The organism is Streptomyces sp. MMG1121 (genome assembly GCF_001280015.1).
Taxonomy (GTDB): domain Bacteria; phylum Actinomycetota; class Actinomycetes; order Streptomycetales; family Streptomycetaceae; genus Streptomyces.
Genome location: NZ_LGDV01000013.1, coordinates 112905 through 166453, shown reverse-complemented (window position 1 = coordinate 166453; position 53549 = coordinate 112905). Strand labels below are relative to the sequence as shown.

The window sequence follows — 53549 nt, the reverse complement described above, 5'->3', positions numbered from 1 at the left end:
CTCCGGGATGTCGTACTCACCGAGCGCGGAGTGATTGGCCCCGAACGTGTTGGTCTCGACACAGTCGACACCCACCGCGAAGTACGCCTCGTGCACCGAACGCACGATGTCCGGACGCGTCAGGTTGAGGATCTCGTTGCAGCCCTCAAGCTGCTGGAAGTCCTCCAGCGTCGGGTCCTGCGCCTGGAGCATCGTGCCCATCGCCCCGTCGGCGACCACCACACGACTGGCGAGGGCCTCACGGAGCGCGGACACACGGGTCCGGCTGTCGGCGGAAGGAAACGGTGGCGACGAGGCCATGGAGGGACTCCCTAGATGCGACGGCTGTCGGCTATGCGGCTTTTCCCCGGACAGGCGGGAATGCCGCACGGCGTCAGCGTAACCGGGAGTCGGCTTTGATGGGCAGCGGCGTCCACGAGGCGGACGCGGGGGCCCTCGCTATCACGCTCGGGCCACGTGTGATGTAACAGGTGTCGACCGACCATTAGCGGGAGGTCGACATGGACCGGTAGTGTTCGACATTGCCGAACGCTGGGTAGCAAGACGTACGACGGTGCGCGACGGCAGTCGGCACCGAGGACGGCACGCCCGCGTTCGTCGACAGTCGAAGGGGACGGAGGCAGGACGGCGATGGCACGGAACATCCAGTCGCTCGAACGGGCGGCCGCGATGCTGCGGCTGCTCGCGGGCGGCGAGCGCAGGCTGGGCCTGTCGGACATCGCCTCGTCGCTGGGCCTCGCCAAGGGCACGGCCCACGGCATTCTGCGCACCCTCCAGCAGGAGGGGTTCGTGGAGCAGGACGACACCTCGGGGCGCTATCAGCTGGGCGCGGAGCTGCTGCGGCTGGGCACCACCTATCTGGACGTGCACGAACTGCGGGCGCGGGCCCTGGTGTGGACCGACGACCTGGCCCGTTCCAGCGGGGAGAGCGTGCACCTGGGAGTCCTGCACCAGCAGGGCGTACTGATCGTGCACCACGTCTTCAGGCCGGACGACAGCCGACAGGTGCTGGAGATCGGCGCCATGCAGCCGCTGCACTCCACGGCGCTGGGCAAGGTGATCTCGGCTTACGACCCGGTGGCGCACAGCGAGGCGCTGGACACCGAGCGGAAGGCCTTCACGGACCGCACGGTGTGCGACCACGCCGACTTCGAGCACCTCCTCGACATCACGCGCGCGCGTGGGTACGCGGCCGACGTGGAGGAGACCTGGGAGGGAGTGGCGTCCATCGCCGCGCCCATCCACGACCGGCGCCGGATGCCCGTGGGCGCGGTCGGCATCACCGGCGCCGTGGAGCGGTTGTGCCGGGACGGGGAACTGCGCCCCGAGCTGATCGCGGCGGTGCGCGACTGCGCCCGCGCGGTGTCCAGGGACCTCGGCGCGGGCCGGTTCTGAGCGCCGCACGCCCTAGGGGGAGTTGACCGGGACGCCGGGCGGCGTTCCGGTTCTCGCCCTACCCTGAAATGGACATTTAGGGCGAGTGCCTACGTCAACGCGCGAAGAGTGATATCCGGCAGCGATCAATAACGATCCTGTTTTCAATAACAGAACCCTTGACGCCCGCGTAACGCCGAAGCAGACTCCCGTCCATCGGTCGGCATTGTCGAACACCTACCGGCAATACGCGCTAGAGTGTGACAACGCCAAGGGCCGGCATCGCTCTCACCCCCGAGGGCGCGCCAGAACTCCCGGAGGGACCCGGGGTTCGGCTACCCCTGGACGAAGGACAAAGGAGTCGCGGGTGTCCAGCTCCGACATCTTCATCGGCGAGACCATCGGTACCGCCATACTCATCCTGCTCGGCGGCGGCGTCTGCGCGGCTGTCACGCTGAAGGCCTCCAAGGCCCGTAACGCCGGTTGGCTCGCCATCGCCTTCGGGTGGGGCTTCGCCGTCATGACGGCCGTGTACATCTCCGGACCTCTCTCCGGTGCACACCTCAACCCGGCCGTCACCATCGCCCTGGCCATCAAGAACAGCGACTGGAACAACGTCCCGGTCTATCTCGCCGGCCAGCTGCTCGGCGCGATGATCGGCGCGACCCTGGTGTGGGTCGCCTACTACGGCCAGTTCCACGCCCACCTCACCGACAAGGAGATCGTCGGCGGTCCGGGCGCCCAGGCCACGACGGCCAAGGCGGTCGAGGCCGAGGAGCAGGGCGCCGGCCCGGTCCTCGGTATCTTCTCCACCGGTCCGGAGATCCGGAACGTGGCGCAGAACCTCGCCACGGAGATCATCGGCACGGTCGTGCTGATCCTGGCGGTCCTCACGCAGGGCCTGAACGACAAGGGCAACGGCCTCGGCGTCCTCGGCGGTCTGATCACCGCACTCGTGGTGGTGTCGATCGGTCTCTCCCTCGGCGGCCCCACGGGCTACGCGATCAACCCCGCCCGTGACCTGGGCCCGCGCATCGTGCACGCCCTGCTGCCCCTGCCCAACAAGGGCCGTTCCGACTGGAGCTACGCCTGGATCCCGGTGGTCGGTCCGCTGATCGGCGGCGCCATCGCTGCAGGCATCTACAACGTCGCATTCGCTTAAGAAGCACACGGTCTTCCAGCACGCGCCGTACGTACAGCCCCATCACCACGGATCTTCCAGGAGCACACAGTGACCGACGCCCACACCGCAGGCCCGTTCATCGCCGCGATCGACCAGGGCACCACCTCCTCGCGCTGCATCGTCTTCGACAAGGACGGCCGTATCGTCTCCGTCGACCAGAAGGAGCACGAGCAGATCTTCCCGAAGCCGGGCTGGGTCGAGCACAACGCCAACGAGATCTGGACCAACGTCCAGGAAGTCGTCGCCGGAGCCATCGCCAAGGCCGGCATCACCCGGGACGACATCAAGGCCATCGGTATCACCAACCAGCGCGAGACGACCGTGCTGTGGGACAAGAACACCGGTGAGCCCGTCCACAACGCCATCGTCTGGCAGGACACCCGCACCGACTCCCTGTGCCGGGAGCTGGGCCGCAACGTCGGCCAGGACCGCTTCCGCCGCGAGACCGGCCTGCCGCTGGCCTCCTACTTCGCCGGCCCCAAGGCCCGCTGGCTGCTCGACAACGTCGAGGGCCTCAAGGAGCGCGCCGAGGCCGGGGACATCCTCTTCGGCACCATGGACACCTGGGTCATCTGGAACCTGACCGGCGGTGCGAACGGCGGCAAGCACGTCACCGACGTCACCAACGCCTCCCGCACCATGCTGATGAACCTCCACACCATGGAGTGGGACGAGAAGATCGCCGAGTCGATCGGCGTGCCGCTGCAGATCCTGCCCGAGATCCGCTCCTCCGCCGAGGTCTACGGCGAGGTCACCGGCGGCAAGCTCGGCGACCTGCTCGGCGGCATCCCGGTCGCCTCCGCGCTCGGCGACCAGCAGGCGGCCCTGTTCGGCCAGACCTGTTTCTCCGAGGGCGAGACCAAGTCGACCTACGGCACCGGCACGTTCATGGTGATGAACACCGGCTCCAAGATCATCAACTCCTACGCCGGTCTGCTGACCACCGTCGGCTACAAGATCGGCGACCAGCCGACGGTGTACGCCCTGGAGGGCTCGATCGCCGTCACCGGCTCGCTGGTGCAGTGGATGCGCGACCAGATGGGCCTCATCTCCACCGCCGCCGAGATCGAGACGCTCGCGCTCTCGGTCGAGGACAACGGCGGTGCCTACTTCGTGCCGGCCTTCTCGGGCCTGTTCGCCCCGCACTGGCGTTCCGACGCCCGCGGTGTGATCGCCGGTCTGACCCGGTACGTCACCAAGGCGCACCTCGCGCGCGCCGTCCTGGAGGCCACCGCCTGGCAGACCCGGGAGATCGCCGACGCCATGGTCAAGGACTCCGGCGACGAACTGGTCGCGCTCAAGGTCGACGGTGGCATGACCGCGAACAATCTGCTGATGCAGACGCTCTCCGACGTCCTGGACGCGCCCGTGGTGCGCCCGATGGTCGCGGAGACCACCTGCCTCGGCGCCGCCTACGCCGCCGGCCTGGCCGTCGGCTTCTGGTCCAGCACCGACGAACTGCGCGCCAACTGGCGCCGGGCCGCCGAGTGGACCCCCCGCATGGACGCGGAGACCCGCGACCGTGAGTACAAGAACTGGCTCAAGGCCGTCGACCGGTCCATGGGCTGGATCGAGGACGAGAGCTGAGCTGAGCTCCTGCAGCTCTGACGAGGAGTAAGTACCCGACATGACCAGTCAGTCCACCCTGCAGTCCGTGCCTGCCCTCGGGACCCGCCCGGCCTCCGGTGTAAGCCCGAGCCGCGCCGAGACCCGGGAGCAGCTCTCCAAGGCGTCGTACGACCTTCTGGTGATCGGCGGCGGCATCCTGGGCATCTCCACCGCCTGGCATGCCGCGCAGTCCGGCCTGAGGGTGGCTCTGGTCGACGCCGGCGACTTCGCCGGCGCCACCTCCTCCGCCTCCTCCAAGCTGCTCCACGGCGGTCTGCGCTACCTGCAGACCGGCGCGGTGAAGCTGGTGGCGGAGAACCACTTCGAGCGCCGTGCGGTCTCCCGTCAGGTGGCCCCCCACCTGGCGAACCCGCTCACCTTCTACCTCCCCGTGTACAAGGGCGGGCCGCACGGCGCGGCGAAGCTCGGCGCGGGCGTCTTCGCCTACTCCGCGCTCTCCGCGTTCGGCGACGGCGTCGGCCACCTGCTCTCCCCCGCCCGGGCGGCGCAGGACGTGCCCGAGTTGCGCACCGAGAACCTCAAGGCCGTGGCCGTGTACGGCGACGACCAGATGAACGACGCGCGCATGGCGCTGATGACGGTCCGCGCGGCCGTCGAGGCGGGCGCCGTCGTCCTCAACCACGCCGAGGTCACCGGCCTGCGCTTCACCAAGGGCCGGGTGACGGGTGCCGAGCTGAAGGACCGCACGTCCGGCGACGAGTTCGGCATCAGCGCCCGTCTCGTCCTCAACGCGACCGGCCCCTGGGTCGACCACCTGCGCAAGCTGGAGGACCCGAACGCGGCGCCGTCCATCCGCCTGTCGAAGGGCGCGCACCTGGTCCTGAAGCGGACGTCTCCGTGGAAGGCCGCGCTCGCCACCCCCATCGACAAGTACCGCATCACCTTCGCCCTCCCCTGGGAGGACATGCTGCTGCTCGGCACCACCGACGAGGAGTACGAGGGCGACCCGGCGGACGTCGCGGTCAACGACAAGGACATAGCCCAGATCCTGGACGAGGCCGCGTTCTCCGTCCGGGACCAGCAGCTGTCCCGTGACCTGATCACGTACTCCTTCGCCGGTCTGCGGGTGCTGCCGGGCGGTCCCGGTGACACGGCGAAGGCCAAGCGCGAGACGGTGGTCACGGAAGGCAAGGGCGGCATGCTGTCCGTCGCGGGCGGCAAGTGGACCACCTTCCGGCACATCGGCCGTACGATCATGCAGAAGCTGGAGGCGCTGCCGGGTCACCCGCTCGGCGACGACTTCGAGCCGATCTCCTCGCTGCCGAAGAAGCTGCCGCTGCCCGGTGTCGCCAACCCGCGCGCGGTGGCGCACCGTCTGCTGGTGGACCACCCGGCGCCGGGCCCGCGCATGGCCGCCGACACCGCCAAGCACCTGGCCACGCACTACGGTTCGCTGGCCTTCGACATCGCCCGGATGGCGAACGAGCACCCCGAGCTGGCCGAGCGCGTCCACCCGGACGCCCCGGAGATCTGGGCGCAGGTCGTCTGGGCCCGTGACCACGAGTGGGCCGAGACGCCGGACGACGTGCTGCGCCGGCGTACGACGCTGACGATCCGGGGTCTGGCCACGGACGACGTCCGGGCCAAGGTGCAGGACCTGCTCGACAAGAAGTGACCCGGCCCGGGTGAAAGGGGCGGCTCCACCGGTGGTGGGGCCGCCCCTTTCACCGGCCCGCAACTCCGCACAGGGCAGGCCCGCATAATGTGCTGAGACATCCGATGTCTTTGCTCACTGCGCGGGCGACAGGAGGCCGGTCATGGCAGTCACCGACGAGGCGATCGAGAAGATCAAGGACATGATCGTCTCCGGTGCGCTGCGCCCCGGCGACCGGCTGCCCAAGGAGAGCGAACTGGCCGCCGAACTCGGCCTGTCCCGCAATTCGCTGCGGGAGGCCGTACGAGCCCTGTCGCTGATCCGGATCCTGGACGTCCGCCAGGGCGACGGCACGTACGTCACCAGCCTCGACCCGCAACTGCTGCTGGAGGCGATGAGTTTCGTCGTGGACTTCCACCGCGACGACACCGTGCTGGAGTTCCTCGCGGTGCGCCGGATCCTGGAGCCGGCCGCGACGGCGATGGCGGCCTTCCGGATCGGTGAACGGCAACTGGACGCACTGTCCGCCCAGTTGGACGCGCTGGGCGCCGAGCCCTCGGTCGAGGAACTGGTCGCGGCCGACCTGGAGTTCCATCGCGGCATCGTGCGCGGCGCGGGCAACTCGGTGCTGTGCTCGCTGCTCGACGGTCTGTCGGGACCGACCACGCGGGCCCGGATCTGGCGGGGCCTCACCCAGGAGGACGCGGTCGGCCGCACGCTGCGCGAGCACCGGGCGATCCTGGCCGCGCTGCGCGACCGGGACGCGGAGGCGGCCCGTTCCTGGGCGACCGTGCACATCGCGAGCGTGGAGCACTGGTTGCGCAGCACGCTGTGAGGTGTGGGCCGACCGGGGGTGTTCCGCACAGGCGATCGGGGCAGTGATCCGTTCACTCCCCCGTGCAAGGGGGCTGCGGGCGCCCCCGCCGGACGCCGTAAGGTTGGTGAGTCAAGCGAGGGCACGTCGGAAGGAGGCACTGGGTGATCGAGCTGGAGGGGGTTCCCGAGCTGATCGACCCAGTCATGGTGGCCGCGTTCGAGGGCTGGAACGATGCCGGCGACGCCGCCTCCACGGCGGTCGCGCATCTGGAACGCGAGTGGAAGGGCGAGGTGTTCGCGGCGCTGGACGCCGAGGACTACTACGACTTCCAGGTGAACCGCCCCACGGTGTTCATGGACGGCGGCGTGCGCAAGATCACGTGGCCGACGACCCGGCTCTCGGTGGTCCGCGTCGGCGGCGACAAGCCGCGCGATCTGGTGCTGGTCCGCGGCATCGAACCGTCCATGCGCTGGCGCTCGTTCTGCAACGAGCTGCTCGGCTTCGCGCACGAGCTGGGCGTGGAGCTGGTGGTCATCCTGGGCGCCCTGCTCGGTGACACCCCGCACACACGTCCGGTGCCGGTCAGCGGGGTCACGTCCGACCCGGACCTGGCCGAGCGGATGGACCTGGAGGAGACCAAGTACGAGGGCCCGACGGGCATCGTCGGCGTCCTGCAGGAGGCGTGCACGCACGCGGGCGTCCCGGCGGTGTCGCTGTGGGCGGCCGTACCGCACTACGTCTCCCAGCCGCCCAATCCGAAGGCCACACTGGCGCTGCTCAACCGCCTGGAGGACCTGCTGGACCTGCGGATCCCGCAGGGTGAGCTGCCCGAGGACGCGCGGGCCTGGCAGGTGGGCGTGGACCAGCTGGCCGCCGAGGACAGCGAGGTCGCCGAGTACGTGCAGACGCTGGAGGAGGCCCGGGACACCGCGGAGCTGCCGGAGGCGTCGGGCGAGGCGATCGCCCGCGAGTTCGAGCGGTATCTGCGGCGCCGGGACGGCAGCCCTCCCCCTCCGGGCGGGCACGCGACGGCGGACGGCTCGGACACCGGGCCGTGGCTGCGGGACAACCCGAGCGGGAAGCCGCGGCCGCCGAAACCGCCGAAACCGGACGCCTCCGGCGATGCGACGGGCGACGACGGGGACGACTCGGAGGAGTAGCGGAAAGGGGCGGTACGCGCGATGCGTACCGCCCCTTCGACGTGCGGCGCGGCCGCCGGGCCGGGCTAGAGCGCCACGCCCAGCAGCGCGTCCGCCGCCCGTGTCACCAGTCCGGGCGCACCGGTGTCGGTGCCGCCCTCCTGCTCCTGGCGGGCCGCCCAGCGGTCCACGGCGACGAGTGCGGCGGGGGCGTCCAGGTCGTGCGCGAGGGCGTCGCGGATCTCCTCGACGAGCGCGTCGGCGGACGGGCCGTCGGGCCGGGAGACGGCCGCACGCCAGCGGTCGAGGCGGGCCACGGCGTCCCGCAGGACCTGGTCGGTCCACTCCCAGTCGGCACGGTAGTGGTGGGCGAGCAGCGCCAGCCGGATCGCGGCCGGGTCGACGCCGTCGCGGCGCAGCTTCGAGACGAAGACCAGGTTGCCCTTGGACTTCGACATCTTCTGGCCGTGCAGCGCGACCATGCCGGCGTGCACGTACGCCTTGGCCATGGGGAACTCGCCGGTGAGCACCTGGGCGTGCGAGGCGCCCATCTCGTGGTGCGGGAAGGCGAGGTCGGAGCCGCCGCCCTGGACGTCGAAGCCCATGCCGAGGTGGTCGAGGGCGATGGCCACGCACTCGATGTGCCAGCCGGGCCGGCCCCGGCCGAGCGAGCCGCCCTCCCAGCTGGGCTCGCCCTCGCGGGCCGCCATCCACAGCATCGGGTCGAGCGGGTTCTTCTTGCCCGGGCGGTCCGGGTCGCCGCCGCGCTCGGCGGACAGCAGCCGCATCGCGGCCGCGTCGAGGTTCGAGACCTTGCCGAAGTTCGGGTCGGACTCGACGGAGAAGTAGATGTCGCCCTCCAGCTCGTAGGCCGCGCCGAGGTCGCGCAGCCGCTCCACGAGCGGGACGATGCCGGGTATCGCCTCGACGGCGCCTATGTAGTGCTGCGGCGGGAGCATCCGCAGGGCGGTCATGTCCTCGCGGAAGAGGGCCGTCTCCTTCTCGGCGAGGGAGACCCAGTCGACACCGTCCCGCTCCGCGCGCTCCAGCAGCGGATCGTCGACGTCGGTGACGTTCTGGACGTAGTGGACCTGCCGCTTGGTGTCGAGCCACACGCGCTGAACGAGGTCGAACGCGTTGTAGGTCGCCGCGTGACCGATGTGGGTCGCGTCGTACGGCGTGATGCCGCAGACGTAGATACGGGCGACGGGACCGGGGTCGAGGGTGACGAGGCCGCCGGTCGCGGTGTCGTGGATCCTCAGGTCGCGGCCCTGACCAGGCAGGGCGGGGACCTCGGAAGCGGGCCAGGCATGCATGTACATGAGCCTAACCGGCCGCGAGCTGCGTATACGAACGGGATCGGGCCGGATGGCCGGTTGTGCCCTCTTGCATCTTCACGGCCGGTGTGCTCACACCGGCGGCCACGGGATCGCCGGCCACTCCCCGCTCGGCTCCGGGTGCACGCCCGTGGTGAGCAACGTCTCGACACGCGCGCGTGTGGCGTCGATCTCGGCCGGGGTGATCAGCGGGGCCAGCCGCTCGCCCAGCGGGCCGGTGAGGCCCTCCCGCAGGCCCTCCAGGACCTCGACGGCCTCGGGGGTCAGCGGCTCCCCGGCCCAGCCCCACAGCAGCGTGCGCAGCTTGTTCTCGACGTTGAAGGTGACGCCGTGGTCGATGCCGTACAGCCGGCCGCCGGCGGTGGGCAGCAGATGGCCGCCCTTGCGGTCGGCGTTGTTGATCACCGCGTCGAGGACGGAGAGCCGGCGCAGCCGCACGTCGTCGGCGTGCACGAGCAGCGCGGTGCGGCCCTCGCCGACGTCGGCGAGGCCGATCGCCTTCCAGCCCGGCTCCGGCTCCTCGGCGTCGACCAGGGCGAGCAGCTCCTCCTCGGCCTGGACGTCGATCCACAGCTGGCACATGCCCTCGCCGTACGGCCCGTCGCGCAGCACGGTGGGCGGGACGAGCCCCCAGCCGGTGGCCTCGGAGACCTCGTAGGCGGCCACCTCGCGGCCCGCCAGGGTGCCGTCGGGGAAGTCCCACAGCGGGCGCTCGCCGGCCACCGGCTTGTACACACAGGAGGCTTCCCGGCCGTCGTCGGCCACCGTGCAGAACAGCGCGGCGTTCGACGCCTCCCGGATCCGGCCGCGTACGGTCAGCTCACCGTGGGCGAGCAGCTCGGCATCGGCCGTGCCGGGGACCGTCACGCTCCGCGGCGGTATCCGTTCTGGCGCGGGCATACGTGTCCTTCCGGATCGAGCGGGAGGCTGCACAGCGGACACGGCGGCCGCCCGGCGTTGACGACGTCGAGGGCGCGCTTGGCGAAGGCCCTGGCCTGCGCGCCGGTCAGCCGGACCCGCAGCATCGGGGGCCCGTTCTCCTCGTCCTGGAGCAATCGCTCCTCGGCCTCGGCGAGGTCCTCGTCGGTGTCGGCGTCCAGCTCCACGAGGGCCTGCGCCTCGACGATCATGCGCTGTTCCTCGCCGTCCCAGGCCAGCGCCATGGTGCCGACGCGGAACTCCTCCTCGACGGGGGCGTCCAGGGGGGCGGTGTCGGCGATCTCGGAGGGCGTGACGGCGGGGACGGCCGCGCTGCCGCCGCTGCGCCGCACGACCTCGTCGAGCAGTTCGTCCATGCGCTCGGCGAGCGCGGCGACCTGGGTCTTCTCCAGTGCCACGCTGGTCACCCGGGAGCCTGCCGTGGCCTGGAGGAAGAACGTACGGCGTCCGGGCAGTCCGACCGTGCCGGCGACGAAGCGGTCCGGCGGGTCGTAGAGGAACACCTGACGGGACACGTCCTGATCTCCATGGGGTTCGAGAGCTTCAACGGTGCTGGCCACGCGGGTACGCGACGGTGGTGGATCGCTTCACCCTACTGCGGCCGACGATCACGGTGCGCCCGCACCACCCCCGACCGGTGCGTCGCCCTCGCGGACCTCCTCGCCGGTCTCCTCGCGCGGGGCGAGAGAGGCGAAGTCCCCGGTGTCGCCGAGGCGGACGAGATACGGGCGCAGCCGCGTGTAGCGGATCGCGGTGACGGAGCAGGGCTCCACGGAGATCCGCTGGAAGAGGTCGAGATGGAGCCCGAGGGCGTCGGCGACCAGGGACTTGATGATGTCACCGTGCGAGCACATGAGGTAGACGGCGTCGGCGCCGTGATCGCGCTCCACGCGCCCGTTCCACTCACGTACGGCCTCGGCGGCGCGGGTCTGCATGGCCCGCAGGGACTCGCCCCCGGGGAACGCGGCGGCCGACGGATGCGCCTGGACGACCTCCATCAGCGGCTCGTCCTTCAGCTCGGCGAGCTTGCGGCCGGACCAGTCGCCGTAGTGGCACTCCCCGATCCGCTCGTCGGTGTGGACACGCAGCTCCGGGCGGGCCTCCAGCAGCGGCCGCAGGGTCTCCTGGCAGCGTTGCAGCGGGCTGGTGACGACCTCGGAGAGCGGCAGGCCCGCGAGCCGCGCGGGCAGCGCGGCGGCCTGCGCGGCGCCCCGCTCGTCCAGGGCGACGCCTGGCGTCCACCCGGCGAGCACGCCGGAGGTGTTGGCGGTGGAACGTCCGTGCCTTACGAGGATCAGCGTGGGCATGCGGCCCAGGGTAGGCGTATCAGCACGTGCGCCGCTGGGCGGGCGGAGGGAGAATGCGCTCCGTGATCGTCGACTGCGCCATCTACCGGCACGGGCACCGCACCGAGGGCCCGGAGGACCTGTCCGACGCGCTCGACGAGGCGCGGGCGGCGGGCGGGTTCGTCTGGATCGGTCTGTACGAGCCGTCGGAGCGCGAGTTCGACCTGGTCACGCGGGAGTTCGGGCTGCATCCGCTGGCGGTCGAGGACGCGCTCAAGGCACATCAGCGACCGAAGCTGGAGGTGTACGACGACTCGCTGTTCATGGTGCTGAAGCCGGTCGTCTACGAGCCCGAGAGCGACACCGTCTCGGCCGGCGAGGTCATGGTCTTCACCGGCCACTGCTTCGTGGTGACCGTCCGCCACGGCGAGGGCTCCCCGCTGGCCGCCGTACGGCACCGGCTGGAGGAGGAGCCGGAGATGCTCGACAAGGGCCCCACCGCCGTGCTGTACGCGATCGCCGACGCCACCGTCGACCACTATCTGGAGGTGGCGACGGAGCTCCAGGCCGACCTGGAGGAGCTGGAGACGGAGGTGTTCCTGCCGGAGCGCGGCGGCTCGCGCCACACCGCGTCGCGGATCTACACCTTCAAACGGCAGGTCCTGGAGTTCCGCCGGGCCACCGGCCCCCTGATGGTGCCGCTGACCCGGCTGGCCGGCACCGGGCCGCTCGGCACCGGACTGCCCTTCGTGAACGACAAGGCGCGGCCCTTCTTCCGGGACGTGGGCGACCATCTGCTGCGCGTGAACGAGTCCGTGGAGGCACTGGACCGCCTGGTGTCCGACGTCCTCTCGGCACATCTGGCGCAGATGAGCGTGCGGCAGAACGACGACATGCGGAAGATCTCCGCGTGGGCGGCGATGGCCGCGGTCCCGACGATGATCGCGGGGATCTACGGCATGAACTTCGATCACATGCCGGAGCTGCACTGGCTGTGGTCGTACCCGGCCGTGATCCTGCTGATGGCCGCCCTGGAGGTGCTGCTGTACGGCCTGTTCAAGCGCCGCGGCTGGCTGTGAGGCCCGGCTACCCGAACTCGGCCGCGGGGGTGGCGGGTCCGCCGAGGGCGTCGCGGTGCTCGGGCATGCGCAGACCGACCATGCGGCGCCAGCCGGCGAGGCGCTCATAGCCGTACGTCGCGTGGATACCGGCCGCGAGCAGCGCGTACTTGACGCGGGACCAGCCCAGGACGCGGCCCATGTGGGCCATCACGGAGAGGCTGACGTCCCGGTAGACGCGGATCTCCGCGATCGCGCACGCGCGCAGGGTGCGCTGGATCAGCCGGCCGTGCCCGGCGGCGGCGAACCGCAGCAGTTCCTCGTGGGTGTAGGCGAGGTGGTTGTCCTCGTCGGCGGAGATCATGCGGACGGCCCTGCCGACCTCGGGATCGTCGGCGAAGTACCTGCGGAGCATGACCATCTGGTCGGCGGCGCGCTGCTCGGTGACGCGGCTGTGGCAGAGGTAGACGATGATGTCCCGCACGCAGAGCGGCTCGTCGCGGCGGAGCTTGTCGTGGGCGAGCCCGATGCCGCGGCGCTCCAGGAGCATCGTGTAGTCGGTCTCGGGCGGTACGGCGACGGGGGTGAGCCCGCGCTTTCGCATCAGGGCGTCGAAGATGCGTCCGTGCTTGTCCTCGTCGGCTCCGTGGCGGGCGATCTTCGGGGCCAGGGCGCTTTCGCTGCGCGGCACCAGAGTGGCGATCCGTCCGTTCTCCCAGCCGCCCTGGGACTCCCCGCCGGCGGCGATGGAGCAGAAGAGCCGGAAGGACTCGTCGTGGTCGAGGATCTCCTGGAACAGACTCCTGGCCGAAAGCATCGACGCCACCTCTCCGCAAGATTCCGCAGCGTTGCGCGACACGCAGCGTTCTTCAGCGACATTCCGCAAAGACCGAGTCAAATGCGGCTGGAGAGGAGCCGCAACACGGGCGTGGGCCGATCGGCCGAAAGAAGGAACACCGGGGTCGTAACCGTGCGGCACCCGGCGCGTTGTTCCCGATGACGGCCGTGGCGGGGAGGACCCCCGAGCCCCCACCACGGCCGCTGAAGCCCTCTATGCCAGTCCGGCGCGCTCCAGGGCGTCGCTGCCGGCCCGCAGGGAGGCGAGCCGCTCCTCGAGCGTGAAGCCGGCGGGGGCGAGGCTGAGGGTGGTGACCCCGGCGGCGGCGTAGGCCTTCATCCGGTCGGCGATGCGGTCGACGGAGCCGAGCAGTGTCGTCTTGTCGATGAGGTCCTGCGGGACCGCGGCCGCGGCGCCCTGCTTGTCGCCGGACAGGTACTTCTCCTGGATCTCGGCGGCCTGCTTCTCGTACCCCATGCGCCGCGCGAGCTGGTTGTAGAAGTTCTGCTTGGCACTGCCCATGCCGCCCACGTACAGCGCGGTGTAGGGGCGGAAGGTGTCGGCGAGCCGGGCCACGTCCTTGTCGTCGCCGACGGCCAGCGGCAGGGTCGGGCAGACGTCGAACCCGTCGAGGGTCCTGCCCGCCTTCTCACGCCCCGCGCGCAGGTACTTGAGGGTGGTCTCCTCCAGATGCTCGGCGGAGGGGAAGATCAGCAGCGCGCCGTCGGCGATCTCGCCGGTCTGCTCCAGGTTCTTCGGGCCGATCGCGGCGATGTACAGCGGGATGTGCTCGCGCTGCGGGTGCACGGTCAGCTTGATCGGCTTGCCCGGCCCGCCCGGCAGCGGCAGTGTCCAGTGCTCGCCCTCGTACGACAGCCGCTCCCGCGTCATCGCCTTGCGCACGATCTCCACGTACTCACGCGTGCGTGCCAGCGGCTTGTCGAACTTGACGCCGTACCAGCCCTCGGAGACCTGCGGTCCGGAGACACCGAGGCCGAGCCGGAAACGGCCGCCGGAGAGCGAGTCCAGCGTGGCCGCGGTCATCGCCGTCATCGCGGGCTGCCGGGCCGGAATCTGGAAGATGGCCGAGCCGACGTCGATGCGCTCGGTCTGGGCGGCGACCCAGCTGAGCACCGTGGCCGCGTCCGAGCCGTACGCCTCGGCGGCCCAGCACACGGAGAAGCCCAGCCGGTCGGCCTCCTGGGCCACGGCCAGATTGTCCCCGTCCATTCCGGCACCCCAGTAGCCGAGGTTGATCCCGAGCTGCATGGCCGATTCCCCTTACCCGTGAGTAACGTCGCTGTGGTGGCGACCTTAGCGCGGGGGTGGGGTCCGGGGGCAGGGCGTGATCAGGATAGGGGCCGGGATCACGCGTCCCGGGCAGTGTCAGGTGCCGTGTCCGCAGCCGTGTCCGGGACCGTGTCCGGGACGGGCCCGCAGAGTTATCCACAGGCCACCCACGGCGCAGTTCTGGCCAGTAATCTCGCGGACATGGAGCAGAGGCATCTCGGCCGTACCGGCCTGCGCGTGTCCCGAATCGGACTCGGCACCCTCACCTGGGGCCGGGACACCGACCAGCACGACGCCGCGGACATGCTGAAGGCGTTCTGGGAAGCCGGCGGAACGCTCGTCGACACGGCCGACGTGTACGGCGACGGGGAAGCGGAGTATCTGCTCGGGCAGTTGATGGAAGGTTTGGTGCCGCGCCGGGACCTGGTGATCTCCACCAAGGCGGGCAGCGTCCCGGACCCCGACCGCCGCTTCGACGGCTCCCGCGGCCATCTGCTCGCCGCCCTCGACGCCTCCCTCGCCCGCCTGGGCACGGACTACGTCGACCTGTGGCACGTCCACGCCTACGACCCGCAGACCCCGCTGGAGGAGACGCTCCAGGCCCTCGACATAGCGGTGAGCAGCGGCCGCGCCCGCTACGCCGGCGTGTCCAACTTCTGCGGCTGGCAGCTCGCCAAGGCGGCCACCTGGCAGCTCGCGGCGCCCGGCACCCGGACCCGGCTGGCCGGCACGCAGCTGGAGTACTCGCTGCTCCAGCGCGGCGCCGAGCGCGAGGTGCTGCCCGCCGCGCTCGACCTCGGCGTGGGCCTGCTGCCCTCCTCGCCGCTCGGCCGGGGCGTGCTGACCGGCAAGTACCGGCACGCCACTCCCCCGGACTCGCGCGGTGCCTCCGAGCATCTGGCACCCTTCGTCGAGCCGTACCTCGACGACACGGCCGCCCGGATCGTGGACGCGGTGACGACGGCCGCCGACGGGCTCGCCGTGACCCCGCTCCAGGTGGCCCTCGCCTGGGTCCGGGACCGGCCCGGCGTGGCCGCCCCGATCGTCGGCACGCGCAACGCGCAGCAGCTCACGGCGGCATTGTCAGTGGAGGCCCTTAGTCTTCCTGACGAGATCTGCCGGGCTCTCGACGATGTGTCGGCGCCCGTGCACCGCTATCCCGATCACGACTGGAGCACGCTGTGAGCACGGAGCCGGAGACCACGGAGAAAGCCGGGCCGGGGACGCCGGACACACCCGAGACCCCGGGCGGGGAAACCGCGCCCGGCACGAGCCCTGCGAACGACACCGGCGCGAGCGCGGCCGAGGGCGGGGGCGAAGCACGGGCTCAGGACCAGGCGGCCGACGCGAGCGAGACGCAGGCCGGGGAGGAGACCGGCCCCGGCGGTGGCGGGACGCGTTCCCAGGGCGAGAGCGGCTTCGGCGGTGGCGGGGCGCAGGCTCAGGACCACACGGCCGACGCAGGCGAGACGCAGGCCGGGGACGAGACCGGCCCCGGCGGTGGCGAAGGCTCGGGCGGCGACGGCAAGGACACGGGCGGAGCCGAAGGCGGCGACGGCGGAACCGGAGCCGCAGGCGCGGACCGCGGAACCGGAGACGCGGGCGGAGCCACAGGCGCGGACGGCGGAACCGACGGCTCGGGCGGCGCCGAAGGCGGCGGGGCCCAGTTGTCCGAGGCGGAGGCCGAGTTGGCCGCGCAGCGGGCCGAGCGGGAGCGGATCGAGCGGCGCAAGGCGGAGAAGAAGGGGCCGATCGAGAGCGGCGCCAAGCTCAGCGGCAAGGCGGCCGACCTGCTCGCGGCGATCCGGGCCGTGGAGGGGGGCGAGCAGCCGGCGGCCACGGCCTTCGCCGAACCCGCGCCCGTTCCGCGCCGCCCGGCCCCGGAGCCGGTGCACCATCCACGGCCCACCCCGGCCCCGGCTGCCGTCGCACCCGGCGCACCCGCGCCGGAGACCGTCGAGGCCGTCCGCCCGGTGCTGGCGGAGGGCGGCGCGCCCGAGGCCCTCGCCTCCCAGGTCGCGGCGGCGCTCGGCGAGGGCGCCGACACCGCTCTGCGCGAGGACCCCTGGCAGCTGCTGCGGATCGGCGGCGTACGGCCCGACCAGGCCGACGGGTTCGCACGGGCGCTCCTCGGCGCCGGCTGCGGCCCGGACGACGAGCGCCGGGGCCGCGCGGTGACCGTCTGGCTGCTGGAACAGGCCGCCCTGGCCGGGCACACCGCGCTGGAACTGTCCACGCTCAGCACGGCGCTGGGCCGGCAGGGCGTGCCCGATCCGGACGCGGCGGTGCAGAGCACACTCGCCGAGGCCGAGGCCCTGGCGTTCCAGGACGCCTTGGAGGAATCGGCGGCCGCCGCCCCGCAGGAGGCAGCGGAAGAGGGCGACGAGGAGGAGCGGCCGGTCCGCGTCCTGGTCGGCCTGGAGCGCTACGCACTGGCCGAGGAGAGCCTCGCCGACGGCCTGGCCCGGCTGGTCAACTCGCTGTCCAAGGAGGCCGAGGAGGCCTGGCGGGAAGCCGCCGGCGCGGTCTCCGACGACGCGGCCTTGGCCGGTGCGGCCGAGCTGGTCCGCGAGGTCGCCGGGCACGGCCTGGTGCTGCACACCGGCGGGGAGGCGGCCCGCGCCGAACCGGCCGCGTTGCTCGACGCCGCCCGCGCCGCCGGTCTGCGGGCGTTCGCCGTCTGCCACACGCTCGACGGCAGCCGGCGCCTGGCCGCGCTGCCGGGCCCGGACGGCGCGGAGCGCGGTGTGGGCACGGTGACCGGTCTGCTGTCCGGCACCGAGGGCCCGGGCCGGGACGCGGACGGCGCCCTGGAACTGGATCTGCTGATCGTGCTGGACGCGCCGCAGCTCGACGTGGAGAGCGCCGCGATGCTGGTCGAGTCGCTGCCGGACGGGGCCCGGCTGGTGCTCAGCGGTGACCCGGCGGTGCTGTGGTCGGCCGGTCCCGGCCGGGTCTTCGCCGATCTGCTCGCCGCCCGCGCCTGCCCCCAGTTCGCCTCCCGCGTGCCCGACCCGGGCCCGATCGGCGAGCTGGTCTCCGGCATCGGCATCGGCGAGCTGAACCAGGTAGCGGCCCCCGGCAAGGAGATCGTCATCGTCCCGGTGCGGGACGCGGGCGAGGCCGTGCACCGCACGGTCCAGTTGGTCGCGGACTCGGTACCGCGGGCGATCGGAGTCCCCGCCGACCAGACCGTGGTGATCACCCCGGGGCACGGCGGTGCCGCGGGCACCCGCGCCCTCAACGCCGCCCTGAAGGAGCGCCTCAACCCGGGCCCCGGCCGCTTCGGCGGCTTCGACCCCGGCGACCGGATCGCCTACACCCCCGCCTCGGGCCGCACGGTGCCGGGCGTGGTGGTGCGGGCCGACGCCGACGGACTGCACCTGACCTGCGCGGAAGCCCCCGTCGTCGTACCGCGCGAGCGAGTGGAGGGCACCGTACGGCACGGCTGGGCACTGACCGCGCACCAGGCGGTGGGCACCCGCTGGCCGGCGGCGGTCGTGGTGCTGCCCGGCGACGCGGCACAGGCGCTCAGCAGACCGTGGGTGTACACGGCGTTCGGCCGGGCGGAGCGGCATCTGTCCGTGGTCCACGGGGTGGAGCAGGCCCTGCCGAAGGCGGTGGCGGAAGCCCTGGCCAAGCCCCGCACGACCCGTCTGCAGACACTGCTGCGCACGCAGGTGACCGCCTAGTCTCCCGCGTCGCGACGGCGATCGGCCACGGCGGCGGATCCCGGCGGTGCCGTAGGGGCCCCGAGCCGCTACGGCACCGCCGCCCGCCTCACTTCTCGGTGTCCAGCGGCTCCAGATCCTCGTCCTCGACGAACTCGAGATCCTCGTCCTCGTCGCCGTCTTCCTCGTCGTCGAACACCGCGCTCACATCGAACCGGCACACCACCCCTTGCGGGTCGATGTGCTCGAAGGGCGCCTCCAGCCACTCCCCGGCCTCCAAAGGCTCCTCCGCCGCGGTCACCCACAGCGTGGAGTCGCCCTCCTCCAGGCCGAACTCCTTGTGCCGGGAGGCGATCTCGTCCGGTTCGAACTCGCCGAAGAGGATGCCCAGCGCCCCGGGGACCGTGCCGGCGGCGCCCTCGGCCGAGGCACCGGCCTCGTCGTACTCCGCCGCCTCGACCCGCTGGGCCTGCGCGAGCAGCCGCTGGGGTTCCGCGACGGCGTAGTCGCGGCGGATCAGCACGCTGATCGCGTTCGGTTCCTCGGGGCCCGCGTACGGCGGCAGCTCGTCCGTACCCGGAATCTCGAAGGGCGTGACCTCGTCGAAACGGTCGTAGAGCAGCTCGTCGTACACCTCGGCGGCCGCGGCCAGCTGGTTGAACGCCTCGGAGACGGCCGGGTCGTCCTCCCCCGACCTGCGTTCGACCGCCGCCAGATGACGGTCGAGCGCGGTCTTGACCGCCTCGGCGGCGGCACGTACCTCGGCAGCGGTGGGCTGCGCAGCATCAGACATAGTGCAGACGCTATCCGTACCGGGCCCCAGCCCGCACAATAGATGCGATGCCGGAATACGAATTTGTCGACGTGTATGTGCCGCGCGGGGTCTCCCGCAGGGAGGCGACACGTCTGCTGACGGACCATGCCGAGTACGGACACTGGGAGTTGGACCGCCTGAGCCTGATGCGCGACGGAAGCCGCAGGGTGCGGCTGCGCAGGCGGATCATCCGCCAGGTGAGGGCCACGTGGTGAGGCCGGACACATGAGCGGAGCGGGCCCCGCCGGAATGGCAGGGCCCGCTCCGTTTACCGCACCGCTCGGCCCGCAGGACACCGCGCCGGTTCACCGCGTCGCACGGCCCACAGTGCCGTACGGGCTTGCCCGGACCCGGCGTTGCCCGCCGGACGCTCCGCTGGAGCCGTATGTCGATACAGCCCCGTGCCCCTCGGGGTCCCTGCGGAACCGCAGCGGACCTCGCCCGGCCCGCTCAGGCCGCGGCCCGCGCCTTGCGGTAGAGGACGGCACCGGCGAGCAGCGCGCCCGCGCCGACCGGCAGCGCGAGGCCGAGCGGCACATCGCTGCCGGTGTGCGCGAGCTGGGCCGTGGTCGGGAGCTGGGCTCCGTGGCCGCCCTGCTGCTGCACCTGCGAGGCCCCCTGCGGCCCGTGGGGCGTGTGGCCCCCCTGGCCGGGCGGGGTCGTCGGACCTCCCGGACGGGTCGGCTTACCCGGATGGTGCGGGGTGCCGGGGTGGCCGGGCTGCCCCGGGTGGCCAGGCTGTCCGGGATGACCGGGCTGCCCCGGGTGACCGGGCTTTCCGGGGTGACCGGGGTGACCGGGCTGCCCCGGATGACCGGGCTTTCCGGGGTGACCGGGCTGCCCCGGGTGGCCGGGCGGGTTGACGTGGCCGCCCCCGCCGTTGGCGCAGTCGTTGCCCACGGCGGCGTTGCCCACGCCGATGACGCTCGCGCTGTTGCCGCAGACGTTCACCGGGACGTCGATGGGCACCTGCACGGTGTTGCCGGAGCCGACACCGGGTGAGCCGCCGGTATGGCCGCCCGCGTGCGAGCCCCCGGAGCCACCACGGCCCCCTGAAGTACCGCCGTGGTTGGCACATGAGTTGCCCACGGACGGGTTGAGCAGTCCGATCACGTTCACGGTGTTGCCGCAGACGTTCACCGGCGCGTGCACCGGTACCTGCACCGTGTTGCCGGACAGTACGCCGGGTGAGCCGGCGGCGGCGCCGATCGCCCCGGCGTCCGCGTGGGCGTAGCCGCTCGCCGCGGCGATCACTCCGGTCGCGGCGGCCATCGTCATCAGGCCCTTGCGCGTGCCTTGTCGCATGCTGGATTCCCCCCTGCCTTCGCTTCTCTCGGAAAGAAAGCCGGTCGGCCCCGGAGCGCATGGGGCGCACTCCGGGGCCGACGGCTTGTCACACACGCCCCTCAGGGAGCCTGCGTCACTTGTTGATGCAGGTGTTGCCGAAGGCGGGGTTCAGAAGCCCGATCACGTTGATCGTGTTGCCGCACACGTTCACCGGGACATGCACGGGCACCTGGATGACATTGCCGGAGACGACACCCGGGGAGTGCACGGCGGCACCCTGAGCACCGGAGTCGGCGACAGCCAGGCCCGCGCCCGCGAGAACCAGCCCACCGGTGGCAGCCGCAGCAGCGACGACCTTCTTGATCATTGTTCCTCCTTGTTGGCAATGCGACCCCAAGGTGCGGGATCGCATCACCTGTAACGAGGAGGGAGTAATGGAGCTACGAGCTTATGGTCAGATTCACCCTTCTCGGTCAGTTCTCGCACGGCCGCCCGAAATCACCGCCTCGGGCGCCTCGCGACGGGTCCGCGAAGCGTCAGGACGCGTCGATGAACCGGTCCAGCACCCGCACGCCGAACTGCAGCCCGTCCACCGGCACCCGCTCGTCCACGCCGTGGAACATGCCGGCGAAGTCCAGCTCCGGCGGCAGCTTCAGCGGGGCGAAGCCGAAGCCGCGGATGCCGAGGTCGTCGAAGGACTTGGCGTCGGTGCCGCCGGAGAGCATGTAGGGGATGGCCTTGGCGGTGGGATCCTCGGCCAGCAGCGAGGACTGCATGGCCTCCACCAGCGCCCCGTCGAAGCCGGTCTCGACCGCCTTGTCGGCGTGCACGTCCTCGCGCCGGACGTTCGGCCCGAGCAGCCGGTCGAGGTCGTCGAGGAACTCCTCCTCGTAGCCGGGCAGGAACCGCCCGTCGATGTGCGCGGTGGCCTCGCCGGGGATGACGTTGACCTTGTAACCGGCGTTCAGCTGCGTGGGGTTGGCCGTGTTGCTCAGGGTCGCGCCGATCAGCTTGGCGATGCCGCCGAGCTTGGCGAGGGTGGACTCCATGTCCTCCGGGTCCAGCTCGGTGCCGAGCGCGTCGCCCAGCTCGTCCAGGAAGGCCCGGGTGGTCTTGGTGACCCGTACCGGGAACCTGTGCCGCCCGACCCGGGCCACGGCCTCGGACAGCTCGGTGATGGCGTTGTCCCGGTGGATCATGGACCCGTGCCCGGCGGTGCCGGCCACGGTGAGCTTCATCCAGTGCATGCCCTTCTCGGCGGTCTGGATCAGGTAGAGCCGCCGCTTCTCGTTCACCGTGAACGAGAAGCCGCCCACCTCGCTGATCGCCTCGGTGACGCCCTCGAACAGCTCGGGGTGGCGGTCGACCAGGTACCGGGCGCCGTAGGTGCCGCCCGCCTCCTCGTCGGCGAGGAAGGCGACCACGATGTCCCGCGGGGGCCGCCGGCCACTGCGCAGCCGGTCCCGGACGACCGCGAGGGTCATCGCGTCCATGTCCTTCATGTCGACGGCCCCGCGCCCCCACACGCAGCCGTCGGTGACCTCGCCGGAGAAGGGGTGATGCGTCCAGTCGTCGGCGTTGGCGGGTACGACGTCCAGGTGGCCGTGGATCAGCAGCGCGGGCCGGGAGGGATCCTCGCCCTCGATGCGGGCCACCGTCGAGGCGCGGCCCGGGTGGGACTCGAAGATCTTCGGCTCCAGCCCGACCTCGGCGAGCTTCCCGGCGACCCACTCGGCGGCCTGGCGCTCGCCGGGACCCGAGTGGTCGCCGTAGTTGCTGGTGTCGAACCGGATCAGCTCACGGCAGAGGTCCACGACCTCGTCCTCGCCGGTGACGCCCTTGGCGGTGTCCGTCTCGCTCACGCTGCTTCCTCCCGCTGTCGCTCCTGGTGGTCTCCCTCATCCTCTCTCCGGTCCCGGTCCGCGCCCAAGGGCGGTCCCGCCCCGTCATACGCCGTTCACGCGCGACCGGGCCCGGGGACGGGGGTGATCAGACACCCCCGAAAGCCTGGTAATGTTTCCTTCGTCGCCGCGAGGGAAACCCCGCCAAAAAGGGATTCTCCGCACGACAGACACCTTGTCCGGGTGGCGGAATGGCAGACGCGCTAGCTTGAGGTGCTAGTGCCCTTTATCGGGCGTGGGGGTTCAAGTCCCCCCTCGGACACCAGTGAAGGCCCCTGTGAACCAGGGGCCTTCTGCTTGTGCCCCGAGGCGACCGGGAGGCGGATTAGCCCGGAGTGTCCGATCCTTCACCGTGTGTGGGGCATGTCTCCTCCGGCTCGAAGATCGCCAGGTCAGCGACCTCGGCCCGATCGCGCGCGGCTGCCCGGACAGCCCCTCCCGGTGGCCGGGCGCAGGGGCGGAGCCTAGCGTCGTACTAAAATATCCGGCTTGTCACCCAGCCGGACCCGACGTGAGGACCTGATGGCAGCCACAGACGAGAGCAGCGCTCTCGGCCTGCTCGACGAAGAGATCCGCACGCAGTTCGGCGACCGGGCACGCTTCTCGGCCGGGCCCGCCGCCTCACCGCGCACGCTGGTGGACGTCTTCGAGGCGACCGTACGGTCGTGCCCGGACGAACTCGCCCTGGACGACGGTACCCGCCGCCTCACCTATCGAGCGCTGGCCGTGGAAGTGGACCGGTTGCGGCGGCGGCTGGCCGGGCACGGGGTCGGGCTCGGGGACCGGGTCGGGGTGCGGGTGCCCTCCGGGACCAACGAGCTGTACGTCGCGATTCTCGCCGTTCTCGCGGCCGGTGCCGCCTACGTCCCCGTCGACGCCGAGGACCCGGACGAGCGGGCCGAGTTGGTCTTCGGCGAGGCCGCGGTACGGGCCGTCATCGGGGCCGGGCACACCATCGGCGTCCAGGAGGGGACCTCCGGCTCCCCCGCCGGACGGCCCGGTGCCGAGCACGACGCCTGGATCATCTTCACCTCCGGGTCCACCGGGAAGCCCAAGGGCGTCGCCGTCTCGCACCGCAGCGCCGCCGCGTTCGTGGACGCCGAGGCCGCCCTCTTCCTCACCGAGGAGCCGATCGGGCCCGGCGACCGGGTCATGGCGGGGCTGTCCGTCGCTTTCGACGCCTCCTGCGAGGAGATGTGGCTGGCGTGGCGGTACGGCGCGTGTCTGGTGCCGGTGCCCCGCTCGCAGGTCCGCAGCGGTGCCGATCTCGGGCCCTGGCTGGTCGAGCAGGAGATCACCGTCGTGTCGACGGTGCCGACGCTGGCCGCGCTGTGGGAGCCGGAGACCCTCAACGACGTACGGCTGCTGATCTTCGGTGGCGAGGCCTGCCCGCCCGAGCTGGCGCAGCGGCTGGTCACCGAGGGGCGCGAGGTGTGGAACACCTACGGGCCGACCGAGGCGACCGTCGTGGCCTGTGCGGCGCTGCTCACCGGTGAGGAGCCCATCAGGATCGGGCTGCCGCTGAACGGCTGGGACCTAGCGGTCGTCGATGACGCCGGTGAGCCCGTGGCCATGGGCGACAGCGGACAGCTCGTCATCGGCGGGGTCGGGCTCGCGCGCTATCTCGATGCCGAGAAGGACGCGGAGAAGTACGCCCCGCTCCGGTCGCTGGGCTGGGAGCGGGCCTATCGCAGTGGTGACCTGGTCAGGGCCGAGCCCGAGGGGCTGATCTTCCTGGGCCGGGCCGACGAGCAGATCAAGCTCGGCGGGCGGCGGATCGAGCTGGGCGAGGTCGACGCCGCGCTCCAGGCGCTGCCCGGGGTCGCGGGTGCCGCGGCCGCCGTGCGCACCGCCCGCAGCGGCAACCAGCTGCTCGTCGGCTATGTGGTCACCCAGGACGGCTGGGACCACGCGGCCGCCGTCGAGAAGCTGCGTGCCGAGCTGCCCGCCGCGCTGGTGCCGCTGCTCGCGCCCGTCGCCGAGCTGCCGACCCGGACGTCCGGGAAGGTGGACCGGGGCGCCCTGCCCTGGCCGCTCAAGGGCGTGGAGACGCCCAAGGCGGATCTGTACGGCACCGAGGCCTGGCTCGCCGAGCAGTGGGCCGAGGTGCTGGGCATCCCGGTGACCAGCGCCTCCGACGACTTCTTCGCGATCGGCGGCGGCAGTCTGGCCGCCGCTCAGCTCACCACGCGGCTGCGCACCCGCTATCCGAGCGCGGCCGTCCTCGACATCTACCAGCAGCCCGTGCTGCGCAAGCTGGCCCGGCGGCTGGAGGCCTCGGCGCAGGACGACGGCTCGCGGCGGACCGTCGCTGCGGTGCCGGTCCGCGCCCAGGCCGTCCAGCTCCTCGTGCTCGTCCCGCTGGTCACGCTGCTCGGGCTGCGCTGGACGCTGGTCCTGGCCGCCGTCGGGAACGTACTGCCCGGATACTCCTGGCTGCCGACCGCCCCGTGGTGGCTGCTGGCGGCCGGCGCACTGCTGTTCTTCACCCCGCCGGGCCGGATCGCGCTCGCGGCGGGCGGGGCGCGGCTGCTGCTGCGGCGGCTCGAACCCGGACGGTATCCGCGTGGCGGAAGCGTGCATCTGCGGCTGTGGACCGCCGAGCGGCTGGCCGAGTTCAGCGGGGCCACCTCGCTGACCGGGTCCTGGCTGGAGCGCTACGCCCGGGCGCTGGGCGCCAAGGTCGGGCCCGAGGTGGACCTGCACTCGCTGCCGCCGGTCACCGGCATGCTCAAGCTGGGCCGGGGCGCGGCCGTCGAGTCCGAGGTCGACCTCTGCGGGTACTGGCTGGACGGCGACCGGCTGGAGATCGGCACGGTCAAGGTCGGCGCGCACGCCACCGTCGGCACCCGCAGCATGATCTTCCCGGGCGCCCGTGTCGGCAAGCGGGCCGAGGTGGCTCCCGGCTCGGCGGTCAGCGGGCAGATCCCGACCGGTCAGCGGTGGGCGGGCGCGCCGGCCGTCAAGCTCGGCAAGGCCAAGCGCAACTGGCCGAAGGAACGTCCCCAGCGGGGCACGTACTGGCGGGTGATGTACGGCGTGGCGGGTATCGCGCTCGGCGCCCTGCCGCTGGTCGCGGGTGTGGCCGCGCTGCTGGTCGCCCGGCTCTTCGTGGCGTCCGGAGGCTCCCTCGCCGGGGTTCTGCGCGGGGTCGCGCTCGGGCTGGTCCCGGCCACGCTGGCCTACGGGCTGGCGTACGCGCTGCTGATCCTGGTCGCCGTACGCGTGCTCAGCCTGGGGCTGCGCGAGGGCACGCATCCGACGCACAGCCGGGTCGGCTGGCAGGCGTGGACCGTGACGCAGCTGATGGACCGCTCCCGCGAGACGCTGTTCCCGCTGTACGCCGGGCTGGTCACGCCGGTGTGGCTACGGCTGCTGGGCATGCGGATCGGGCGGGGCGCCGAGGTGTCGACCGTGCTCGCGCTGCCGAGCCTGACCACCGTCGGCGACGGCGCCTTCCTGGCGGACGACACTCTGACGGCGCCGTACGAGCTGGGTGGCGGCTGGGTGCGGATCGGGCGCGCCGAGATCGGGCGGCGGGCGTTCCTCGGGAACTCCGGGATGACCGCGCCGGGGCGCAGCGTGCCGGACGGCGGGCTGGTCGGCGTGCTGTCGGCGACGCCGAAGAAGGCGAAGAAGGGCACCTCGTACCTGGGGCTGCCGCCGGTGAAGCTGCCGCGCAGTGCCGCCGGCGGGGATCAGAGCCGTACGTACGAGCCGCCGGCCCGGCTGCTGTGGGCGCGCGCTCTGGTGGAGCTGTGCCGGATCGTGCCGGTGCTGTGTTCGGCGGCGCTGGCCGCGGCGACGGTGGCGGCGCTGTGCGCGCTGTGCACCCTGGGACCGTGGGCGCCGCTGCTGTCGGGCCTGGTGCTGCTCGCGGCCGGGGCGGCGGCCGGGCTCGTGTCCGTCGTGGCGAAGTGGCTGCTCGTGGGGCGGCACCGGGCCGGTGAGCATCCGCTGTGGAGCTCGTTCGTGTGGCGCAACGAGCTGGCCGACACGTTCGTCGAGGTGCTGGCGGTGCCGTGGCTGGCCGCGGCCGTACCGGGCACGCCGGTGATGACGCTGTGGCTGCGCGGGCTCGGCGCGCGCATCGGCGAGGGCGTGTGGGTGGAGAGCTACTGGCTGCCGGAGACGGACCTGGTGACCCTGGAGGACGCCGCGACCGTCAACCGTGGCTGTGTTCTGCAGACTCACCTCTTCCATGACCGGATCTTGCGGACGGATACTGTGGTTCTCCGCGCGGGGGCCACACTGGGCCCTGGCGGGATCGTGCTGCCCGGCAGCACGATCGGGGCCCGTACGACCCTGGGTCCCGCGTCGCTCGTCATGGCCGCGGAGTCCGTCCCGGACGGCACCCGCTGGCTCGGCAACCCGATCGAGGCATGGCGTCCCTGAGCGCGGGCCGTTCGGTGCCCACGGGCGTCGGCGCACCGGGGAATGGTTCGAGCAAGGCGCAGGGAGCGAACGCGGAAGTGGCAGTGCAGCAGTCAGCGGGTCCGGACCCGTACTTCCCGGACAACGGCGATCCCCGGTACCGGGTACACCGCTATGAACTCGCGCTGGACTACCGGCCCGGCCCCAACCGGCTGTCCGGCGTGGCCCGGATCAACGCCATCGCCGGCCGGGCGCAGCTGTCCGAGTTCCAGCTCGATCTGGCCGACTTCAAGATCGGCCGGATCCGGGTGGACGGCCGCCAGCCGCACTACACGCACCGGGGCGGCAAGCTGCGCGTGAAGCCGGCGAAGCCGCTGCGCGCCGGGGCGGCCTTCACGGTCGAGGTGCACTGGTCGGGCAATCCGAAGCCGGTGGCCAGTGCCTGGGGCGGGCTCGGCTGGGAGGAACTGGCGGACGGGGCGCTGGTGGCGAGCCAGCCGGTCGGGGCGCCGTCCTGGTACCCGTGCAACGACCGGCCCGCCGACAAGGCGTCGTATCTGCTCTCGGTCACCACGCCGTCGGCGTACGCGGTGGTCTCGGGCGGGCGCCTTTTGACCCGTACGACGAAGGCGTCGACGACCACCTGGGTGTACGAGCAGGCCGCGCCCACGTCCAGCTATCTCGTCGGGCTGGCGATCGGGAAGTTCCAGACGGTGCTGCTGGGCGATCCGGGGCCGGGCGGGGTGCCGCAGCACGGGCACATCCCGGCGCAGCTGCTGCCTGAGTTCTCCCGGGACTTCGCGCGGCAGCCCGCGATGATGGAGCTGTTCCAGGAGCTGTTCGGACCGTACCCGTTCGAGGAGTACGCGGTCGCGGTGACCGAGGAGGAGCTCGATGTGCCGGTCGAGGCACAGGGGTTGTCGCTGTTCGGCTCCAACCACGTGGACGGCGCCCGGGGTTCGGAGCGGCTGGTGGCGCACGAGCTGGCGCACCAGTGGTTCGGCAACTGCGTCTCCATCGCCGACTGGCGGCAGATCTGGCTGAACGAGGGCTTCGCCAAGTACGCGGAGTGGCTGTGGTCGGAGCGCTCGGGCGGCCGTAGCGCCCAGCAACTGGCCGCCGCGGCACACCGGTTGCTGGCCACGCTGCCGCAGGATCTGCGGCTGGCCGATCCGGGCCGCCGGTCGATGTTCGACGACCGGCTCTACGAGCGGGGCGGGCTGACCCTGCACGCGGTGCGCTGCGCGCTGGGCGACGACGCCTTCTTCCGCATGCTGCGCGGCTGGGTGCGGCTGCACCGGGGCGGGACGGTGACGACGGCGGTGTTCGTCGAGCACGTGGCCCGCTTCGCGGACGAGCCGCCGGCCGGGCTGTTCGAGGCGTGGGTGTACGGGGCGAAGCTGCCGCCGCTGCCGGTACTCCAGGACGTTCCCTAGGCGTTTTCCTAGACTTGAAGGGTGACCCGGCGCAATGACGAGGTCGAGGCGCTCCTGCGGGAGTACGCGGACCTCGTCGCGATCACCGGAGGCGACGCCTTCAAGGCGCGCGCCTACGAGAAGGCCGCGCGTGCGATCGGCGGGTATCCGGCGGACATCTCGAAGCTGGACGAGGGCGGCCTCAGGGAGATCCCGAACGTGGGCCGGTCGATCGCCGACAAGGTGGTCGAGTATCTGCGCACGGGGAAGATGGCGGTGGTCGAGGAGCGCCGCGCGAGGATTCCCGCCGGGGTCCGGGAGCTGATCGCGATCCCCGGTCTGGGGCCGAAGAAGGCCCTGCGGCTCTACGAGGACCTGCACATCGCGTCGGTGGACGCGCTGGCCACGGCGATCGAGGCGGACGCGCTGGCCGATCTGCGGGGCTTCGGCGAGAAGACGCAGGAGAACATCCGGCACGGCATCGAGCTGCTGCGCCGGGCGGGCGGCCGGGTGCTGCTGTCGACGGCGCTGGAGACGGCCGAGGAGATCGTCGCCGAGCTGTCGGGGCTGCCCGGCTGCGGGCGCTGTGCGTACGCCGGCTCGCTGCGCCGGATGCGGGAGACCGTCGGGGACCTGGACGTCCTCGTCGCGGCGAGGCGCTCGGAGCCGTTCATGGCGGCACTGTGCGAACTTCCGGGCACGGCCGAGGTGATCGCGCGGGGCGCGAAGAAGACGTCGGTGCGCACCGTCCGGGGGCTCCAGGTGGATCTGCGGGTGCTGCCGCCGCAGTCGTGGGGTGCCGGGATGCAGTACTTCACCGGTTCCAAGGGCCACAACATCCGCACCCGCACCATCGCCGTGCACCAGGGGCTGAAGCTGTCCGAGTACGGCCTGTTCGACGCCGAGAGCGGGGACTCGCTGGCCTCGCGCACCGAGGAGGAGGTCTATGCCCGGCTCGGGCTGCCGTGGATCGCGCCGACGCTGCGGGAGGACCGCGGGGAGGTCGAGGCGGGCCTGCACGGCGAGCTGCCCGAGGTGGTGACCGAGAAGGACGTCCGCGGTGATCTGCACACCCACACCGATCTCACGGACGGCCTCGCCCCGCTGGCGCAGATGGCGGCGGCGGCCGCGCGGCGCGGTTACGCGTACTACGCGGTCACCGACCACGCGCCCGGCCTGTCCATGCAGCGCATGACCGACGAGAAGCTCCTCGCCCAGCGGGAGAGCCTGCGGGAGCTGGACGGCACCCTGCGCAGGATGCGGCTGCTGCACGGCACGGAGCTCAACATCGACCCCGACGGCGAGGTGGACTGGCCGGCCGAGTTCCTGGCCGGCTTCGACCTGTGCGTGGCCTCCGTGCACTCGCACTTCCACCTGGGTCGCAGGGCGATGACCCGGCGGCTGGTGCGGGCCTGCGAGAACCCGTACGTCAACATCATCGGGCACCCCACGACCCGGCTGATCGGCCGGCGGCCGGGCGTGGACGCCGACTGGGACGAGGTGTTCGCGGCGTGTGCGCGCACCGGTACCGCGCTGGAGGTCAACGCCCAGCCGGACCGGCTGGACCTGGGTGACGAGGACATCCTGCGCGCCCGGGAGTACGGCGCGAAGTTCGCGGTGAACTCCGACGCCCACGCCGTTCCGCACCTCGCACTGCTGCGGTACGGCGTCGCCACCGCGCAGCGCGGCTGGCTGACCCGGGAGGACGTGATCAACACCTGGCCGCTGACCCGGCTGCGGCGGTTTCTGCGCAAGGGGAGGTGAGGGGCTTCACTCCCGGTCCAGCCACAGCGGCGACGGCCCCTCGGTGTCGGCCGCTCCCAGCGCCTTCATGTCCCCGTCGGCGGCCCGCAGAAGGACGCGGCCCATGGCGATCAGGGCGCGGCCGGCCGCGAGTTCGTCGCCGATCTCCGGCACCTCGGGGTCGTACGGGCTGCGGCGGGCCTCGGCGCGGCTCTCGAGGACGTTGTCGCCGGTGTCCAGGACGATCCGGGCCGTGGTGTCCGGGTCGTGCTCGGACAGATACACATGCAGGCGCCACTCCTTGACGGCCGGGGGCCGGCCGCTCACGGGTCGGGTCATCGTCGGCCTCCCTGGACTGCGTCGCCCTTCCACTGTGCACCCCGCCAGGGGCGGGCGCCTCCGCTGGCGGGGCAGAATGTGGACCATGACGTCGCGCACCTGCCCCTGCGGGCTCCCCCAGTCGTACGACGCCTGTTGTGGGCGTTTCCACGCGGGAGCGGCCGCCGCCCCGACCGCCGAGCTGTTGATGCGCTCGCGGTACTGCGCCTTCGTCGAGGGGGACGTGCCGTATCTGCTGCGCACCTGGCATCCGCGGACCCGGCCGGAGCGGCTGGAGCTCGATCCCCGGATGCGGTGGACGGGGCTGGAGATCCTGGACGGCACCGACGGCTCCGCCTTCCACGCCCGGGGCACGGTGACGTTCCGCGCCTCCTACCGGGGCGGTTCGCTGCACGAGCGCAGCCGGTTCGAGCGGGTGGACGGGGCGTGGGTGTACGTCGACGGGGAGTTCTTGGACTGACCCGGACCCGGCTAGGGCGCCAGGATGTCCAGTTCCTCGAGGGCGCCCACGGTGATCTGCCGGGTCAGTTCCTGCGCGCGGGCCGCGTCGCCGCCGCGGACCGCCTCCGCGACCCGGACGTGCAGGGTGACGGCCGCCGGGTCGGGGTCCTCGAACATGACCTCGTGATGGGTGCGGCCGGCCAGGACCTCGGCGACGACGTCGCCGAGGCGGGCGAACATCTCGTTGCCCGAAGCGGTGAGGATGACGCGGTGGAAGGCCACGTCGTGGATGAGGTACTGCTCCAGCTTGTGGCCGCGTGAGTTGGCCACCATGCCGAGGGCGCACTCGGTGAGTTCGGCGCACTGCTGGGCCGTCGCGTGCTTCGCGGCGAGGCCGGCCGCGACCGGTTCGAGGGCGGAGCGCAGCACGGTCAGCGAGCGCAGCTGGTGCGGACGGTCGGCGCCGGCGAGGCGCCAGCGGATGACCTGGGGGTCGTAGACGTTCCACTCGCACTTCGGGCGGACGGTCACGCCGACCCGGCGGCGGGACTCGACCAGGTGCATGGACTCGAGCACGCGGACCGCCTCGCGCATCACGGAGCGTGACACCTCGAAGTGCTGGGCGAGTTCGTCCGTGCGCAGCACGCTGCCCGGCGGGTACTCGCCCCCGGTGATCGCGGGGCCGAGGGTGTCCAGTACATGGCCGTGCAGCCCCCGGCCCGGTGTGCTCATGCACTCAGCGTACGGCTTGGATCACAGAGACAAAAAGTCAGACTTATAAGTCACACTCTCTTGAATTCGTCGTACCTAATGGGTTTCAGTGTGGCGACGCCGATGTGGCGTCGGATGTCGAGGAAGACAGCGAGGCAGTAATGCGTACCCCCCAGGTCGTCGTCGTGATGGGCGTCGCGGGGACGGGCAAGACGACCATCGGTCCCTTGCTCGCCGCGCGGCTGGGCGTCCCGTACGCCGAGGGCGACGACTTCCATCCGCCGGCCAACATCGCCAAGATGTCGGCCGGCATCCCGCTGGACGACGCCGACAGGTGGCCGTGGCTGGACGCCATCGGGCACTGGGCGCACGGGCGGGCCGGACTGGGCGGGGTGGTCAGCAGCTCGGCGCTGAAGCGGTCGTACCGCGACCGGCTCAGGGCCGTGGCTCCCGGAGTCGTGTTCGTGCACCTCACGGGCGACCGGAAGCTGATCGAGGACCGGATGACGCAGCGGCAGGGGCACTTCATGCCGACCGCGCTGCTGGACTCCCAGTTCGCCACGCTGCAGCCCCTGGAGCCGGACGAGGCGGGAGTCGCCGTCGACGTCAGCGGCGGCCCCCAGGAGATCGCCGAACGCGCCGTGAAGGCACTCGAGGCGCTTCCCGACAGCACCACCATCGCGTAGCACTCACCCCCGTCCCCCGTATTCGCAAGGGAACCCCCGTGACCAGACTCAGCGTCGAGATGCTGGCAGCGGACGCACCTCCGCCGATCACCTCCGCCGGACATGCCCAGCTGGGCATCGCCGTCCTGGTGGGCATCGCCGTGATCGTCCTGCTCATCACGAAGTTCAAGCTCCATGCCTTCCTGGCGCTGACCATCGGGTCACTGGCGCTCGGGGCGGCCGCCGGCGCCCCGCTCGACAAGGTGATCACCAGCTTCAGCACCGGGCTCGGCTCCACCGTCGCGAGCGTCGGCGTACTGATCGCCCTCGGCGCGACCCTCGGCCGGCTGCTCGCCGACTCCGGCGGTGCCGACCAGATCGTGGACACGATCCTCGCCAGGGCCGGCGGGCGGGCCATGCCCTGGGCGATGGTGCTCATCGCCTCCGTGATCGGCCTGCCCCTGTTCTTCGAGGTCGGCATCGTCCTGCTGATCCCGGTCGTGCTGATGGTCGCCAAGCGCGGCAACTACTCCCTGATGCGCATCGGCATCCCGGCCCTCGCCGGTCTGTCCGTGATGCACGGCCTGATCCCGCCGCACCCCGGCCCGCTGGTCGCGATCGACGCGCTCAAGGCCAACCTGGGCGTGACCCTGGCGCTCGGCCTCCTGGTCGCCATCCCGTCGGTGATCATCGCCGGACCGCTGTTCTCGAAGGTCGCCGCCCGCTGGGTGGACGTCCCGGCCCCCGACCGGATGCTCCCGCAGCGTCCCTCCGAGGAGCTGGAGCGCCGTCCCGGCTTCGGCGCGACGCTCGCCACCATGCTGCTGCCGGTGGTGCTGATGCTGGCCAAGGCGCTCGTGGACATCGTCGTCGACGATCCGGCCAACCGGACCCAGCGCGTCTTCGACGTCATCGGCTCCCCGCTGATCGCCCTGCTCGCCGCCGTGATCGTCGGCTTCTTCACGCTGGGCCGGCCCGCCGGGTTCAGCAAGGACCGGCTCCAGCAGACCGTCGAAAAGGGCCTTGCGCCCATCGCCGGCATCATGCTGATCGTCGGCGCGGGCGGCGGCTTCAAGCAGACCCTGATCGACTCCGGGGTGGGCCAGATGATCCTGGACGTCTCCAAGGACTGGTCGATCCCGGCGGTGCTGCTCGCCTGGCTGATCGCGGTGGTGATCCGGCTGGCGACCGGCTCGGCGACGGTGGCGACCGTCTCGGCGGCCGGTCTGGTGGCCCCGCTCGCGGCCGGCAGCTCGACCACCCACACCGCCCTGCTCGTCCTGGCGATCGGCGCCGGCTCGCTCTTCTTCAGCTTCGTCAACGACGCCGGCTTCTGGCTGGTGAAGGAGTACTTCGGACTGAGCGTCGGGCAGACCGTGAAGACGTGGTCGCTCATGGAGACGATCCTCTCGGTGGTCGCCGGCGGCCTGATCCTGCTCCTCTCGCTGATCCTCTAGGGGTACGGGAATGAGTCACCCGCTCTTCGACATCAGCGGCCGCACCGCCCTGGTCACCGGCTCCAGCCGGGGCATCGGCCGGGCGCTGGCCCGGGGCCTGGCCGAGGCCGGCTGCACGGTGGTCCTCAACGGGCGCGACGCCGGCCGGCTGGACGAGGCGGCCGCCGGTCTGCCCGGTGTCGTCCACACGGCGGTGTTCGACGTGACCGACGGCGCTTCGGTGGCCGCCGGGATCGCGGACGTCGAGGAGCGGGTGGGCCCGCTCGACATCCTGGTGAACAACGCGGGCATGCAACTGCGCGCCCCGCTGCTCCAGTTCACGGAGGGCGACTGGCACCGGATCCTGGACACCAACCTCACCAGCGCCTTCCTGGTCGGCCGGGAGGCGGCCCGCCGGATGACCGAGCGCGGTCATGGCAAGATCATCAACATCTGCTCGCTGCAGAGCGAGGTCGTGCGGCCGGGCATCGCGCCCTACGCGGCGGCCAAGGGCGCGCTGAAGATGCTCACCAAGGGCATGTGCGCGGACTGGGGGCCCTGCGGCGTCCAGGTCAACGGGCTCGGCCCGGGCTACATCGAGACCGAGCTGACCCGGCCGCTGGTGGCGGACGAGGAGTTCAGCGCATGGGTGCGCCGGCGCACCCCGGCCGGCCGCTGGGGCCGTACCGGGGACCTGGTGGGCGGTGTGCTCTTCCTCGCCTCGCCGGCCTCGGACTTCGTGAACGGGCAGATCCTGTACGTCGACGGCGGTATGACGAGCGTGCTGTGAAAGGAGCCGCCAGGATGCTGGGTTGTGTGATCCACGGCGCGGGCGATCTGCGGGTCGCGGAGCTCGTGCCGCCCGTCCCCGGACCCGGCGAGGCTTTGGTCGCGGTCCGCTACGGCGGGGTGTGCGGCTCCGATCTGCACTACTGGCGGCACGGCGGGGTCGGTGACTTCCGGCTCCGGGAGCCGATGGTGCTCGGGCACGAGGTGGTGGGCACGGTGGTGTCCTACGGCGCCGGGGCCACCGGTCCCGCACCGGGTACGGCTGTTGCCGTGCACCCCGCCACCCCGTGCGGGCGCTGCCCGGAGTGCGCCGACGGACGGGCGAACGTCTGCCGGGACACCCGGTATCTGGGCAGCGCGGCCCGCTTTCCGCATGTGCAGGGCGGATTCGCTGCCCAAGTGGCCGTGCCCGTCGGACAGTTGAGGGTGCTTCCGGACGGCCTCGGGCTGCGCGTGGCCGCGCTCGCCGAGCCGTTGTCGGTGGCGCTGCACGCGCTGCGGCGGGCCGGGGACGTCTTGGGCCGGCAGGTGCTGGTGACCGGGGCCGGGCCGATCGGGTGCCTGGTGGTCGCGGCGGCGAAGGCGGCCGGTGCGGCGCGGGTGACCGTGACCGATCTGCTGCCCCGGGCGCTGCGGTACGCGGCCGTCGCCGGCGCCGACACGCTCGTACGGGCAGACGATCCGGATGACGCCGGGTGGCCCGCCGGGGTGGACGTGGCCGTCGAGGCGTCGGGCGTCGCGGCCGGGCTCGACACGTGTCTGCGGCGGGTACGGCGCGGGGGCGTGGTGGTCCAGCTCGGCATGCTGCCGCCCGGACAGAGCCCGTTCGCCGGGAACCTGCTGGTGAGCCGGGAGATCGAGCTGCGCGGCGCGTTCCGTTTCGGCGCCGAGTTCGACGACGCGCTCGGCCTGCTGGCCGCGCGGGCGGAGTTCGACGGGCTGATCAGCGCGGTGGTTCCGGTCCGGGAGGCGGAGGACGCGTTCGCGCTGGCCGCTGATCGGGGGCGGTCCTGCAAGGTGCTGCTGGACTTCGCCGGCTGAGGGCTCGCGGAGGGCCGACCGAGGGGCTTCCCTTTTCCCCTTCGGAAGCGTAGGTTCCGCATACCCCGCGTCGACGCCCTTCAGGGCGTCGGCCCGCCGATCCCGGGAAGGCGGGCCCGCGGGGGCCAACTCAATGGCTGTCAGCCACGCCAGAGTGGGTGTTCCCGCTTCGCCCACTCCCTGCTCACCGTCCCCGTGCGCAGCCCCTTTCGCGCCTCCGGATCGCCCAGAGCCATACCGACATGGCCCGCGAGGACCACGCCGATCGTCAGCGCCAGCCAGTCATGGACGAAGGTCGCCGAGGTGCGCCACATCAGCGGGGCGAGGTGGGTGAACCACATCAGCAGGCCGGTGCCGAGCATGACCAGCGTGGCGCCGGCGATCCAGGCGGCGTAGACCTTCTGGCCGGCGTTGAACTTGCCGGCCGGACGCGAGGAGCGGCGCTTGTCGCGGACCAGCGCGGCGCGCAGCCACATCCGGTCGTGCGGGCCGAAACGGTTGAGGAAGCGCAGGTCGGTGCGGAAGGCGCGGGAGGCGAGACCCAGCAGGACCGGGACGGGCAGAGCGACGCCCGCGCACTCGTGGATCCGGACGACCAGTTCGCGGCGGCCGACCAGGATGGCCAGCTGCGGGATGTAGAGGACGGCTGCCGTCAGCACGCACACGCCCATCAGCACGGCCGTGGTGCGGTGCACCCAGCGCTCGGCCCGGCTGAACCGGCGGATGCGGGCGGCCGGCGGGGCCGGGGTGTCAGCTCGTAGGGTCATCGGTCCGTCCGTTCGACTTGCCGACCCAGGCGTCGACGTCGTAGCCGAGGTGCTCCCAGTAGCCGGGTTCGACCCGGTCGGTGACCGTGATGCCGGAGAGCCACTTGGCGGACTTGTAGAAGTACATGGGGGCGACGTAGAGGCGGACCGGGCCGCCGTGGTCGTGGCCGATGTCCTTGTCCTGCATGCGCAGCGCGACCAGGACGTCCGGGCGGCGGGCCTGGTCGAGGGTGAGGCTCTCGGTGTAGGTGCCGTCGAAGCACGTGAAGCGCAGCGCCTTGGCGGAGGAGCGGACGCCGGCGAGGTCCAGGAGGCGGGAGAGGCGGACGCCCTCGAAGGGGGTGCCGGGCACCCGCCAGCCGGTGACGCACTGGACGTCCTTGACCAGCCGGGTCTGCGGCAGCGCGCGCAGGTCGGACAGGCTGTAGGTGCGCGGGTGGTCGACCAGGCCGTCGATCTTCAGCTGGTAGTCCGTGGCGTTCTTGTGCGGCACCGAGGCCGCGACGGAGTAGTAACGGAAGCCGCCGCCGTTGGGCAGCAGGCCGGTCAGGCCCGTGGGGTCCTGGCCGGCGATGCCGCCGAGGAAGCCCTCCATGCCGCGTTGCAGCGTGGGCGCGGCGACCACGCCGAGCGCGCCCAGGCCGAGGGTGCCGAGGAAGACGCGGCGGCCGATCGGCTTGCCGTGCTGCTCCTCGGATTGTTCAGAGTTCACGTATTCATTCGAACACTCGGGGCCGCACGGGGCCAGGGAATCGGGTCACCGGTCAGACTTCCGTAATCACTTCTTACGCGGATCCCGGAAAGCGGTACGGCCGTACGTACGGTCCGCGCGGCCCGGTTGTTCAGTGCCCCAGTGCGCGGGCGCGGGCCTGGCGGTAGGACGCGCGCGGGTCGCGGTGCGCGTAGGACCAGGGTGCCGGGGTGACGTGCCGGCCGATGCGCCGGAACAGGGCCGCCGCCTCGGCCGGGCGGCCGGCGCAGGACAGCGCGAACGCGAGGTGGTTGAGGTCGATGTGGCGCCGGGGGTGTTCGTCGTGCTCCCACTCCAGCCACCAGTCGAAGCAGGCGCTGAGGATCCGGCGGGCCCGGGGGCCGGACCAGTGTCCGGAGGCGGCCGGGTCGGCGGGGGCCAGTCCGGTGGCGGCGAGCACGCGGTAGCGCTCGGCGTACGCGACGACCGGCAGGACGGCGAGCGGGGAGTCGGCCGGGGCCTCGGCGGCGGCCAGCTCGGCCAGGTCGTACACCTCGTGGGCCTCGGCCCCCCGGCCGCCCGCGGGCCGTTCGGCGAGCCGGGCGAGGAGCAGGTGGTGGGCGTGGTGGTGCTCGGGGTGGCGGTGGCGCAGCTCGGCGAAGACGCCGAGCAGCTCGCGCTCCGGGCCGAGGGTGCGGGCGAGCTGGAGCAGGCCGAGCCAGGGGGTGGGGTCGGCGGGGGCGAGCGCGGCGGCCGCGGCGCAGGCCTCGCGGGCCCGGTCGGGGTCCTCCTCGCCGCACAGGGCGCGCTGCACCCGGGCGAGGGCGAACAGCGCGGCGGCGTCGGCGGAGCCGGGTTCGGCGAGCAGCCAGTCCTGGGCCCAGGCGACGGCACACGGCTCCTGGGCGAGCGCGGTGAGACGGTGGCCCCGGCGGTCCCAGTCGTCACCCGTGTGCAGCAAGAGGGCGCGGGCGGCCTGTCTGCGGCCCTGGGCCAGCGCGGCGCGGGCGGTGTGCAGTTCGGCGTCGTCCAGGGCGCCGTCCAGGGCGCCCGAGTCGTCCGGGTCCCAGTCGTCCGGGGCGGTGTCGCCGGACCGGTCCGTGGGGGCCCGGCCTGCGCCGAGCAGAGGGGGGAGAAGGGGCACCGCGGGACTTCCTGTTTCTCGGGCTGCCATCGACCGATCACGCACAGCAAACCCCCAGCCAAGGTTTGCGTCAAGCGGAACGCGAGTGTTGCCAGGTTCAACTTCCGCGGCTCCAGCGGAACTTGAGGAACTCCCGTGCAGGTGGGCGCGGCCGCGGGCGGGGTCTTTCGGCGGACCGCTGTGGCGTACGCCATGGCGCGGGGCGGCGGGGCCACGGAGCATGGCGAGTCGACCGCCCCGGTTGCGGGCACTTCCGGGTCACTGCCGCCCCGGGGACGCTACAGTCGGCCATTACACGCCCGTGGTCCGGCCGGATGATCGAGGTACGCAGCGTGTCCGTTCTGGTTCTCCTTCTCGCCGTGAGTGCCGCCTGCTGTCTGGGTTTCGGGTTCGTGCTCCAGCAGGACGCCGCACAGAAGGCACCGCTCGGCGACTTCCTGTCGTTCCGGCTGCTGCTCGACCTGGTGCGGGTGCCGCGCTGGCTGGGCGGGCTCGGCCTGATGGTGGCCGGCATGGTGCTCGGCGCGGTCGCGCTCGGCAAGGGCGAGATCTCCCTGGTGGAGCCGCTGCTGGCGACCAACCTGCTGTTCGCGCTCGCCCTCTCGCGGTACCGGACCGGACAGCAGCTGGGCCGCCAGGGCTGGGCGGGTCTGCTGCTGCTCGCGGGCGGGGTGAGCGCGTTCATCACGGCGGGCGAGCCGCACGCCGGTCACGCCGTCTCCGATCCACTGCGGCACTGGCTGATCATCGGCGCGATGGTCGGCGCGGCCCTGGTGCTCACGACGTACGGCAAGCGCTCCCGGCTGAGCTGGGGCCCGGTGCTGCTGGCCACCGCCGCGGGGCTGCTGTACGGCGTACAGGACGCGCTGACCCGGGTGAGCGGCATCCGGTTCTCCGAAGGCGGTCTCACCGAGCTGTTCACCGGCTGGCAGCCGTACGGCGTGCTGGTGTGCGGGGTCACCGGGCTGATCCTGGTGCAGAGCGCCTTCGAGACGGCCCCGCTGCGTATGTCGCTGCCCGCGCTCACGGCCGCCGAGCCGCTCGCCGGGATCCTGTGCGGGGTGGGCTTCCTCGGCGACCGGCTGCGCACCGACACCGGCGCGCTGGCCTGGGAGGCGGCCGGACTCGCGGCCGTGGTCGCGGGCATCGTGCTGCTCGGGCTGCACCCGGCGATGCCGTGCGGCCCGGCGGAGGCGGAGCCCCCGGCCCGCGACCTCGAACGCCGCTGAGCCGCCTGCTTGGATGGCCGCATGAACCCTGCCGACGTGAACCCCGCTGACGAGGTCCTCGACATCGTCGACGAGAGCGACCAGGTCGTCGCCCAGTCCCCGCGCGGCGAGGCGTACGCCCGCGGGCTGCGCCACCGCTGTGTGTTCATCGAGGCCCGGGACGCGGCCGGGCGGCTCTTCGTGCACCGGCGCACGGCCACCAAGCTGGTCTTCCCCGCGCTGTACGACCTGTTCGTCGGCGGGGTCGTCGGGGCGGGCGAGTCCTACGACGAGGCGGCACTGCGCGAGGCGGAGGAGGAACTGGGCGTCAGCGGGCTGCCGCGGCCGACGTTCCTCTTCAAGTTCCTGTACGACGACGGGGCCGGGAACAGCTGGTGGTCGGCGGTGTACGAGGTGCGCTGCGAGCTGCCCGTGCGCCCCCAGCCGGAGGAGGTCCAGTGGCACGGCTTCCTGTCCGGCGAGGAGGTCGAGCGGCGGCTCGGCGAGTGGGAGTGGGTGCCGGACGGGCGGGCGGCGTACGAGAGGCTGAGGGCGTTCCGTTCCGGCAGGTGAGGCGCCGGTAGGGTCGGCTGTGTGAGCGAATTCGTACGGAACATCCGGCTGTGGTTCGCGCCGGAACAGGTGCGGGACGAGGGTGCCACGCCCGACTACCGGTTCTCGCTGGCCAACGAGCGCACCTTCCTCGCCTGGCTGCGGACCGCGTTGGCGCTGATCGGCGGCGGATTCGCGGTGGACCAGTTCCTGCCGGACCTGCGCTGGGGATGGCGGGTCGGTCTGGCGCTCGCGCTGCTGGGCGCCGGTGTGCTGTGTTCCCTGCGCGCGGTGAACCACTGGGTACGCTGCGAGCGGGCGATGCGGCACGGCGAGGACCTGCCCGCGTCCCGGTTCCCGGCGCTGCTGAGCCTGGTCGTCGCGGTGGTGGCGGTCGCGATGGTGTTCGTGGTGCTGGTCGGATGGGCGGGGTGAGCACGGCCGGACGCGATCCGGGGCTGCAGCCGGAGCGCACCCGGCTGGCCTGGCGTCGTACGACCCTCTCGGCCGCCGTGGCCGCCGTACTCGCCGTGAAGACCGCCCTGCACGGTGGCGCCTCGGCCACCGGCGTCGCCGTGTGCGCCGCGTGCTGTCTGCTCTTCCTGGGCTTCCTGGGGGTGGCCCACCGCCGGATCCGGGCCCTCGCGGCCGGCCCGCGCCCGCCCGCGCTCGCTCCCCGCCAGGCGACGGCGGCGGCGGCGTACGCGGTGGCCCTGGTGGTGTGCGCCGCGGTCCTGGTCGCCTAGCCTTCGCGGCCCGCCGATCGCCCGCCCAGCCCGGCTTCCCCAGGTTCTCCCCGGCTCTCCCGGCTCTCCTTGCGCCACGCGAACGATATGCCCGGATATGCACCGACCGCGCGTAGCCTGTGCGTCGTCAACACCCCGCCCCCGAAGGTGAGCACGATGACCACCCTTCACCAGGAACACACCGAGCACGGCACGCACCGCCACGGTCCGGGCTGCGGGCACAACGCCGTGCCCCACGGCGACCACGTCGACTACGCGCACGACGGCCATCTGCACCGCGAGCACGCGGGCCACTGGGACGAGTGCGAGCCGGCGGGGCACACCCCGCACCAGGGCCATGAACACGTGCACCACGACGAGTGCGGACACGCACAGGTGCGACACGGCGACCACGTCGACTATCTGCACGACGGGCACCGGCACGCCGAGCACGAGGACCACTGGGACGACCACTGACCCCGCCAGACACAGGACCGACGGCTCCCCGGGCAGCACACCGGGGAGCCGTCGGCCTATCGTGGCCCCGGTCACGTTCGGGCCTCTGTCCGGCATGCGCACTGGACGACATACCGACCGGTCGGCATCATGAATGGGTCCTGTTCACCCGTTCGTAGGAGTGATGTATGACCGCCGACCACCCGCCCGGACTCGACCTGGACCGGCTGCGCGCCCTGCTCGACCGCGAGCACCCCGGTCTCGCGACCGGCCCCCTGACCGGCCGGCTGATCGAGGGCGGACGGTCGAACCTCACCTACGCGGTCTCCGACGGTGCCTCGAAGTGGGTCGTACGACGGCCCCCGCTCGGCCACGTCCTGGCCACCGCGCACGACATGAAGCGCGAGCACCGCGTGATCAGCGCCCTGCACCCGACCCGGGTGCCGGTCCCCCGCACGGTGCTGCTGTGCGAGGACGAGGAGGTGCTCGGGGCGCCGTTCTACGTCATGGAGTTCGTCGAGGGCACCCCGTACCGCACCGCCCAGCAGCTCGCCCCGCTCGGCCCGGAGCGCACCCGCAGCGCGGTGCTGTCCCTGGTGGACACGCTGGTCGAGCTGCACGCGGTGGACCCCGCCGAGGTGGGCCTCGCCGACTTCGGCCGTCCCGAGGGCTTCCTGGACCGGCAGCTGCGCCGCTGGGGCAAGCAGCTGGACGCCTCCCGCAACCGCGAGCTGGCCGGCATCGACGAGCTGCACGCGGCGCTCGGCCGATCCCTTCCCGTCTCCCCCGCCCCGGCCGTCGTCCACGGTGACTACCGCCTGGACAACGTCCTGATCGGCGACGACGACCGGATCGAGGCGATCCTCGACTGGGAGATGTCGACCCTGGGCGACCCGCTGACCGACCTGGGCCTGCTGGTGATGTACAGCCGGCCGCTGGAGCTGCCCGACTCCCCCATCTCGACGACCGCCACGGCCGCCGGGCATCCCTCCCCGCAGGAGCTGATCGAGCGGTACGCCGCGCGCTCGGGGCGCGACGTGTCCGCCGTCTCCTGGTACACGGCGTTCGCCTGGTTCAAGCTCGCCGTGATCCTGGAGGGCATCCACTACCGGTACACGCTGGGCCAGACGGTCGGGCGCGGCTTCGACCGGATCGGCGACCTCGTGCCCGTCTTCATCGACCACGGACTGACCACTCTTCAGGAAGGCTGATCCAGAAATGGACTTCGCGTTCGACGCACGCACCGAGGAGCTGCGCGCCAAGCTGCTCGCCTTCATGGACGAGTACGTCTACCCGGCCGAGGCGGTCGCCGAGGAGCAGCGGGCCGCGCTGGCCTCCCCCTGGGACACCCCCGCCGTCGTCGGGGAGCTGAAGGCCGAGGCCCAGAAGCAGGGCCTGTGGAACCTCTTCCTGCCCGACACGGAGTACGGCGCCGGGCTGACCAACCTCCAGTACGCTCCGCTCGCCGAGATCACGGGCCGCTCCCCGCATCTCGCGCCCACCGCGACGAACTGCGCCGCGCCCGACACGGGCAACATGGAGGTGCTGGCGCAGTTCGGCAACGAGCAGCAGAAGAAGCAGTGGCTGGAGCCGCTGCTGGCCGGTGAGATCCGCTCGGCGTTCGCGATGACCGAGCCGGAGGTGGCCTCCTCGGACGCCACGAACATCACCACGCACATCGAGCGGGACGGCGACGAGTACGTCGTCACGGGCCGCAAGTGGTACATCTCCGGGGCGATGAACCCCGACTGCAAGATCTTCATCGTGATGGGCAAGACGGACCCGGACGGCGCCGACATCCGCCGTCAGCAGTCGATGGTCCTGGTGCCGCGCGACACGCCGGGCGTGACCGTCAGGCGTGCGATGCGGGTCTTCGGCTACGAGGACCACTCCCACGGCGGCCACGCCGAGGTGGTCTTCGACCACGCGCGCGTGCCGGTGACGAACCTCGTCGGCGAGGAGGGCGGCGGCTTCGCCATCGCCCAGGCCCGGCTGGGGCCGGGCCGGATCCACCACTGCATGCGGCTGATCGGCATGGCCGAGCGGGCGATAGAGCTGATGTGCCGCCGGGCCGTCTCACGTACCGCCTTCGGCAAGGCACTGGCCCAGCAGGGAGTCGTCCAGAACTGGATCGCCGACGCCCGGGTCACCGTCGAGCAGCTGCGGCTGCTGGTGCTGAAGACGGCCTGGCTGATGGACACCGTCGGCAACAAGGGCGCGCACACGGAGATCCAGGCCATCAAGATCGCGACCCCGCGCGCGGTGGTCGGGATCCTCGACCGGGCCATCCAGCTGCACGGCGCGGGCGGCGTGAGCCAGGACTTCCCGCTGGCCGAGCTGTACGCGAGCGCCCGCACCCTGATGCTCGCCGACGGCCCCGACGAGGTGCACCAGCGGTCGCTGGCGCGGCGGGAGTTGAAGAAGTACCTGTAAGGCGACGCGGGCAGGGGGCGGTCGCCCAGGGCGACCGCCCCTTGCGCAGCTCGGCGGGCGGAGGCTGCGGAGGCTACGGACGCAGCGCCCGCAGCAGCAGGTCGGCGAGGTGGTCGGCGACCTGCTGTGGGGTGAGCGGGCCGTCGGGGCGGTACCAGGTGGACAGGTGGTGGACGGAGCCGAAGTGGTAGTCCACGACCAGGTCGGCCGGGGTCGCCGTGGAGAAGACGCCCTCCTTCTGGCCCTCCTCGATCAGCGCGCGGAACCGCTCGTGGTAGCGCCGGCGCTCGGCGCGGACCTGCTTGTTCTTCTCCGGGCTCAGATGGTGCATCGACCGGAAGAAGATCATCGCGTCGTCGAGGTTCTCGATCGTGGTGACGACCACGTCCGCCGCCGCGCCCCGCAGCCGCTGCTCGACCGGCGCGTCCATGCCCGCGAAGTGGTCGAGCCGCTCCATCTGGACGCGCAGCACGCGCGCGTACACCTCGTGCAGGAGGTCGTCCTTGGAGCCGAAGTAGTGGTACAGCGCGCCCTTGGTGACGCCTGCCGCCTCCACGATCTCCTGCACGGAGGTGCGGTCGTAGCCCCGCTCCGCGAAGAGCCGGGTGGCGGCGGCCAGCAGCCGCTGCGGGACGGGCGTCCCGTCCCCGTCCGTCGTCCTGGGCACTGCCGCCACCTGCCTTTCCGTGATGCTTAACCGTTGTCGTGCGCGCGGGAGCGCAGTTCCCGACGGAGGATCTTCCCACTCGCCGTCTTGGGCAAGTCGGGCAGGATCTCCACCTGGCGCGGGTACTTGTAGGCCGCAAGTCTCTCCTTGCAGTACACCGCGAGTTCATCCGGGTCCGTCTCGGCGCCCGGACGCAGGCTGATATAGGCCTTGACAGTCTCGCCACGATAGCCGTCGGGAACGCCGACGACGGCCGCCTCGCGCACCGCCGGGTGGGTGTACAGGACGTCCTCGACCTCCCGCGGCCACACCTTGAAGCCGGACGCGTTGATCATGTCCTTCTTCCGGTCGACGACATACAGCCAGCCCCGCTCGTCCATGAAGCCGATGTCGCCGGTGCGCAGCTCGCCGTCGGGGAAGGTCTCCGCGGTGGCGTCCGGGCGGTGCCAGTAGCCGGGGATCACCTGCGGACCCCGTACGACGATCTCGCCCTGCTCCCCGAACGGCACCTCCGCGCCCCGCTCGTCCACGATCCGCACGAGCGTGTCGGCGCCGGGCACCCCCACCGACAGTGTCCCGGAGACGGGGTCCACGGGGGCTTCCAGGCCGGGCGGGACGGCGGCGCACGGGCCGGAGCACTCGGTGAGGCCGTAGCCGACGCGGATGTAGGGCCCGAAGAGCCCGCGGAACTTCTCCACCAGGGCCGGCGGCACGGGCGCCCCACCGGAGGACAGGTTCACGAAGGAGGCGAAGTGTCCGGGGGTGGCGTCCGGGTGGGCGGCGAGCGCCATGTAGGCGGTGGACGGGCCGACCGTGTAGTGCGGGCGGTGCTCGGCGAACGCCTCCAGGACGAGCCCGGGCTCGAAGCGGTAGGCGAGCACCAGGGTGCCCGCGCTGTTCAGGCAGGCGCCGAACTGGCAGACCATGCCGGTGATGTGGAACAGCGGCGCGAGCGCGTAGTAGACGGGCGCCTCGGGCAGCGCGAGCCCGGTCCGCTGCCGCTCGGCGTTGTGCATGATGTTGCCGTGCGTGTTGGTGGCGCCCTTGGGCGTGCCGCTGGTGCCGGAGGTGTAGCTGATCAGGGCGATGTCACCGGGGCGCGCATCGCGGCCCGCCGGCGCCGCGGCGCCCTGCCGCGCGACGGCCACCAGGTCGTCGGCGTCACGGGGCGGGGACAGCCGCTCGAAACCGAGCACGCGCGCGTCGTTGCGCGTCTGGAAGTCCAGCTCGCACGCGGTGAGCACGATCCGCACCGGCGACCCGGCGGCCGTCTGGCGCAGATACGACTCCCAGGCGCGGTCGGAGCAGACCAGCGCGGTCACCTCGCCGTCCCGCAGGACGTGCCCCACCTCGCCCGACTTGTACATGGGGTTGACCGGGACGACGGTCGCGCCCGCCTTCCAGGCACCGAGGACGGCGAGCACGAAGTGCGGGGAGTTCTGGAGCAGCACGGCCACCCGGTCGCCGCGCTCCAGACCGCGCGCGGCCAGGTGGGCGGCGACGGAGTCGCTCAGCTCGTCCACCTCGCGGTAGCTCAGGCGGGCGTCGAAGTAGGCCAGGCAGGTGCGGTCGGGGGCCTCGGCGACGGCGGCGCGCAGGGCGTGCACCAGGGAGTCTGCGGGCTCGACCGGACCGCGCTGGACGTCGTCGAGCAGCGCCAGCCAGGGCCGGTCGGCGTACCGGACGGGGCTCACCGGGCCTCCTCCCACTTGCGCTGGAGGTGGTTCATCCCGCTCATCCAGCGATCCGGATCGGCGGCCCGCGCCCGGTAGTACTCGGCCACCTCGGGGTGCGGCAGGATCAGGAAGCGGTCCTCCTCGATGCCTCGGAACAGAGCGTCCGCGACGGCCGCCGGCTCGATCGCGGTCGGCTGGAGCACCAGGTTCCCGGCGCTGCCGGTCGCCGCCAGCATGTCCGTGCGCACGCCCTGCGGACAGATCGCGTGCACCCTCAGGCCCCGGTGACGGTACGTCAGCGACAGCCACTCGGCGAAGGCGTAGGCGCCGTGCTTGGTGACGCTGTAGGACGGGGCGCCGATCATGGTGAGCAGCCCGGCGGCCGACACGGTGGACACGAACCGCCCGCCACCGCGCTCCAGCCAGTCCGGCAGCAGCTCGTGGGCCGCCCGTACATGCGCCATGACGTTGACGTCCCAGGACACGGCCCACGACTTCTCGTCGAGCGGCCCGGCGGCACCGCCGTCCTCGAAGGCGACCCCGGCGTTCGCGCAGTAGACGTCGACGGTGCCGCCGAGTGCGTCCCGGGCGGCCCCGACGACGGCGGAGGCGTCACCGGGCACGGCGATTGCGCCGATCTCCCCGGCCACCGCCTTCGCCTTCTCGGCATCCAGATCGTTGACGACGACCCGCGCCCCTTCGGCGGCGAACCGCCGGGCCAGCGCGGCCCCGATCCCTCCGCCCGCCCCCGTGACGACCACTCCGGCATCCTGCACGGCTTCCACCATCGGTCTCCTTCGACACGACAAAGCGCGGCGCGCACCAGCTCTGACCGGCCCAGACTAACCGGTCGGTATGTGTGAGGGAAGGGCGACCGTCCCAACCTCTTAGGGGCGCGGGGAACCGCACGAGCAGCCCAGTACGGCCCGCACGTTCCAAGACCACGGAGGCCCCATGCACCTGTCCCGCCGGAACCTGATCGCATCGGCCGCACTCGCGGCCACCCCACGCGCACCCCGGCACCGCGAACAACTCCGCACCGGCTTCGAAAGACTCGCGGCCGACGGTTACTCCCTGCTGAAAGGCCGGCGCGTCGGAATCGTCACCAATCCCACCGGCATCACGAGAAACACCGATCACATCGTCGACGTGATGCACCAAGACCCCCGGGTGAAGCTGACGGCGGTCTTCGGCCCGGAACACGGCTTCAGGGGCACCGCGCAAGCGGGCGGCTCGCAGGGCCGGTACGACGACCCGGCGACGGGCCTGCCGGTCTACGACACGTACCTCAAGAGCGGCCAGACCCTCGCTGGCGTCTTCACCGCCGCCGGCGTCGACACGGTCGTCTTCGACATCCAGGACGTCGGCGCCCGCTTCTACACCTACATCTGGACGCTGTACGACTGCATGGAGGCGGCCCGGCTCGCCGGCACGCGGTTCGTCGTCCTGGACCGGCCCAATCCGGTGACCGGCCGCGAGGCCCGAGGTCCCGTCCTGCACAAGGAGTTCGCGAGCTTCGTCGGCCGGCAGCCGATCGCACAGGCGCACGGGATGACGGTCGCGGAGCTGGCGCGGCTGTTCAACGGGGAGTTCCTGAACAAGTCGGTCGCGCTGGACACCGTCCTGATGAGCGGGTGGCAGCGGTCGGACCCGTACGACGCCTCCGCACTGCCGTGGGTGCCGCCGAGCCCGAACATGCCGACCCCGGACACGGCCCTCGTCTACTCCGGCACCTGCATGTTCGAGGGCACCAACCTCTCGGAGGGCAGGGGCACGACCCGGCCCTTCGAACTGCTCGGCGCCGAGGGCATCGACGGCCGCTGGGCCGCCGCCGCGAACGAACTCGCGCTGCCCGGCGTGCGGTTCAGGGAGGCGTACTTCGCGCCCACCTTCTCCAAGTTCGAGGGCAGGACGGTCGGCGGGGTACAGATCCACGTGACGGACCGGGCCGCCTACGACCCCGTACGCACCGGGATCGCGCTGCTGGTGACCGCGAAGAAGGTCTGGAACGGCTTCGCGTGGCGCTCCGACCACTGGATCGACAACCTCACCGGTTCGGCCCGGGTGCGCACGATGATCGACGCGAGGGCGAGCACCGACGAGGTCACCGGCGCCTGGCAGGACGAGCTGGCCGCGTTCCGGCGGACTCGGAAGGAATATCTCCTCTACACATGAGGCGCGACGTATGGCCAACGTTGCCCCGGCGCAGGACGATGTGTCCGCAACACATCGTTACGCATCGTTACGCATCGCTTCCGGGGGGACGAGGGAGCCTGGCATGGCCGATCCTGGGATGAGCGTGACTCCCTACTGGGAGCTGACCTTCGACGCCGACGGGGACGTGGACGGCCCCGAACGCGATCAGCTGGTGGCGCAGGTCACGGCACACGGCGTCCGTGACCTGATCGTCTTCGCACACGGCTGGAACGACGACCGTTCGGGCGCGACCGCGCTGTACCGCCGTTTCTTCGCCCCGATCCCGGGGCTAGCCCCACGGGCCCGCATCGGGTACGTCGGCGTGATCTGGCCGTCGATGCGGTTCAGCGACGAGCCGATCCCGAACTTCCCGAAGTCGACGGCGGCCGCGCCGGCCCAGTCCGCGGCGCTGGACGCGGACACCCGGCGGGCGCTGGTGGCGGTCTTCCCGGACCGGGCGGCCCTGATCGGCCGACTGGCCCGCATGCTGGACGAACGGCCCGGCGGCGCCCAGGGGCTGACGGAGTTCGGCGCACTGGTGCGGCAGCTGATCGACGGGGAGCGACGGCCCGGCGTGGCCGACACGGAGGAGGAGGGCGAGCCGGGCGTGTTCACCGAGGACCCGGCGACCGCGTGCGAGGAGTTCGCCGAGGCGCTCGCGGCGGTGCGGTCCGCCGGCGCGGCCCCCGGGTTCAGCATCCCGAACCCCTGGGACGGCGCCAAGGAGCTGCTGCGGCAGGCGACGTACTACACGATGAAGCGGCGTGGCGGGACGATCGGAGAGCACGGACTCGGGCCGGTGATCGAGCGGTTGGCCGCGGCGGCGCCCGGGGTGCGGGTGCATCTGACGGGGCACAGCTTCGGCGGGCGGCTGGTGTCGTTCGCACTGCGCGGACTGCCCGACGGGGTGCGTACGGTGAAGTCGCTGACGCTGCTGCAGGGGGCCTTCTCACACTACGCGTTCGCGGAACGGCTACCGCAGGCACCGGACAAGGCGGGGGCGTTGAAGGACCGCCAGCGGCGCATCGACGGGCCGCTGGTGTGCTGTTACTCGCACTTCGACCAGGCCCTCGGCACGTTCTATCCGCTGGCCTCGCGGCTGTCCGGGGACGACCGTTCCGCTGTGGGCAGCGAGATCGCGGCCGTGCTGGGGCCGGAGTGGGGTGCCTTGGGGCACGACGGGGTGCAGGCGGTGCCGGGGGCGGCGCGGCTGGATCTCGCGGCGGCCCTGAACGGGTCGCTGCCCACGTCCGGGTGCGTGAGCGTCGACGCGGCCGCGGTCGTCTGCCACGGCGGGCCGCCGGCGGGGGCGCACAGCGACATCGTGCACCCCGAACTGGCCCGTGTGGTCCTGGCGGCGGGCCGTATCAGCTGAGCCGACCCGCCGCCCGGATCACTTCATTGGTTCACCTCACCGGTGCGAGGTGTACTCGACGACCTGCTGGAAGGTCGGCCGGTTCTGCCAGCTGATGTTGCCGTGCTTGATACCGCCGAGGGTGCGCTGGACGATCGAGTCGGCGCACCACTGGTCACCGGCCGAGCACAGGCTGTCGCCCGGGTAGACCTGGGCGGCGGTCATCCCGGCGGCCTGCTTCAGGGTGCTGATCAGGATGTCCCGGCAGGAGCCGAGGTCACCGCCGCCGCAGTACTTCTCGGCGAGGCCGCCCTGCACGTTCTCCCCGAGCACGGACCGGATGTCCTTGTCGACATAGCTCCACCAGCCGTACTGGAAGGAGCTTCCGGCGTGCGAGCCCGTCGGGCCGTGGCCGGCGGACGGGGCCTCGTCGACGGACAGGTTGTCGGTCAGGTCGGTGTACAGGTCGCTGCCGAGGCCCGGTTCGAACTCGGCCTTGACGAGCAGCGGCCACCACGCGTCCAGGATGCGGATCGCGTCGGCGTTGGCGTACGTCTTCGAACCCGCCGAGGTCTCCGTGCGCTTGGCGCCCGCGGTGACCCACGCCTGGAGCTTGTTCACCGCGTCGGCGGCCGTGGGGTCGGACACCGCCGCGGAGTTGATCACCTTGAGCAGCTTGGGCAGCACGTCCTCGGCGCGCAGGTCGGCGAGGGCCGCGTCCGCCATGGCCTGCACCAGTTTGGTGCGGGTCACCCCGCCGGCCGCGACGAGCTTCTTCACCCGGTCGTCCAGCAGATTGCCGCGGTGCACCGAGCCGTCGCCCCAGGACGCGGTCGTGTAGTCCTTGGCCTGCTTGTTGTTCCAGGAGACGTAGTAGTCCTGGTCGACGGAGTTGGGGTGGGCGGAGGCCGGGGTGTAGTCGGACGTGTTGGTGGCCGGGTCCCAGTTCTGCCACTCGTACGCGGGCTGCGCCCAGACCGGGAACTCGGCGTCGACGCCGGCGGCCCGGACCGGGTTGTCGCCGCTGTTGTAGTACGCGGTGTGCTGGGAGTCGGCGTAGAACCAGTTGAAGGTGTAGTTGATGTGCTGGGCCGCGCTCTGGAAGTCCTTCGGGCCCTTGACGAAGTCGGGGTCGTTCAGCATCTGGAAGCCGATGATCGAGTCGGCCTCGTGCAGATACGACGAGCGCAGGGTGGTGTAGGCGACCTTCTTGCCGCCGACGGTCGCGCGGTACTGGACCGGGCCGTACTTCGTTCTCCAGACCCGCATGGTGTACGACCCCGCGGCGGTGCCGTCGGCCAGCGTCGGCGACCAGGAGTTCTTCTGCTCGACCTCGTCCATGGCCGTGCAGGTGCCGTGGTACAGGTAGTGGTAGTCGTCCTGGCACAGCTCGACGGCGTAGGTGTCGATGATGTCCTGGCCCGAGGTGGTCGCGGACCACGAGTAGTCCTGGCCGCGGCCGAGTTCGACGTACATGCTCAGGCCCGCGAAGGAGGCGCCGCGCGCGCTGATGCCGGGGCCCTGGATCTCCTGGAGCATGAGCAGTTGTGGCGCGAAGTACCCGGTCTGCGGTCCGAAGACGGCTATCGGGTGGCCGCTGGCGGTGTACTTGCCGCTGACGACGAGCGCGTTGGACATACCGCGTCTGGCCGAGCTCAGCGTGGCGTTGGCGGCGGTGGCGGAGGTGCTCTTGGCGGCCGTGGTGGCCGCACTGCCCGTGCGGTCGTAGACGAGCGGTTCCTGGGTGACCGAGCCGGGGTCGGGCAGGGCCTCGCCCTTGGCGTCGGCGGGCTTGGCGCCGTACGGGAAGCTCTCGCCGTCGTGGACGGTCAGGACCGCCTCGGGGTCGTTGCGCTCGCGGAAGGACTCCCAGACCTTGGTGCCCTCCTCGACCCCGTACTTCTGCTGGGCGGCGAGCAGGGAGACGGCGTTGTTGACCTCACCGCCTCCGCCGGAGCCGAACAGCGAGCCGATGACGGAGGCCAGCGCCACCAGGTCGGTGATCTTGAAGTGGTCGATGGTGCCGGCGTTGGTGACCGCGTTCTTGTGGCCGGTCAGGTCGTACTCGCCGGGGAAGTAACGGCCGCTGTCGGAGGCGTCGATGTAGGAGTTGATGCCGTCGAGGTAGGCGTTGGCGTCGGCCATGGCCTGCTGGCCGCGGGCGCCGTTGGTGGCCACCGCGCGGTCGATCTGCGCCTGGAGGTCGGCCTCGGTGTACGGGGCGTTGCGGTAGAACTGCTGCTCCAGGCCCTGGTTGGCGGCCGCGCCGCCGGCGAAGGAGGTCAGCTGGCCGCGGCCGACGTGCCGGAAGACGTCCATCAGCCACAGCCGGTCCTCGGCGGCGGCATAACCGGCTCCGAACTCGGTGCCGTACCGGGTGGTGCCCGTGATGTGCGGCACTCCGGTCTTCTTGTCGCGGACGATGGTCACGTCACCGCGGCCATTGGGCTTCTCGGTGGAGGCGACCTGGTCGGAGGGGACGCCGAACGAGGAGTCGTTGAAGAAGTTGTTGATCGTGGCGTCGGTGAGACCCGAGTAGCCCGTGGCCAGGTTGGCATACGGGCCGAGCTGGTCCTCGGCATGTGAAGGCTGGGTGCCGAAGGCCTGGTTGAGCAGGATCTGGGCGAGCGTCGCGTTGCCGTTCTCGCCGGGCGGCAGGATGTCTGAGCACTGGCCGCCGCAGTAGTCGTTCGACGCGGTGGCCTCGGCGGCGGACGCCGTCTGGGTGAGCGGCGAGAGGAGGCCGCCGACGAGGACGCAGATCGCGGCGGTCTTCAGGAACCTGGTGAAGCGGCGGGACGTTCTCAGTCTGACAAGGGCGATGTGTGGGGTTCGCCGTGGCATGGCAGCTCCTAGCGGCAGGGGTGCGCGAACGTTACCGCCGGTATCCCCGAGATTGAAGATGAACATGCGTCACTTTTTGGAAGGCCCAAGAAGAACGCACGAGAAGAGCACGAGAAGAGATGGAGCCGAATCGCCTGTCGATACGTCTATTCGGCGACGTCCTTGCGACGACGCCGAAGTGACCGAAGTACAGGTGCAGGTGTGACGGAGGTGCAGGGCGATGGCCGGTTTCCGGAGTCTGGCGAGACAGGTACGCGATCCGGACTGCGATCTGGCACTGCGGCGGTACTCACTGCGCAAGTGTCTTGAGAAGTTCGCCCCTTACGGACATCGGGCGACCTGGGACCATCTGTGCTCCCGAGCGGGCTTCGGCCCCGAGGACCGCTCCCCCGACCCGGTGCGGCTCGTGGCCGCGCTGGAGGAGCTGGAGGAGGCCCGTTCCGTCTGGCTCGGCTACGAGACCGACTTCACCGAGCGGCGCAAGAAGGAGAAGCACGACGGCCTGCGCCGGCCGGGCAGCGTGGACGACTGGCACCGGCTGACCTGGGGCGGCTTCGGGGTCGCCTGGTGCGACGACCCGCGGGTGCACCCGGACGAGCCCCTGGCGGAGGTGCTGCGCCGGCTGATCGCCGCACTCGAGCGGGAACCGGGCGCCTGCTGCCCGGTGTGCGGCGCGGACCGCCTGGTGTGGCGCTACGGCCTGGACCACGAGCCGTCGTCCGGCCCGGTCTGCACGGACTGCGGGATCCTCGTGCCCCGCCCCGTGCTCACCCCGCGGGCGCTGGAGTACGCCCGGCGTGGGCAGTTGTTGATGTCGGCCTGAGCGGTTGGGGGTTCCCGGGGGGTGCGCAGGGGGATGCCGCACCCCCGACTGCGAGTCGGGCGGGGGCCGTTGTCGGTGGCGGATGCCACCATCGAGGACATGGTGCAGGTTTGTCTGAACGGGCGCCGCTCCCCGGCGGACGGCGCGGGAATTCCGATGTCGCCCGAGGAGATGGCCCGTTCCGCGGCCGAGGCGGTCGCCGCCGGGGCCACGGAAGTGCATGTCCATCCGAAGACGCCGTGCGGAAAGGACAGCCTCTCCCCGCGCGTGCTCGCGCCGGTGCTGGAGGCGATCCGGGCGCGGGTGGCGGTGCCGGTCGGGGTGACGACCGGCGCCTGGGCGGAGCCCGATCCGCAGGCCCGGCTCGGCCGGGTGCGCGCCTGGTCGGTGCTGCCCGACTTCGCCTCCGTCAACTGGCACGAGCCGGGCGCCGAAGCGGTCGCCGGTCAGTTGCTGGAGCGGGGGGTGGGTGTCGAGGCGGGCATCTGGTCGGGCACCGAGGGCGCGGCCCGGTTCGCTCGCTCGCCGCTCGCCGCGAGTGTGCTGCGCGTGCTGGCGGAGGTGACCGACCAGGACCCGGCGCGTGCGCGGGCCTCGGCGCGGGCGCTGCTGTCCGTGATCGGTGAGGCGACCGCCCGCCCGGTCCTGCTGCACGGCGAGGAGGCCGGCGCCTGGCCGGTGCTGCGGCTGGCCGGCCGGCTGGGCCTCGCGACCCGGATCGGCCTGGAGGACACCTTGCTGCTGCCGGACGGCCACCGGGCGTCCGGCAACGCGGAACTGGTGGCGGAGGGCCTGGTCCAGTACGAGCGGTTCCGGCGCACGGGGCCGGCCGAAGCCGAAGACCGCGACGCTACCAGCCGCTAATCCACTGGCTCCACCCGTTTGCGTCCCGGAGAGTGGGG

49 protein-coding genes and 1 tRNA gene are annotated in these 53549 nt (G+C 71.9%); 30 read left to right on the top strand and 20 right to left on the bottom strand.

What is annotated here, in order from left to right; all coding sequences use genetic code 11:
• Positions 1-300, bottom strand: a 300-nt coding sequence (locus ADK64_RS03885) for a homocysteine S-methyltransferase family protein (RefSeq protein ID WP_159046154.1), incomplete at its 3' end; no start/stop codon positions are given.
• Between the two features lie 330 nt (positions 301-630).
• On the opposite strand from ADK64_RS03885, the gene ADK64_RS03880 reads away from it, so the two are divergent.
• From ADK64_RS03880 to ADK64_RS03855, 6 genes are all read left to right on the top strand, one after another.
• Positions 631-1395, top strand: a complete 765-nt coding sequence (locus ADK64_RS03880; protein WP_053654777.1) for an IclR family transcriptional regulator — start codon at positions 631-633, stop codon at positions 1393-1395.
• A gap of 346 nt (positions 1396-1741) precedes the next feature.
• Complete coding sequence (locus ADK64_RS03875) at positions 1742-2536, top strand: MIP/aquaporin family protein (protein ID WP_053654775.1); 795 nt, start codon at positions 1742-1744, stop codon at positions 2534-2536.
• A 69-nt stretch (positions 2537-2605) separates the two neighbouring features.
• Entirely contained in the window at positions 2606-4144 is a 1539-nt protein-coding gene (gene glpK, locus ADK64_RS03870; RefSeq protein ID WP_053654773.1) for a glycerol kinase GlpK, read from the top strand.
• A 40-nt stretch (positions 4145-4184) separates the two neighbouring features.
• Positions 4185-5801, top strand: a complete 1617-nt coding sequence (locus ADK64_RS03865; RefSeq protein WP_053654771.1) for a glycerol-3-phosphate dehydrogenase/oxidase — start codon at positions 4185-4187, stop codon at positions 5799-5801.
• 142 nt (positions 5802-5943) lie between these two features.
• A complete protein-coding gene (locus tag ADK64_RS03860) occupies positions 5944-6615 on the top strand; it encodes a FadR/GntR family transcriptional regulator (RefSeq protein ID WP_053654768.1) in 672 nt (223 codons plus the stop codon).
• 143 nt (positions 6616-6758) lie between these two features.
• Positions 6759-7757 carry a PAC2 family protein gene (locus tag ADK64_RS03855; protein WP_053654767.1) on the top strand — a complete coding sequence of 333 codons (999 nt, stop codon included), beginning with the start codon at positions 6759-6761 and terminating at the stop codon, positions 7755-7757.
• A 65-nt stretch (positions 7758-7822) separates the two neighbouring features.
• Here ADK64_RS03855 and mshC read toward each other — a convergent pair whose 3' ends face one another.
• The 4 genes from mshC to ADK64_RS03835 form a co-directional block, all read right to left on the bottom strand.
• Positions 7823-9052 carry a cysteine--1-D-myo-inosityl 2-amino-2-deoxy-alpha-D-glucopyranoside ligase gene (mshC, locus tag ADK64_RS03850; protein ID WP_053654804.1) on the bottom strand — a complete coding sequence of 410 codons (1230 nt, stop codon included), beginning with the start codon at positions 9050-9052 and terminating at the stop codon, positions 7823-7825.
• Positions 9053-9145: 93 nt separating this feature from the next.
• Complete coding sequence (locus tag ADK64_RS03845; RefSeq protein ID WP_053654765.1) at positions 9146-9973, bottom strand: SCO1664 family protein; 828 nt, start codon at positions 9971-9973, stop codon at positions 9146-9148.
• The gene (locus ADK64_RS03840) at positions 9937-10527 is read right to left on the bottom strand and encodes a DUF3090 domain-containing protein (RefSeq protein ID WP_053654763.1); all 591 of its coding nucleotides are present in this window, start codon (positions 10525-10527) and stop codon (positions 9937-9939) included. Before ADK64_RS03840 ends, ADK64_RS03845 begins: the two co-directional genes overlap by 37 nt.
• A 93-nt stretch (positions 10528-10620) precedes the next feature.
• Entirely contained in the window at positions 10621-11319 is a 699-nt protein-coding gene (locus tag ADK64_RS03835) for a histidine phosphatase family protein (RefSeq protein WP_053654761.1), read from the bottom strand.
• A gap of 62 nt (positions 11320-11381) precedes the next feature.
• On the opposite strand from ADK64_RS03835, the gene corA reads away from it, so the two are divergent.
• Positions 11382-12377, top strand: a complete 996-nt coding sequence (gene corA, locus ADK64_RS03830; protein ID WP_053654802.1) for a magnesium/cobalt transporter CorA — start codon at positions 11382-11384, stop codon at positions 12375-12377.
• A gap of 7 nt (positions 12378-12384) precedes the next feature.
• On the opposite strand, the gene ADK64_RS03825 is transcribed toward corA, so the two are convergent.
• A complete protein-coding gene (locus ADK64_RS03825) occupies positions 12385-13173 on the bottom strand; it encodes a hypothetical protein (protein ID WP_053654759.1) in 789 nt (262 codons plus the stop codon).
• A gap of 234 nt (positions 13174-13407) precedes the next feature.
• Positions 13408-14463, bottom strand: coding sequence for an LLM class F420-dependent oxidoreductase (locus tag ADK64_RS03820; protein ID WP_053654757.1), 1056 nt, complete (start codon positions 14461-14463; stop codon positions 13408-13410).
• A 222-nt stretch (positions 14464-14685) separates the two neighbouring features.
• Between ADK64_RS03820 and ADK64_RS03815 the strand changes: the two genes are divergently transcribed.
• Both ADK64_RS03815 and ADK64_RS03810 read left to right on the top strand, forming a co-directional pair.
• Entirely contained in the window at positions 14686-15669 is a 984-nt protein-coding gene (locus tag ADK64_RS03815; protein ID WP_053654756.1) for an aldo/keto reductase, read from the top strand.
• Positions 15666-18176 carry a helix-hairpin-helix domain-containing protein gene (locus ADK64_RS03810; protein WP_053654754.1) on the top strand — a complete coding sequence of 837 codons (2511 nt, stop codon included), beginning with the start codon at positions 15666-15668 and terminating at the stop codon, positions 18174-18176. Before ADK64_RS03815 ends, ADK64_RS03810 begins: the two co-directional genes overlap by 4 nt.
• An 88-nt stretch (positions 18177-18264) precedes the next feature.
• On the opposite strand, the gene ADK64_RS03805 is transcribed toward ADK64_RS03810, so the two are convergent.
• Entirely contained in the window at positions 18265-18948 is a 684-nt protein-coding gene (locus ADK64_RS03805; protein WP_053654752.1) for a hypothetical protein, read from the bottom strand.
• 47 nt (positions 18949-18995) lie between these two features.
• Here ADK64_RS03805 and ADK64_RS03800 point away from each other — a divergent pair, with 47 nt between their 5' ends.
• The gene (locus ADK64_RS03800; RefSeq protein WP_053654750.1) at positions 18996-19184 is read left to right on the top strand and encodes a DUF5703 family protein; all 189 of its coding nucleotides are present in this window, start codon (positions 18996-18998) and stop codon (positions 19182-19184) included.
• A gap of 235 nt (positions 19185-19419) precedes the next feature.
• Here the strand turns inward: ADK64_RS03800 and ADK64_RS48595 are convergent, their stop codons facing one another.
• From ADK64_RS48595 to ADK64_RS03785, 3 genes are all read right to left on the bottom strand, one after another.
• The gene (locus ADK64_RS48595) at positions 19420-20274 is read right to left on the bottom strand and encodes a chaplin (protein ID WP_053654748.1); all 855 of its coding nucleotides are present in this window, start codon (positions 20272-20274) and stop codon (positions 19420-19422) included.
• Between the two features lie 115 nt (positions 20275-20389).
• Positions 20390-20623 carry a chaplin ChpH gene (chpH, locus tag ADK64_RS03790; RefSeq protein WP_053654746.1) on the bottom strand — a complete coding sequence of 78 codons (234 nt, stop codon included), beginning with the start codon at positions 20621-20623 and terminating at the stop codon, positions 20390-20392.
• Between the two features lie 169 nt (positions 20624-20792).
• On the bottom strand, positions 20793-22118 hold the full coding sequence (locus ADK64_RS03785; protein WP_053654745.1) for a M20/M25/M40 family metallo-hydrolase: 1326 nt from the start codon (positions 22116-22118) through the stop codon (positions 20793-20795).
• A gap of 216 nt (positions 22119-22334) precedes the next feature.
• Here ADK64_RS03785 and ADK64_RS03780 point away from each other — a divergent pair.
• The 4 genes from ADK64_RS03780 to polX all read left to right on the top strand — a co-directional run bounded on the left by ADK64_RS03780 (position 22335) and on the right by polX (position 29710).
• Positions 22335-22422: transfer RNA gene (locus tag ADK64_RS03780), tRNA-Leu, on the top strand.
• A gap of 257 nt (positions 22423-22679) precedes the next feature.
• Positions 22680-26552, top strand: a complete 3873-nt coding sequence (locus ADK64_RS03775) for a Pls/PosA family non-ribosomal peptide synthetase (RefSeq protein ID WP_053654742.1) — start codon at positions 22680-22682, stop codon at positions 26550-26552.
• Between the two features lie 77 nt (positions 26553-26629).
• Positions 26630-27967, top strand: a complete 1338-nt coding sequence (locus tag ADK64_RS03770) for a M1 family metallopeptidase (protein ID WP_053654740.1) — start codon at positions 26630-26632, stop codon at positions 27965-27967.
• A gap of 21 nt (positions 27968-27988) precedes the next feature.
• Positions 27989-29710: a DNA polymerase/3'-5' exonuclease PolX gene (gene polX / locus ADK64_RS03765; RefSeq protein WP_053654737.1), complete on the top strand. Its 1722-nt coding sequence runs from the start codon at positions 27989-27991 to the stop codon at positions 29708-29710.
• A gap of 6 nt (positions 29711-29716) precedes the next feature.
• On the opposite strand, the gene ADK64_RS03760 is transcribed toward polX, so the two are convergent.
• Positions 29717-30028, bottom strand: a complete 312-nt coding sequence (locus tag ADK64_RS03760) for a dsRBD fold-containing protein (RefSeq protein ID WP_053654736.1) — start codon at positions 30026-30028, stop codon at positions 29717-29719.
• Positions 30029-30113: 85 nt separating this feature from the next.
• Here ADK64_RS03760 and ADK64_RS03755 point away from each other — a divergent pair, with 85 nt between their 5' ends.
• Positions 30114-30488, top strand: coding sequence for a YchJ family metal-binding protein (locus tag ADK64_RS03755; RefSeq protein ID WP_107092911.1), 375 nt, complete (start codon positions 30114-30116; stop codon positions 30486-30488).
• A gap of 11 nt (positions 30489-30499) precedes the next feature.
• Here ADK64_RS03755 and ADK64_RS03750 read toward each other — a convergent pair whose 3' ends face one another.
• Positions 30500-31201, bottom strand: coding sequence for a FadR/GntR family transcriptional regulator (locus tag ADK64_RS03750; protein WP_053654732.1), 702 nt, complete (start codon positions 31199-31201; stop codon positions 30500-30502).
• Positions 31202-31341: 140 nt separating this feature from the next.
• Here ADK64_RS03750 and ADK64_RS03745 point away from each other — a divergent pair, with 140 nt between their 5' ends.
• The 4 genes from ADK64_RS03745 to ADK64_RS03730 are packed head-to-tail and all read left to right on the top strand — an operon-like array spanning position 31342 to position 35111.
• Positions 31342-31866, top strand: a complete 525-nt coding sequence (locus ADK64_RS03745; protein ID WP_053654729.1) for a gluconokinase — start codon at positions 31342-31344, stop codon at positions 31864-31866.
• 38 nt (positions 31867-31904) lie between these two features.
• Entirely contained in the window at positions 31905-33302 is a 1398-nt protein-coding gene (locus ADK64_RS03740; RefSeq protein ID WP_053654728.1) for a gluconate:H+ symporter, read from the top strand.
• 10 nt (positions 33303-33312) lie between these two features.
• Positions 33313-34071: an SDR family oxidoreductase gene (locus tag ADK64_RS03735; RefSeq protein ID WP_053654726.1), complete on the top strand. Its 759-nt coding sequence runs from the start codon at positions 33313-33315 to the stop codon at positions 34069-34071.
• Positions 34072-34085: 14 nt separating this feature from the next.
• The gene (locus ADK64_RS03730; RefSeq protein WP_053654724.1) at positions 34086-35111 is read left to right on the top strand and encodes an L-idonate 5-dehydrogenase; all 1026 of its coding nucleotides are present in this window, start codon (positions 34086-34088) and stop codon (positions 35109-35111) included.
• 140 nt (positions 35112-35251) lie between these two features.
• On the opposite strand, the gene ADK64_RS03725 is transcribed toward ADK64_RS03730, so the two are convergent.
• The 3 genes from ADK64_RS03725 to ADK64_RS03715 all read right to left on the bottom strand — a co-directional run bounded on the left by ADK64_RS03725 (position 35252) and on the right by ADK64_RS03715 (position 37713).
• Positions 35252-35878 carry a cytochrome b/b6 domain-containing protein gene (locus ADK64_RS03725; RefSeq protein WP_053654722.1) on the bottom strand — a complete coding sequence of 209 codons (627 nt, stop codon included), beginning with the start codon at positions 35876-35878 and terminating at the stop codon, positions 35252-35254.
• Positions 35862-36590 carry a molybdopterin-dependent oxidoreductase gene (locus tag ADK64_RS03720; RefSeq protein ID WP_053654720.1) on the bottom strand — a complete coding sequence of 243 codons (729 nt, stop codon included), beginning with the start codon at positions 36588-36590 and terminating at the stop codon, positions 35862-35864. The genes ADK64_RS03725 and ADK64_RS03720 overlap by 17 nt, the downstream gene beginning before the upstream one ends.
• Positions 36591-36720: 130 nt before the next feature.
• A complete protein-coding gene (locus tag ADK64_RS03715) occupies positions 36721-37713 on the bottom strand; it encodes a hypothetical protein (protein ID WP_053654717.1) in 993 nt (330 codons plus the stop codon).
• 314 nt (positions 37714-38027) lie between these two features.
• Here ADK64_RS03715 and ADK64_RS03710 point away from each other — a divergent pair, with 314 nt between their 5' ends.
• The 7 genes from ADK64_RS03710 (at position 38028) to ADK64_RS03680 (ending at position 43087) form a co-directional block, all read left to right on the top strand.
• The gene (locus ADK64_RS03710) at positions 38028-38942 is read left to right on the top strand and encodes a DMT family transporter (protein ID WP_199829474.1); all 915 of its coding nucleotides are present in this window, start codon (positions 38028-38030) and stop codon (positions 38940-38942) included.
• Positions 38943-38978: 36 nt separating this feature from the next.
• Positions 38979-39494 (top strand): NUDIX hydrolase, encoded by a 516-nt coding sequence (locus ADK64_RS03705; protein WP_053654715.1) that lies wholly within the window; start codon positions 38979-38981, stop codon positions 39492-39494.
• Positions 39495-39515: 21 nt separating this feature from the next.
• Complete coding sequence (locus tag ADK64_RS03700) at positions 39516-39908, top strand: YidH family protein (RefSeq protein ID WP_053654713.1); 393 nt, start codon at positions 39516-39518, stop codon at positions 39906-39908.
• On the top strand, positions 39896-40219 hold the full coding sequence (locus tag ADK64_RS03695) for a DUF202 domain-containing protein (RefSeq protein WP_053654712.1): 324 nt from the start codon (positions 39896-39898) through the stop codon (positions 40217-40219). Before ADK64_RS03700 ends, ADK64_RS03695 begins: the two co-directional genes overlap by 13 nt.
• Before the next feature lie 156 nt (positions 40220-40375).
• The gene (locus ADK64_RS03690) at positions 40376-40675 is read left to right on the top strand and encodes a hypothetical protein (RefSeq protein ID WP_053654710.1); all 300 of its coding nucleotides are present in this window, start codon (positions 40376-40378) and stop codon (positions 40673-40675) included.
• Between the two features lie 167 nt (positions 40676-40842).
• Positions 40843-41865, top strand: coding sequence for a phosphotransferase family protein (locus ADK64_RS03685; RefSeq protein ID WP_053654708.1), 1023 nt, complete (start codon positions 40843-40845; stop codon positions 41863-41865).
• Positions 41866-41872: 7 nt separating this feature from the next.
• Positions 41873-43087 (top strand): acyl-CoA dehydrogenase family protein, encoded by a 1215-nt coding sequence (locus ADK64_RS03680; RefSeq protein WP_053654706.1) that lies wholly within the window; start codon positions 41873-41875, stop codon positions 43085-43087.
• Between the two features lie 73 nt (positions 43088-43160).
• Here ADK64_RS03680 and ADK64_RS03675 read toward each other — a convergent pair whose 3' ends face one another.
• The 3 genes from ADK64_RS03675 to ADK64_RS03665 are packed head-to-tail and all read right to left on the bottom strand — an operon-like array spanning position 43161 to position 46218.
• Complete coding sequence (locus tag ADK64_RS03675) at positions 43161-43754, bottom strand: TetR/AcrR family transcriptional regulator (RefSeq protein ID WP_053654703.1); 594 nt, start codon at positions 43752-43754, stop codon at positions 43161-43163.
• A 26-nt stretch (positions 43755-43780) separates the two neighbouring features.
• Positions 43781-45448, bottom strand: a complete 1668-nt coding sequence (locus ADK64_RS03670; RefSeq protein WP_053654701.1) for a class I adenylate-forming enzyme family protein — start codon at positions 45446-45448, stop codon at positions 43781-43783.
• Positions 45445-46218 carry an SDR family oxidoreductase gene (locus ADK64_RS03665; RefSeq protein WP_053654699.1) on the bottom strand — a complete coding sequence of 258 codons (774 nt, stop codon included), beginning with the start codon at positions 46216-46218 and terminating at the stop codon, positions 45445-45447. Before ADK64_RS03665 ends, ADK64_RS03670 begins: the two co-directional genes overlap by 4 nt.
• Positions 46219-46384: 166 nt before the next feature.
• Between ADK64_RS03665 and ADK64_RS03660 the strand changes: the two genes are divergently transcribed.
• Positions 46385-47605, top strand: a complete 1221-nt coding sequence (locus ADK64_RS03660; protein ID WP_053654697.1) for an exo-beta-N-acetylmuramidase NamZ domain-containing protein — start codon at positions 46385-46387, stop codon at positions 47603-47605.
• A 103-nt stretch (positions 47606-47708) separates the two neighbouring features.
• The gene (locus ADK64_RS03655) at positions 47709-49001 is read left to right on the top strand and encodes a serine/threonine protein kinase (RefSeq protein WP_053654694.1); all 1293 of its coding nucleotides are present in this window, start codon (positions 47709-47711) and stop codon (positions 48999-49001) included.
• Positions 49002-49037: 36 nt separating this feature from the next.
• On the opposite strand, the gene ADK64_RS03650 is transcribed toward ADK64_RS03655, so the two are convergent.
• Positions 49038-51824 carry a penicillin acylase family protein gene (locus tag ADK64_RS03650; RefSeq protein ID WP_053654693.1) on the bottom strand — a complete coding sequence of 929 codons (2787 nt, stop codon included), beginning with the start codon at positions 51822-51824 and terminating at the stop codon, positions 49038-49040.
• Positions 51825-52044: 220 nt separating this feature from the next.
• On the opposite strand from ADK64_RS03650, the gene ADK64_RS03645 reads away from it, so the two are divergent.
• Entirely contained in the window at positions 52045-52647 is a 603-nt protein-coding gene (locus ADK64_RS03645) for a hypothetical protein (protein WP_053654692.1), read from the top strand.
• A 99-nt stretch (positions 52648-52746) separates the two neighbouring features.
• The gene (locus ADK64_RS03640) at positions 52747-53511 is read left to right on the top strand and encodes a 3-keto-5-aminohexanoate cleavage protein (RefSeq protein ID WP_053654798.1); all 765 of its coding nucleotides are present in this window, start codon (positions 52747-52749) and stop codon (positions 53509-53511) included.
• The last annotated feature ends 38 nt before the right edge of the window (positions 53512-53549 follow it).

What these genes read in the sequence shown, in the direction of transcription:
- ADK64_RS03880 (WP_053654777.1), top strand. Translation starts at nt 631, where the DNA reads ATGGCACGGAACATCCAGTCGCTCGAACGGGCGGCCGCGATGCTGCGG.
- ADK64_RS03865 (WP_053654771.1), top strand. Translation starts at nt 4,185, where the DNA reads ATGACCAGTCAGTCCACCCTGCAGTCCGTGCCTGCCCTCGGGACCCGC.
- ADK64_RS03860 (WP_053654768.1), top strand. Translation starts at nt 5,944, where the DNA reads ATGGCAGTCACCGACGAGGCGATCGAGAAGATCAAGGACATGATCGTC.
- mshC (WP_053654804.1), bottom strand. Translation starts at nt 9,052, where the DNA reads ATGCATGCCTGGCCCGCTTCCGAGGTCCCCGCCCTGCCTGGTCAGGGC.
- ADK64_RS03845 (WP_053654765.1), bottom strand. Translation starts at nt 9,973, where the DNA reads ATGCCCGCGCCAGAACGGATACCGCCGCGGAGCGTGACGGTCCCCGGC.
- ADK64_RS03835 (WP_053654761.1), bottom strand. Translation starts at nt 11,319, where the DNA reads ATGCCCACGCTGATCCTCGTAAGGCACGGACGTTCCACCGCCAACACC.
- ADK64_RS03825 (WP_053654759.1), bottom strand. Translation starts at nt 13,173, where the DNA reads ATGCTTTCGGCCAGGAGTCTGTTCCAGGAGATCCTCGACCACGACGAG.
- ADK64_RS03820 (WP_053654757.1), bottom strand. Translation starts at nt 14,463, where the DNA reads ATGCAGCTCGGGATCAACCTCGGCTACTGGGGTGCCGGAATGGACGGG.
- ADK64_RS03815 (WP_053654756.1), top strand. Translation starts at nt 14,686, where the DNA reads ATGGAGCAGAGGCATCTCGGCCGTACCGGCCTGCGCGTGTCCCGAATC.
- ADK64_RS03805 (WP_053654752.1), bottom strand. Translation starts at nt 18,948, where the DNA reads ATGTCTGATGCTGCGCAGCCCACCGCTGCCGAGGTACGTGCCGCCGCC.
- ADK64_RS03800 (WP_053654750.1), top strand. Translation starts at nt 18,996, where the DNA reads ATGCCGGAATACGAATTTGTCGACGTGTATGTGCCGCGCGGGGTCTCC.
- ADK64_RS48595 (WP_053654748.1), bottom strand. Translation starts at nt 20,274, where the DNA reads ATGCGACAAGGCACGCGCAAGGGCCTGATGACGATGGCCGCCGCGACC.
- chpH (WP_053654746.1), bottom strand. Translation starts at nt 20,623, where the DNA reads ATGATCAAGAAGGTCGTCGCTGCTGCGGCTGCCACCGGTGGGCTGGTT.
- ADK64_RS03775 (WP_053654742.1), top strand. Translation starts at nt 22,680, where the DNA reads ATGGCAGCCACAGACGAGAGCAGCGCTCTCGGCCTGCTCGACGAAGAG.
- ADK64_RS03760 (WP_053654736.1), bottom strand. Translation starts at nt 30,028, where the DNA reads ATGACCCGACCCGTGAGCGGCCGGCCCCCGGCCGTCAAGGAGTGGCGC.
- ADK64_RS03755 (WP_107092911.1), top strand. Translation starts at nt 30,114, where the DNA reads ATGACGTCGCGCACCTGCCCCTGCGGGCTCCCCCAGTCGTACGACGCC.
- ADK64_RS03750 (WP_053654732.1), bottom strand. Translation starts at nt 31,201, where the DNA reads ATGAGCACACCGGGCCGGGGGCTGCACGGCCATGTACTGGACACCCTC.
- ADK64_RS03745 (WP_053654729.1), top strand. Translation starts at nt 31,342, where the DNA reads ATGCGTACCCCCCAGGTCGTCGTCGTGATGGGCGTCGCGGGGACGGGC.
- ADK64_RS03735 (WP_053654726.1), top strand. Translation starts at nt 33,313, where the DNA reads ATGAGTCACCCGCTCTTCGACATCAGCGGCCGCACCGCCCTGGTCACC.
- ADK64_RS03730 (WP_053654724.1), top strand. Translation starts at nt 34,086, where the DNA reads ATGCTGGGTTGTGTGATCCACGGCGCGGGCGATCTGCGGGTCGCGGAG.
- ADK64_RS03725 (WP_053654722.1), bottom strand. Translation starts at nt 35,878, where the DNA reads ATGACCCTACGAGCTGACACCCCGGCCCCGCCGGCCGCCCGCATCCGC.
- ADK64_RS03710 (WP_199829474.1), top strand. Translation starts at nt 38,028, where the DNA reads ATGATCGAGGTACGCAGCGTGTCCGTTCTGGTTCTCCTTCTCGCCGTG.
- ADK64_RS03695 (WP_053654712.1), top strand. Translation starts at nt 39,896, where the DNA reads ATGGGCGGGGTGAGCACGGCCGGACGCGATCCGGGGCTGCAGCCGGAG.
- ADK64_RS03690 (WP_053654710.1), top strand. Translation starts at nt 40,376, where the DNA reads ATGACCACCCTTCACCAGGAACACACCGAGCACGGCACGCACCGCCAC.
- ADK64_RS03685 (WP_053654708.1), top strand. Translation starts at nt 40,843, where the DNA reads ATGACCGCCGACCACCCGCCCGGACTCGACCTGGACCGGCTGCGCGCC.
- ADK64_RS03680 (WP_053654706.1), top strand. Translation starts at nt 41,873, where the DNA reads ATGGACTTCGCGTTCGACGCACGCACCGAGGAGCTGCGCGCCAAGCTG.
- ADK64_RS03665 (WP_053654699.1), bottom strand. Translation starts at nt 46,218, where the DNA reads ATGGTGGAAGCCGTGCAGGATGCCGGAGTGGTCGTCACGGGGGCGGGC.
- ADK64_RS03660 (WP_053654697.1), top strand. Translation starts at nt 46,385, where the DNA reads ATGCACCTGTCCCGCCGGAACCTGATCGCATCGGCCGCACTCGCGGCC.
- ADK64_RS03655 (WP_053654694.1), top strand. Translation starts at nt 47,709, where the DNA reads ATGGCCGATCCTGGGATGAGCGTGACTCCCTACTGGGAGCTGACCTTC.
- ADK64_RS03650 (WP_053654693.1), bottom strand. Translation starts at nt 51,824, where the DNA reads ATGCCACGGCGAACCCCACACATCGCCCTTGTCAGACTGAGAACGTCC.
- ADK64_RS03645 (WP_053654692.1), top strand. Translation starts at nt 52,045, where the DNA reads ATGGCCGGTTTCCGGAGTCTGGCGAGACAGGTACGCGATCCGGACTGC.
- ADK64_RS03640 (WP_053654798.1), top strand. Translation starts at nt 52,747, where the DNA reads ATGGTGCAGGTTTGTCTGAACGGGCGCCGCTCCCCGGCGGACGGCGCG.